This is a genomic window from Croceitalea marina (assembly GCF_042684265.1).
In the GTDB taxonomy this organism is placed as follows: Bacteria; Bacteroidota; Bacteroidia; order Flavobacteriales; family Flavobacteriaceae; genus Croceitalea; species Croceitalea marina.
Map to the genome: position 1 here is coordinate 1 of NZ_JBHULB010000075.1, position 43928 is coordinate 43928.

Consider the following 43928-nt stretch of genomic DNA (forward strand, 5'->3'; position numbering starts at 1 on the left):
TCTTTAAAATGTAATCTACAGGCCTCCTCGTCCCCGAAATGAGCACTAAACGTAAATAAATTCATAAGCCAAGTGATTTAGGTTCAGTCAAATATAATAAATTATGAGTAATTACGGATATTCAAATTTCTTTTTTATGTATAACTAAGATAGCGAATTAAAGGCTTTAAACTTTTTGGCAATGAATAACGATGCATAGATTATTTATATCAGTAGTAAAGAATAAGTAATCTTCGCCCCCATCTTTAATTTTTAGTTTTTTACGAATAGTAGCTACAGCTTCTGGGAAGTTACGCGTGGTAACATTCGCTTTGTTAATGGCGAGCTTTAACACAGCTTTTTTGTTATAAGGCACGACAGTTTTTATTTTAAAGACCCGTCCAGGGAAATCTACAAGAGTATCAGAAGTATATAAGTGCGAATGTTCATGAAGTTTTTGTAATCCTAAAGCTTTTCCAACAGACTTAAATCCTCCAGATTTTAAGATAGCGGCGTTGGGTTCGTAGAGATAGGTAGCTGGCAAACTTAATTTAGAAAGCGCCTTTTTTTCTTCAGAAAGTTTAAAGTTAAAATGCTGTTGACCTTCTTTGAGAAGATTAACAGTTTTCAGTTTTATGTCTCCCTCATATTCTTTTTCTAAAATCCATAGCAATTCTTTTACTTCATTCTTTACGGCAACAACATGAATTTCTTTTACAAATTGCAGTTCTAAAATTCCTTGTTTAATATCTAAAAGGGGAGCGCTTTTTATCAAGACATTTTTAGTCTTTTCAAAAATCGCATCCAACTCATCTGGAATATTCGGCAAACAATCTTTTAATAAAAACACTTTTCCTTTGGCTTCATTTCGGCGCGAAGGGTCAGCAAAAACCCAATCAAAATTAGTATCAGAATGGCGTAAAGATTCCACGCCATTTTCAGCTTTAAAAGTGATGTTTTTTACATCTAGAATTTTAAAATTATGAGTTGCTATTTTGGATAGATTTTGGTCCAATTCGCAATGGGTAATTGTGCTCATTTTCTTGGAGAAAAAATAGCTGTCCACACCCAACCCACCGGTGACGTCTAAGAGCGTTTTTCCGTGTACTAAACTAGCTTTGTATTCTGCTGTTTGCTCCGAACTGGTCTGTTCAATATTCAGTTTATTCGGGTAGTATAGTAGAGGAACAGTAAACCAAGTAGGGAGCTTGCTTTGACATTTTTTTTTCGCTTCGAGCTGTTCTGCAAGTTCTTTTTGAGAAACACCCTCAAATTGTTGTTTTTTTAGCAAAACTGACATGATGTCAGCATTCCAATTATTTTGTATAAATTCTTGAACACCAGTGTTTAAAATACTTTTATTCAAACTAAAGCTATAAATTCTTAGTTAACTTCTTAACAAAGCTGTTTTCACTTAAAAATTCCTTTAAAACAACTTTAATTGCGGTGTATCCTGGTACGGCAATCACCATTCCTACTACTCCGAATAAAAGTCCTGCAATGATGATGATCAAGAAAATTTCTAAGGGATGCGACTTCACAGAATTTGAAAAAATAAAGGGTTGTGAAAAGAAATTATCTACAAGTTGCCCCACAGTTAAACCGATAAAAACATACAGCGCTTTAGGTAAAATCACCGAGCTGAAATCCATACCTAAATTACTGGTCATGGTCAGGGTAATCATAAGTACTCCACCAATGATCGGACCCACGTATGGAATGATGTTAAAAAGCGCACATAAAAATGCAATTACAATGGCATTTTCTACGCCGACAATTAAGAGGGTAATGGTGTAAATAACAAACAAAATAAATAGCTGTAAAAGTATGCCGCCAAAGTAGCGCGATAATAAATTATTTATCTTGTCTATCGATTTTACCATGTTACCTTCTTTGTTGTCTGGAACGAAAGTTAGAATTCCGTTTTGAAATAATTTACTATCCTTTAAAAAGAAAAAAGAGATAAATAGAACGGAGAAAAGCCCAACGCTAAAATTGCTTAAAACCCCAACCAAAGAGTTTATAAAATCGGGAATAAAATTTAGGTCCATGCCTTCTAAAACATTTTTCTCAATTTCTGAGTCTTCAATGATTTCACTTACATTGGTGGTAGTTATTCCAAAGTAATCTACTATTTGTAGGTAGAGCGTGTTTATATTTGCTTTAAGGTCATCGATATCAAGTAAAGACAAGTTCTTGCTTTGTTCAGTAATAAGTGGAACAAATAGGGCTAGAATGCCAATAAACACACCCAACATTAAAAGCATGGTTAATATTACGGCCAAGAGGTTGGGAAATTTAAGTTTTCGCCTTAGAAACAGAACTATTGGCCTCCCTAAAAGTGCGATGACCGCTGCAATGGCCAAATAGGCCAATACCGACTGAATCTTAAACAAAAAATATCCTACAAGAACAATAGCCGTTAAGATAAAAACAGCCCTTAGAATTCCGTTTGCAATGGTTTTTGAGGTCATTTTCAGGATTTGAATGCGTAAGCTACAATATTTGCTCCCATTTGCAAGGCTTTTAAGCGAATTGCTTCTGGGTCGTTATGTACCGATGGGTCTTCCCAACCATCACCTAAATCACTCTCAAATGTAAATAGCAGCAAGAGTCGCCCTTCATGAAAGTAACCGAATGCCTGTGGTCTTTTGCCATCATGTTCGTGAATTTTAGGTAGCCCTTCGGGGAATTTGTATTTCTGGCTGAATATGGGGTGGTCGGCTCCAAGTTCTTCCAACTGTTTATCAGGAAAAACCTTTAAAAGCTCTCTTTTCAAGTAAGGTTCCATGCCATAATTATCATCAATATGTAAAAAACCACCCGATAAAAGATAAGTTCGCAGGTTTTGAGCTTCTTCATCACTAAAGAACACATTGCCATGACCCGTCATATGCAAAAAAGGATATTGAAAAATGGCAACACTACCTATCGCTACAGTTTCAGGTTTGTACTTAATTTTTGTGTCAATATTTTGGTTGCAAAAACGAATTAGGTTGGGCAATGCTGTTGGGTTAGAATACCAATCACCACCTCCGCCGTATTTGAGTATGGCTATTTCTTGTGAAGTAACCGAGTTAATCACAAAAAAAGTTAAAATAAAGGATGCTAGGGTAAGGTATTTCATGTATTGCCGAATAACTTATTAATTCAAAAATACTGTATTTCATGTATAAAAAAATCATAATTCCGACACTGGTACTAACAGGTATTTTCTTTTTGGCCTTAATGAACCTATCTCATAAAACTCATGATGAAGCTTTAAAAACCGATGTGAACGCTGCGTATGAACCTATAATTGTTTTAGAACTTTTTACTTCACAGGGTTGTTCAAGTTGCCCACCGGCCGATGTACTTTTAAATAAAGTGAAAGCGCAATACCCAAACAAGGTGTTTGCTCTTTCGTATCATGTAGATTATTGGAATTATATCGGATGGGAAGACCCCTTCAGCAAAGCTATTTATACCAAGAAACAACGTTCTTACAATCAAAAATTCAAATACAGAAGTAATTACACGCCGCAATTGGTGGTAAATGGCAAGGAACATTTTGTAGGTTCTGACGGTGCCAAGCTAACGAACAAAATTAGGGAGTATGGTTCACTGCAATCTGAAAATACCATAACACTCTCTAAAATAGAAGAAAAAGGAACAACAATAACTTTTGATTATAACATTGAAGGTGAACTTAAGGGCAAACAGCTACGCGCGGTTCTGGTACTGGATGAACGTACGACTTCTGTAAAAAGAGGAGAAAATAGGAACCGAACCCTTAAAAATTCCAATATTGTTGTGGCCGAAAAGTATCTTGAGCTTAAAAATAAGAATGGAGAAGGTGCCATAACAATCCCGAGCATTGTCTCATCAAAAGATAAAGTAACATTGTTGTTACTTACTGAAAATGAGGTGGCCGATATTACCGGGGCGACAAAAATTGGAGTTTGATACTTTTATTAGAAAAGATTACAAAGTTTATCTAAAACTAGACTTCAACTTCTTTCTCATACCTAATTTAGTCTCTTAAGTACTATTTTTCAGGAGGATTTATTTGGTTGTTTTCGAGAAAAAAAGAATTATATTACAAGAAATTCAATTTTTTTTTTTGAATGTTTCGCAAAGGCTGATATGTCATATTTAAAATTTATTTCACTTTTTGGAGCTATTTTTTTGGTGAACGCCTGCGCAAATAAAACTCTAGATACGATAAATATTGAACTTTACTTAAGCCTTCACAATGAGCAGATTGCATTTAAATCTGGAAACGTAGAATTCCCATTTTACTTTCTTGAAAAGGACTATCCGGATTATTTCAATTTTCAAAATTTCAAATCTCCCGAAGGTTTTACTGACTCAAAACACAAATACATAACAACTAGCCATTTTGATTACTCCAAGTCGGCTAGTTATTTTGGTGAAGAGCATAAATTTAAAGAACCCAACTTTGAAGTAAAGGAGCAGGAAAACCAAACTTTTTTTTCTTTTTTGACAACCATGAATGTTTTAACCGATGACAAACAAATTTTATTGATTGATATTAATAATGATAAAAGTTTTGAGGACGAAGTAGTTTATGTTAGAGAAAAAAATAAATTCAAGAGTATTGATAATAAAACACCAGTTCTAAATTACAATCAGTTTTTCTACACAAAAAATGGATTTGAAAGTTATAATCGAATTATTGAAATCCAACCATACAATGGCAAATTTCTGTATTATCGGTTAAAAGATACTATGGCAAGAAAAATGGCCGTTGTTGGTCTTTTAAAAGATTACTGGAGAGGAAAATTCAGTGTTGATAATAATACTTATGAAATAGTAGCGCAAGGATTTAATTCGAACAATATAGAATTCTTGATTAAAGATGAAAATTTAAAATTTAGTAAAAATGATGAGTATTATAATACAAACTATAGGTATCAGATGAATGATACGATTTTATTAAACTCTAAGGCTTATAAAATAGACACTTTAAGTTTTTTTGATGATAACCCTAGTACAATAACCTTAAGTCATGTTCCTAACTATAAACCAAGAGGTTTTGGTTTTAGAATTGGTGAAGAAATCGGAAATATATTGCTGTTATCGCTCAAGAACGAGAACGTGGCAATAAATAAGGTTTATGATAAGAGCGATTTAACCATTTTTTACTTTTGGGGTACTTGGTGTATACCGTGTAGAGAGACTACTGACTATCTAATTAGACTTCGTGAAAAATATCCCGTAGAAATCAATGTTGTTGGTATTGCTTATGAAAAGAATATGGAGACCTTAATTGCCTACGAAGACAAGAAGGGCAAAAATTGGCAGAATTTTTTCACAAAAAGTGAATACAACCCAAACTCAATAACTCAAAAACTCAGAATAGATGGATTCCCTTCTTTTATCGCCATAGATAAAAAAGGAATTATACACTTACGGGGTAGTGGGCTAGATGCTTTTAAACAAATTGAAGAACTCATATCTAACAATTAACTATTGTAATAGGTATTTAGCTATTGATTATAGCTACAACCGTACAAGCATAAATAGCCGCGGTTTCGGTACGTAAGCGGTTTCTTCCGAGGGAAACAGGAGTGAAACCAGTATCGTAGGCGAGTTGTATTTCGTTAGAGGAAAAATCACCTTCGGGCCCGATGAGAATTACAACGTCCTTGTCAGCTGCCAATCGCCTTTTTAATTCCGCTTTTTCTTCGTCTTCACAATGGGCAATGAATTTTAAGTCACCGGTGACATTCTTTAAAAAGTCTTCATAAGAGGTTAACGGATTTAGTTTAGGAAGAAAGGTTTGTAGTGATTGCTTCATCGCCGATTGAAGCACTTTTTCAAGCCTTTCGGGTTTAATGACCTTACGTTCAGAGTGTTCGCAGAGAATAGGCGTAATTTCATTGACACCGATTTCAGTTGCTTTCTCTAAAAACCATTCAAAACGATCGTTCATTTTAGTCGGGGCCACGGCTAAATGCAAACTGTGCAATCTTGGGATGGTTTTTTCAGTTGAAGTTATTTGAGCTTTACACTTTTTAGGGTTGGCATCTATAATCTTGGCTTCAAAGAGATAGCCTTTACCATTAGTAATTTGTAAAATATCATTTTCTTTTTTTCGCAGCACTTTAACAATGTGCTTACTTTCTTCCGTAGGAAAGTGAAATTGTTTAAAACTATTATCTAACGAGGCATTATAAAAGAGTTGCATCAGGCTTTTTTCTTTGTGTGTTTTTCGATTTCAAAAAGTAATGATTTTTTCACAGTTGGCCATTCACTTTGGATAATTGAGAAAACTACGGTATCCCTAAAACTTCCATCAATATTAATTCTGTGATTTCTAAGTACTCCATCTTGTTTAGCCCCTAAACGTGTGATAGCATTTCTAGAGGCATAGTTGAACCAATTCGTTCGAAATTCAACGGCAATGGCATCTAACTCTTCAAAAGCATGTTGCAATAGTAAAAGCTTGCAAATGGTATTGACCCCTGTTCGTTGATATGACTTGGCATACCAAGTATAACCAATCTCTAAATGTTTATTTTCAACTTCGATATTACAAAAACGTGTTGCACCAATAATGGTGTTCGTTTTCATATCTACCACCACAAAAGGGAGTGATTTTTTCATCTTTTGCTGTTCGAGTGCAGTGGAAATGTAGTTATCAATATTTTCTTTGGATGGAACACTGGTAACCCATAAATTCCATAGTTCACCGTCGGAAGCGGCCTTTAGAAGATCTTCTTTATGTTCTTTTTTTAATGGAATTAATTGTATACCATTTAGCTCCAACTCTATTTTCTGCAACCACTTTTCCATTTTTTAAGAGCTTAATTTATATCGGGCTTTTGCCGCTATATTCTGTTCTGCAAAATCTTTTTCCAAGAATTTAAAATGGCCTACAATACCGATCATAGCTGCATTATCCGTACAATATTCAAATTTTGGAATATAGGTTTTCCAACCGAATTCTTCTTCCGCATTTGCAAGACGAGATCGTATACCTGAGTTTGCGGCGACTCCACCACCAATCGCTATTCGTTTCACCCCGGTTTGCTTAACGGCAAGTTTTAATTTGTCCATTAAAATTTCTAGAATGGTAAATTGAATTGAGGCACAGATATCGGCTAGGTTCTCAGTAACAAATTCAGAATTTTCTTTGGTCTTTTTTTGAATAAAATATAGAATACTTGTTTTAAGTCCACTAAAACTAAAATTGAGCCCATCAACCTTTGGTTTTGGAAATTCAAAAGCTTTTTCGTTACCAAGTTTGGCGTACTTATCAATAAGTGGTCCACCAGGGTAAGGTAAACCCAGTAGTTTAGCACTTTTATCAAAAGCTTCTCCAACGGCATCGTCTAAGGTTTCTCCGATAATTTCCATTTCAAAATAGCTCTTTACCAATACAATTTGGGTATGCCCTCCACTAATGGTCATGGCGAGAAAAGGAAAATCCGGACTTTCCTGTTCCCTGTCTTCTATAAAATGGGCCAAAATATGCGCCTGCATGTGATTTACTTCAATTAATGGAATAGCTAGACCTAACGATAAAGATTTGGCGAAAGAAGCGCCTACCAATAACGAACCCATTAATCCCGGCCCTCTAGTAAATGCTATGGCGGATAGTTGTTTTTTATCGATATTTGCCTGAGCCAACGCCTGATGTACAACTGGAACTATATTTTGCTGATGTGCCCTCGATGCTAATTCGGGTACGACACCACCATATTTTTGATGTATTTCTTGCGTGGCCACTACATTGCTGAGCACTTTTTTATTGCAAAGCACTGCAGCTGAGGTATCATCACACGATGATTCAATGGCGAGAATGAAATTTTCTTGATTTTTCACCTATTTTGGAACAAAAGTTGGGTATACAAAGATAAAGGGTAAAGCGCTATCAAAAAACTGAAAAAAATACTACTTCGAGCCTTGCTGGCACTTCTAATTCTTGGGGTTTTGATTTCTGTGCTATTTTCTTTACCCATTGTACAGACGCGTATTGCCAAATATGCCACAGATAGTATCAATCAAGAGTTTGGTACGAATATCAGCATTGAGCGTATACATTTTTCTCCCTTTTCAATGAGTGCCGATATAAAGGGTATTTATGTAGAAGATTATAGACAAGACACGCTTTTTCATATTCATAAATTAAATACTTCTGTACTGAGCATCAGAAATATGATTAATGGAAATTTAGAATTTGGTGATATAGAGGTAGATCGACTCTATTTCAATATGAAAACCTACTCAGGTGAATCTGATACAAATCTTGATGTTTTTGTAGATAAGTTAGATGATGGAAAACCAAGAGAACCGGGCACACCACCTTTTTTAATGTCGTCTTCTGAAATTACTATGGAAGACAGTAGGTTCAAACTTTCCGATGAAAACCTAGAAAATAAGACCGTTCTAGACTTTAATCAATTAGAAATAAAGGCTAGTGACTTTCAAATAGTCGGTCCAGAAGTTACAATCGGTATTGATGAATTATCGTTGTTAAGTAAACGAGGTTTAAGAATTAATGACTTAAAAACTGATTTCAAATACACAAAAACACAAATGCGCTTTGATGCATTGGCCATTCAAACACCTGAATCTAAGTTAAACGGCAGTCTTGTTTTTGATTACGATAGAGAAGATTTTTCAGATTTTCTAGATAAGGTAAAAGTGAACGCCGAGTTTAACGAATCCCTAGTCGCGTTTAATGAAGTGAATACCTATTTTGATGAGTTCGGGCAAGATATTACGGCCCAATTTTCTGCAAAGACCTCGGGTGTTTTAAACGATTTAATTGTCAAGGAGCTGATTCTAAGGTCTGACAATACAGGTATTAGAGGTGACTTTAAATTTAAGAATCTTTTCAGGCAGACTGAGCCATTTGTGATGGATGCCAATATGGATAATGTTACTTCGAGTTATTACCAGCTTCGTGCTTTGCTACCAAATATTTTAGGTAAAACGATACCTACTTCATTTAAAAAATTCGGTCAATTTACGGTACGTGGTAAAGCAGAGGTTACAGAAACCTCTATTGATGCACAAGTAAACCTTAATACAGCAATAGGCAGTAGTTATTCAGATTTGCAGATGACCAACATTAATAATATTGATGATGCTTCGTATCGTGGCTTAATTTCTTTGACCGATTTTGATCTGGGAGATTTTATAGATGACCCTAAGTTTGGTAAAACATCGCTAGATGTAAATGTTGAAGGAAGGGGTTTTATTGCAGAATATCTTAATACAGAGGCTATTGGCGAAATATATAAACTAGAATTTAATAACTACGAATACAATGATATAAAGGTTTCTGGAATTTTAAAAGACGAGCTTTTTGATGGAAGTTTAATTTGTAATGATAAAAATCTACGTTTCGATTTTGAGGGCTTGGCAGACTTTAGCGAAGAGCGTAATGACTTTAACTTTAGTGCAGATGTTGATTATGCCGATTTAAAGTTGATGAATTTTATAAATGATAGTATTTCCATTTTTAAAGGGGAAGTTAAAATGGATATATCTGGCAATAATTTAGATAATCTGGCCGGAGATATCAAGTTTGAGAATACGACCTATCAAAATAAAAATGAAATATACTTTTTTGATGATTTTGCGGTGTCCTCTTCCTTTGAAAAAGATACTGTAAGAACCATTAAAATAGAGTCTCCGGATATAGTTTCAGGATATTTGAAAGGAAAGTATAGGGTTGCCGAACTTGGCAGGTTATTGCAAAACTCCGTCGGTAGTATTTATACAAATTACAAACCCTATGAGGTTTCCTCTGGTCAGCGTATCAATTTCAATTTTAAGATTTATAACAAGTTCGTCGGGGTGTTTTTTCCTGAAGTCAGCTTAGGGCCAGAGACTTTTATTAGAGGTAATATTGTAGCCGATGAAGGCGATTTTAAGTTAACTTTTAAATCCCCTGCTATTGAAGCCTACAAGAATAAACTAGAAACGGTAGAACTACAAATCGATAATAAAAACCCCTTGTTCAACACCTTTTTGTCTGTAGAAAATATGTCCACGGTTTACTATGACATAAACGAGTTTAATCTGATAAATACCAAACTAAAAGACACCTTATTTTTTAGAACAGAATTTAAGGGTGGTAGTCAATACAATGATGCCTATAACCTTAATTTTTACCACACCTTTAATCAAGAGAATAAGTCTGTGATTGGTTTAAAAAAGTCAGATGTTAGTTTTAAGGACAATAACTGGGTTATTAATGAAGAAGGAAACACAAAAAATAAAATCATCCTTAACAAAAGCTTAGACAGTATTACTATCGAAGAGATAGTAATGAATAACAATAAGCGTGAACAAATTCGTTTAAGAGGCGAATTGGCAGACTCTACCTACAAAGATTTAGAGCTGCAATTTAAAATAGTATCCCTGAACAAGATTACACCAGCAATCGATAGTTTAAAATTAGATGGTCAAGTAGATGGATTCTTAAATATTTTACAGAAAGATGGTAAATACCTTCCAACATCAAGTTTAAATGTAAAAGATTTTGCAGTGAATAAGATGAATCTTGGTGATTTGGAAATGATGATTTTTGGTAACAATGACCTTTCTGAATACGGGGTGAACACTTGGTTGCGAAAAGATGGTGTTGAAAAGATGAATATAAATGGAAAGGTCTATGACGCCAAAGAAACTACTTTTGATCTAACGGCTTCATTTAATGACTTTAGTTTAGAACCCTTTGCGCCTTTAGGTGAAGATATCATTTCAAATATCAGGGGCACTGTAAGTGGAAGCGCTAAGGTTACCGGTAATGCCAGAAACCCAAATTTTGATGGAGAATTGCTTCTAAACGATGCCGGAATTGGGATACCTTACCTAAATGTGGATTATGATTTTGCACCAAGATCTAGAGTAACCTTAGCGGAGCAGTCTTTTAATTTTGAAAATATACTGCTTACTGATATTACGGAGAATACGCAAGGGACCTTAGATGGAAGTATTTCGCATACGGCATTCGATGATTGGGTTCTTGATTTGAATCTAGATACAAATAATGATCGTTTTTTAATTTTAAATACAGAATTTAACGAAGATGCATTGTACTACGGAACCGGTTTTGTTAACGGTACCGGTAGCATATCAGGTTCGACCAACGCATTGAACATTAATTTTGAGGGGTCGACTGCCAAGGGTAGTGCACTTAAAATACCCTTAAGTGATATAACAGCAGTTGGAGATTATTCTTTTATCAATTTCATCGACAAAAATCAAGTAGAATCTTTTGAAGAAGAGCGTGTTCTTGATGATTACCAGGGCATCGAAATGAACTTTGATTTAGATGTCACCCCTGATGCAGAAGTCGAAATTGTAATTGATCAGAATAGCGGTAGCTCATTAAAGGGTACTGGCTCGGGCCTTTTGTTGATGGAAATTAATACCAATGGAAAGTTTAATATGTACGGGCAGTTTATTGTTGTTACGGGGGAGTACAATTTTAAACGCGCAGGTCTCATAGATAAAAAGTTTACCGTAAGACCCGGAGGCACTGTAAATTGGGAAGGAGATCCACTGAAGGCCACACTTGATATGGAAGCCGTTTATGCATTAAATGCAAACCCGGCCCCTTTATTGGATGGTAACAATTTTCAAGGACGCATACCTACTGAAGTTGTCATACGGCTAAATGGAGAATTAGAAAATTCTCAAATAGACTTTGATATCGAGTTTCCAGGTACGAATTCCGTGGTGCAATCCGAACTTGAATATAGGTTGCAAGATCCAACAATTAAAAGTGACAATGCCTTCTTTTTATTAGCGCAAGGAACATTCGTCAATCAAGAAACCGCAGGCTTAAACCAACAAGCTGTCACAGGAAATTTGATTCAAACAGCCTCTGGGCTGTTAAATCAGGTACTCACGGGCAATAATGATAAGTTAAATTTCGGTGTTTCTTATGAACAAGGTTTTTTAGATAATGAATCTGGCATAAATACTGAGGACCGGTTCGGTTTTACGGTTTCCACCCAGATTAGCGATAAAATATTAATAAATGGTAGAGTAGGGGTTCCGGTTGGCGGGGTATCAGAAACCGTGGTAGCCGGTGATGTTGAGGTTCAGGTTTTATTAAATGAAGAAGGAACATTAAGCGCTAAAATTTTTAATAGGGAAAATCAGTTACAGCAATTCATTGGTGAGCGACAAGGGTATACCCAAGGGCTCGGATTATCGTATCAAGTAGATTTTGATACTTTCAAAGAACTGATGCGAAAAGTCTTTAAGAAAAAAGAAAAAGAAATAGAAAAACCTAAAGAAGTTACTACACCAAATAACATTATGGGTAAGGATAGTCTAATCCGTTTTTATACCAAAAAGGAACTTCCTAAGCGCTAAAAATGCCACTAAAAAAATTAAAATGACAAAAAACACCAAACGAAAACGTTTGAGTTGTTTATGCATTGATAAATAGACTAATACAGCGTTCTTTTATTGAAATAAGTTTCCTAGTTTTGATATTTCAATTTTTGAAATGACCAAAAAAATCAAGAAAATAGCAGTTTTCACTTCTGGGGGAGATTCCCCAGGAATGAACGCAGCAATACGCTCTGTTGTTCGTGCATGTGCCTTTATGAAGTTGGAATGTGTTGCAATTTATAGAGGCTACCAAGGAATGATAGATGGTGATTTTAAACCAGTGAATGCGCGTAGCGTAAACAATATCATTAATAAAGGGGGAACAGTCTTAAAATCTGCCCGTTGTGAGGAATTTAGAACTCCAGAAGGAAGAAAAAAAGCCCATGAACAATTGGTTAAAGCGGGAATCGATGCCTTTGTGGTAATTGGCGGTAATGGAAGTTTTGCCGGAGCCCAACTTTTTAATGAAGAATTTGATTTTCCTGTAATGGGTATTCCCGGAACTATTGATAATGATATCATAGGTACTTCATATACCATTGGTTTTGATACTGCAATAAATACCGTAGTTGAGGTTATAGATAAAATTAGGGATACCGCCAGTTCGCATAATCGTCTGTTCTTTATTGAAGTTATGGGGCGTGATGTTGGGCATATTGCCTTGAATGCGGGCGTTGGTGCAGGTGCTGAAGAGATATTGATTCCTGAGCAGAATTTAGGTTTAGAAAGGTTGCTCGATTCGTTGAAGCGAAGCAAAAAATCTGGTAAGTCTTCAAGTATTGTAATAGTTGCGGAAGGTGACAAAACAGGTAAGAATGTTTTTGAACTTAAAGAATACGTAGAAGAGCATTTACCCATATACGATGTTAGGGTATCCGTTTTAGGTCACATGCAGCGTGGTGGTAATCCGACTTGTTTTGATAGGGTTTTGGCCAGTAGAATGGGTGTAAAGGCTGTTGAGGCCTTAATTGAAGGTAAATCAAACTACATGGTTGGTATTCGTGATACCAAATTGGTTTTGGTACCTATAAAAGAAGCTATTAGCGCACATACCGCTATAGATGAAGAACTCATACGGGTTTCTGATATAATGACAATTTAATTAAACTTTAAAAATAGAATAATGGCACAAGTTAAAATTGGTATAAATGGATTTGGTAGAATTGGTCGATTGGTCTTTAGGGCTTCGGTAAAAAGAGATAATGTTGACGTTGTAGCCATAAACGACTTGTTAGACGTTGAACATTTAGCGTATTTATTAAAATACGATTCTGTTCATGGTAGATTTGATGGCACTGTGGCTGTAAAAGATGGACATTTGGTAGTCAATGGAAAAACAATCCGAATTACTGCTGAAAGAGATCCGAAAAATCTAAAATGGGATGAAGCCGGGGCTGATATCGTGGCAGAATGCACAGGTATCTTTACTACGATGGAAACTGCACAATATCATATTGATGGTGGTGCCAAAAAAGTAGTAATCTCTGCACCATCTAAAGATGCCCCTATGTTTGTAATGGGTGTAAACCATAAAGATGTTAAGGCTTCTGATAAGATTGTTTCAAATGCTTCATGTACGACAAACTGTTTGGCCCCTTTAGCTAAAGTTTTAGATGATAACTTCGGAATTGAAGAAGGTTTAATGACAACGGTTCACGCTACTACGGCTACACAGTTAACTGTAGACGGACCTTCTAAAAAAGATTATCGTGGTGGTAGAAGTGCCATGCTAAATATTATACCAGCATCTACAGGGGCTGCAAAAGCGGTTACAAAAGTAATTCCTGCTTTACAAGGAAAATTGACAGGAATGGCCTTTAGGGTGCCTACAGCTGATGTTTCTGTTGTTGATTTAACGGTTCGATTAGAAAAAGAAACCTCTTATGAAGAAATCAAAAAAGTCTTTAAAGCTGCTTCTGAAGGAGAGATGAAAGGGGTATTAGGTTACACTGACGACGCCGTTGTGTCTCAAGATTTTGTTTCAGATACGCATACAAGTATTTTTGATGCTGGAGCTGGTATTGAATTGAATTCTAAATTCTTCAAACTTATTTCTTGGTATGACAATGAGGCCGGGTTCTCAAATAAGATGGTAGACCTTGCAAAGCATGTTGCAAGTCTGTAAATAAGACACTTTAACTATTCCTGAAAATTATGAGGACTAAATTCATTATTTTCAGGAATATTTATTTTAAAACATATGATTTTAATTGTAGATAGTGGTGCTACTAAGTCGGATTGGATAGCTTTAGATAGTAAAGGGGAGCAACTTTTTGTTACCCAAACCTTAGGTCTAAGTCCAGAGGTATTAACTAGAGAAGTTATTGAAGATCGTTTAGCAAATAATTTTGAATTAGCCAAGAACAGAGCAGAGGTTACCAACCTTTATTTCTATGGAGCCGGTTGCGGTACTGATAGAATGAAAAAGTTTCTGAAAGAAATTTTTAACGATTTTTTCCCCAAAGCTAAAAGCGAAGTAAGAGAAGATACCTATGCCGCCATATACTCTACGACTAAAATAGGTCATCAGGGTATTGTATGTATTCTGGGCACAGGGTCTAATTGTAGTTATTATGATGGGCATCAACTGTTTCAAAAAGTAACCTCTTTGGGCTATATTTTAATGGATGATGGAAGTGGTAATTTCTTTGGGCGAAAACTATTGAGAGATTATTATTTTCATAAAATGCCGCAAGATCTGGGTATAAAATTCGCCAAAGAATATGAGTTGGATGCCGATGTAATAAAAGATCACTTGTACAAGCAGCCCAACCCCAATACGTATTTGGCAACATTCGCCAAATTCATTGTAGAAAACAAAGAACATCCTTACTGCAGAGGGGTTATTGATAAGGGATTTCAGCAGTTCGTAAACAATTACATTATGCAGTTTGAACTTGCCACTAAGGTTCCTGTAAATTTTGTAGGCAGTATTGCATATTACTTAAGAGAAGAGCTTGCGACGGTCATCCATCGCAATGATTTAATACTGGGTGTAATTAGGCAAAGACCTATCGATGGCCTTGTAGAGTTTCACAAAAGCACTATTTAACGGCAATCATCGAAATTTCTACATTTACAAATTTGGGTAAATTGGCAACTTCGACAGTTTCCCTTGCCGGAGCGGTATCAACATCGAAATAGGCACCGTAAGCTTCATTGATTTGTGAGAATTGATGCATGTCTTTCACGAAAATCGATGACTTCACTACATTTTCAAAGGTCATCCCAGCTTCCTCTAAAATGGCTTTTAGGTTTTCCATAGATTGGGTAGTTTCCTTTTTAATGTCACCCTCAACAAGCTCACCAGTACTTGGGTCAATAGGAATTTGACCAGAAATATATAGGGTGTCTTTTATTAAAGTTGCCTGATTGTAAGGGCCAATCGGAGCCGGAGCTTTTGAAGTAGTGATTATTTTTTTCATAGTTAAATTTACTAATATTATCTAATACGTTGACTTCTGCTTTCCCATTTCAAATCTTGAAGAATAGAACTGCTGATGCCTATAAAAAAGTCCCAACGTTCATTTCTACCAAAGGGCACCCAATTAAAACGCAAATCAAAACTCTTTAAATTACGTTGAAAACCTAATTGGGTTTGTGCAAATCCTTTGTTTTTAAAGTCATACCCCGATGAAACCCTGACACTCCATCTTGGCGAAGGTGAAATATTACCGGAAAACATTAGCGAGGTATTTCCAAATTCGTTTTGGCGGTTAGAATTGTTATAAGAAGTAGTGAATTGCATACGTAAATCCCAGGGGATGACCGTTCCATAAATTGGATTTTCGATGTCATCCTGATTTTTTTTACTTGACCTATTAAAAGTATCATCGTTTAAACCAAAACCAAAAAGGTCATCCGTACGTCCACCACTACGGGCGCGATACTCGTCGTTCAATTCACTTTCATTGTCCTCTTCGCCGTCTTTATTCTTTTTCTTGAACGTTTCATTGTTAAGGGAATAACTCAGATTCATGCTGGCTCTTGTCAAACGAAGCAGGCTTCCTCCATTAGAAACATTAAATGTATTTATCCTTCTACCATTATTGTCTATGGTATAGGGGTCAAGGCTACCCGAAAAGTTAATGTTCATTTTATTGTTCAGAATACTTGTTCCCCCATTGAAACCAATAGGCGCCAGTTTCAGGGAATCCGCTTCAAAATTATATGCTGTAGAAAAATTAAGGTTACTTAAAAGCTTGATTTTCTTAGGCTCAAGCTTTGTAGAATCTTTATCTCTTACTTTGGCTTCTAAGGTGTTTTGAACCGAGAAACTGATGGAGTTCGATTTATTCAAACTAGGAGCTCCATTCAATGTTCCTTCGAACCGGCTAAAAAGAACTTCTTCGTTATTCAAATCGGTATAGCTGTCATAAAACTGCTCAAAAGAGGGCGTGTATCCCCAACCAATTGAAGGTCGCATTACATGCCGTATTGTTTGTATTTTTTTATCCTCTCCAAAATTGAACGTACCATATAAAGTGGTACCAACACTAGCGCTTAAGCCATATCTGTTATACCGGTCAAAACCATTGATGGTATCAAGAACAACCTCTCGATTACTATCTGGGTCGTTAGGGTCAAGACCTCTTTGAAAGGTTTGGGCCGTCCAGACATCTTCATAATTACCACCGACGGATACGCTAAAATATTTAGCAACCTTGAAATTTGTATTTAATGGGATAGTATGCCTGGCTCCTATTTGGGCATTTTCGAACATCCTACCGGTTAGAAAATCTTCATCATTGGTGCGAATACGATTTTCTGCTCTTAGGTTATATTGAAAGTTGATGTTCTGTATGATCCCTTTCTTGATTCCTTCCCGTTTTGCAAACGGAAAAATTCGCTCCATACTTGCCTGCAAAGTTGGCAAGGTCAACGTAATGTTATCTGCATCCGGGGCTGCATTAGAACTAATATTTTGGTTATGGGTTGCCGTTAAACTTACATTTACGGACGGGTATTCTGGAAATGTCTTGGAATATGAAATTGAACTTGAGAGATTGTTGTTTTGTGTGTTTTGTACGTTAATTTGATTAAACGAATTGGTAAAATACTGACTACTGCCCAAATTTACTTGGGCCGAAAACCTGGAATTGGGACTAGCCTTTGGGTCTTGGCTATGCGATATTTGAATATTGTAAAGCGTAGATCTAGAAAAATCACTAAATCCTTTCTGACTAGTTATTTGATTCTCGTACCTAAAATTAATATTACCCCTATATCGGTATCTTTTGGTATATATGGTTTGCGTTCTAAAACCATAACTACCATTGGTGAAAAAGTCGCCAAGTATACTAAAATCTACATAATCGTTTATTGGAAAATAATATCCGCCATTTTGCACTGCAAATCCCCGATTAGGATCCTGTGTAAAAGTAGGGAAGATCAAACCGCCTGTTCTTCCTGTAGTAAGCGGAAAATAAGCGAAAGGCAATGCAATAGGCGTTGGTACATCTACCAAGTACATGTTACTAAAGCCGGCAATAATTTTTTTGCCGGGCACAAATTTTGCCTTGTTTATTTTTATGTAATAATCGGGGTCAACGGTGTCTTTTGAAGTCGTTAATCTGGCTGATTCTAAGAAATAGACCGAGTCATTTTCTTTTTTAGTGATTTCTGCCAATACTTTCATCGCATCGCTTCCTAAAGAGCCTGCTCCTGCTTGTTGTTCAGTTCTAGAATTCCAAATAAGCGCCTTTTGTGTATCAAAGTTAAATCGAATCGAGTCGGGTATGACCACATTAGTACCTTGTTTAAAGTACGGTAATTGGGTGTAGGTTCCTGTAGAATCTTTTATTCTACCGGCATACACTTCATTTTTTACATAATCCATGATTATGATTCCGGCTTTGAGCTCGGTATCTTGGTAGTAGATTTCAGCTTCGTTGTACAGATAAATTTTATTCTCTTTTTGGCTTAATCGCACATAGTCTTTCGCTTTGTATTTTATCTTATCAAGCAATAAGGGTTTTTTACCTTGAGATGAATCTTGGGTTACAGAATCGACTTGAATGGAATCGTTTAAAATATTTGGTGGAAGTAATGGAGCAACAATGGTATCTTTTACAGCTTTTATAGGTAATGGTGTAATCGGGTCTTCTTGTGCCGATACGTATTGCACACTTGAAACCAGCACGAATAGGAAAAGAAGAAGATGTTTGTTTGCTTGCAACGTGATAAATCCTATTTTTGTAGCAGGTTGGCTTGGTTTTTGAAGCTCAAACTTACATATATTTTTTGTTCTGTTAATCGGACATTACGATAAATTTAACCAAGGCAGAACATTGAAAATGAATAATTCTTATGATTAAAAAACGGTTTTTATCCTTAGTATTTAGTTTACTCTTTTTACTCTTCTCATCTTTTATCAAAAACAGTACCGAAGCACCTACGAAGGATAAATTTATTGTTGTACTTGATGCTGGGCATGGCGGGCATGATCCCGGTAATTTGGGTAATGGTTATTTAGAAAAAAATATTGCACTCTCAATAGTACTTAAAGTTGGAGAACTACTAAAAAAGCAACAAGATATTGAAGTAATTTTTACAAGAGATGATGATACTTTCGTAGATCTTTTCGAAAGAGGACAAATAGCTAATGAGGCAAATGCGAACCTTTTTGTATCCGTTCATTGCGATTCTCACAATTCAGACGCCAATGGAGCGGGCACTTTTGTTTTAGGACTTCATGCCAACAAACAAAATTTTGAAGTTGCTAAAAAAGAAAACTCAGTTATTTATTTAGAAGATAATTACGAGCAAAAATATGCGAAGTACGATATAAACTCGCCAGAGTCTGTGATTGGTCTTACTATTATGCAAGAAGAGTTTTTAGAACAAAGTATTCAGTTGGCCAAGTTGATGCAAGATAATTTTACTGCGAAATTAAAGCGCAAAGATCGTAAGGTAAAGCAAGCAGGTTTTATTGTTCTACACCAAACCTTTATGCCCAGTGTTCTCGTAGAAACAGGATTTTTAACGAATAAAACTGAGGGTGCCTATCTAAATTCCGTCAAAGGTCAAAATCAAATGGCCACTGCTATTGCTAATGCAATTTTAAGCTATAAAGATGGGGTGGACGCTAATCTTATCGAGCAAGAAAATACTTTTGTGACAGAAGATGTTCCTAAAAAAGAAGAGGTTGTAAAAGAAATAAAAGAAGCAGTTACTGTAACGCCCCCGAAAAAGGAGGAAGTTGCAGAAGTTATTGAGAATAGTACTAAATCCATCACAAAGCAGGTGGTGAAAGAAGATACCCCAAAAAAGGAAAAGACGGAGATTGTTGCCGTAGATGATGTTATCTTCAAAGTACAGCTAATGGCCAGTTCAAAAGTGATTCCGCTAGATGGCGATAATTTTAACGGATTGAACACCTTATCCAAAGAACCGGTAAAAAACTTATTCCGTTACATGTACGGCAATACGAATTCATACCTAAAGGCCAAACTACTTAAATCAAATGCTGATGCTAAAGGCTATACCACATCATATATAGTAGCTTATAAAAACGGTACGCGCATTCCTTTGAACGAAGCTATAAAAGCTGTTCCGGCGCAATAGGGACTTGTCTTAAAATTATTCCTAATTTTGTTTATAACAGAAAACTGAACCTTTGAAACTATCAAGAGAAGTTAAAACAGGTCTTATTGTAATTTTAGGTATCCTTTGTGTGATTTTTGGGTACAGCTATTTAAAAGCATCTTCAATTTTTGACGATAGCAAAACTCTTTACGCAGTGTATAATAATATTGGTGGTTTACAGCCAGGCACAGAGGTTGTTATTAATGGATTTAGCGTTGGTAATGTCAATAGTATCCGATTTAAAGACGATACGGGTAAATTACTTGTTACGTTTTCGGTAAGCAGTGATTTTGAATTTTCTAAGAATAGTAGGGCCGAATTGTATGATACCGGTATCATTGGTGGAAAAGGAATACAAATAATTCCGGTATTTGATAATTCGCCGATGGTAAAATCAGGTGATACGCTAAAAGCAAATATTAAACCGGGTCTTACAGCCCTTGTACAAGAAAAATTAACCCCTCTCCAATTAAAGGTTGAGGGTGCGGTATCGAATGCGGACTCGTTACTCATGAATTTCAATGATGTGTTGGATGACCCAACTAAAAGAGAGCTCAGACAAAGTATTGCTGGCTTAAATGCACTGGTGAGAAGTTTTCAGGTTAGCGCCAATGCCATGAACGAGTTATTGGCCGACAACAAAACACAGTTAGATAGTTCAATAAAAAATATAAACACCACTAGCGCTAACTTTGCTAAATTATCAGAATCGCTAGCTGAGGTAGATTTGGCCAAGACAATTAAAAACCTTGAAGCTACCATTACCAATCTCAATAGTTTATTAGGTAAAATACAAAATGGAGAAGGTTCTTTGGGCAAACTGACGAATAACGATGAGCTTTATAATAATTTATCCAATGCTTCACGTGAATTGGATTTATTACTTCAAGATTTTAGGTTAAATCCAAAACGATATGTAAACGTTTCGGTTTTTGGAAAGAAACAAAAAGAATATGAACTTCCTGAAGACGATCCTGCAGCGAAGAACGATAACTAACTGATTTTATGGAATACCTTCCAAACATTCTATTTGCGATTGCACTTTTTTTAGGCATCGGTTTTTTTACTAGAAACGTAAGAAAACTGTCTAGAAATATTAAATTAGGTAGAGATGTAGACGTATCGGACAATAAAGGCCAACGCTGGAAAAATATGGCCAGAATAGCTCTAGGCCAGTCTAAAATGGTGGTTAGGCCTATTGCAGGTTTAATGCATATTATTGTTTATGTTGGCTTTGTCATTATAAATATTGAAGTTCTAGAAATTATTATTGATGGCCTTTTAGGAACACACAGAATATTTGCCCCATTAGGTTCGATATATGATTTTTTAATCGGTTCTTTTGAAATATTGGCCTTTTTGGTCATTGTGGCCGTTGTTGTTTTTTGGCTGAGAAGAAATATCATAAAACTAAAACGCTTTCTAAAGCCAGAGATGGCAGGTTGGCCCAAAAAAGACGGTAACCTAATTCTATATATTGAGTTGGTATTGATGTTTTTGTTTCTTACTATGAATGCCGCAGATTTTCAGTTGCAGCAGCTTGGTGCTGATCATTATACAAAAGCAGGTGCATTTCCGATAAGTCAGTTTATTGCTCCGTTGTTTAATAATCTGTCCGTTTCTTCACTCATAATGCTAGAACGAACGGCATGGTGGTTGCACATTATCGGAATTCTATGTTTTTTGAATTACCTCTATTATTCGAAACATTTACATATTCTATTGGCTTTTCCGAACACGTATTATGGAAAACTTAAGGCGAACGGAGAATTTAATAATGTAGCAGCCGTAACCAAAGAAGTAAAATTGATGATGGACCCCTCTGCAGATCCATTTGCCGCACCTGCAGAAGATGCGGAAGAGCCAGAAAAATTTGGGGCTTCAGATGTAATGGATTTAAGTTGGGTACAGTTGTTAAACGCATACACATGCACTGAATGTGGTAGATGTACTTCAGAATGTCCTGCTAATCAAACAGGTAAAAATCTATCTCCGCGAAAGATAATGATGGATACCCGTGATCGTTTAGAGGAAGTTGGTAAAAACATGGACAAAAACAAAGGTGTTTTTGTGGAAGACGGAAAACAGCTTTTGGGAGATTATATTTCCAATGAAGAACTTTGGGCCTGCACCACTTGCAATGCTTGCGTAGAAGCTTGCCCGGTAAGTATTGACCCACTTTCAATTATTGTAGAGATGAGACGGTATTTGGTCATGGAGCAGTCAGCTGCACCAACAGAATTGAATAATATGATGTCAAACATTGAGAATAATGGTGCACCATGGCCTTATAATCAAATGGACCGTTTAAACTGGGTAAACGAATAAAGCTATAACTATGAGTGATACACTTCAAGTGAAGACTATGGAAGAATTCATAGCGCAAGGTACGCAGCCTGAAATTTTGTTTTGGGTGGGTTCTGCTGGTAGTTATGATGATAGAGCGAAAAAGATTTCTAGAGCTTTCGTAAAAATACTAAATAAAGCCAATGTTGATTTTGCTGTTTTAGGGCCAGAAGAAAGTTGCACCGGAGATGTGGCAAAACGCGCCGGGAATGAGTTTTTGTTCCAGATGCAGGCCATTATGAATATTGAAGTCTTAAATGGTTATGAAATAAAGCGAATCGTGACATGCGATCCACATTCTTTTAACACAATAAAAAATGAGTACCCGGGATTAGGGGGCAACTATGAAGTTATTCACCATACGCAATACATAAAAGAACTTATCGATGGTGGACGTTTATCAGTCAAAGGCGAGTTTTACAAAGGAAAAAGAGTTACGTTTCATGACCCTTGCTATCTAGGGAGAGCCAATTCGGTATACGATGCTCCTAGAGATGTTCTTAACAAAACCAATGCAGATATTGTAGAGATGAAACGTAGCAAAAAGACGGCACTATGTTGTGGAGCCGGAGGGGCACAGATGTTTAAAGAACCTGAAAAAGGGGATATGGATATCAATGTGTTGCGCACAAAAGATGCTTTGGAGACTAATGCTAATATCATAGCTACTGGCTGCCCTTACTGTAATACAATGATGACTGATGGGATTAAAGCTCACGAAAAAGAAGGAGAAGTGGCTGTATTGGACGTGGCCGAACTCATTTCAAACTCAATTGATTAAAGCATGCTTGGTAAGACAAGAAAATAGAGATTACTGCTTTTTTGGTTAGTTAGGTTGTTTTTGATTTAGGCGATAACGAACTGTTTTATTTTTCACCGAGCTTTTTTGGTTTAAAAAATATTTTACGACAAAACAAATGTTAGTAGATTTTAAAGATTTACCAGATCACTCAAGAATTTGGATTTACCAGTGTAACCGTAGCTTTTCTGAAAAAGAATTGGCAGAAGTTACGAGTGGATTAAGTGCCTTTTTAACCCAATGGACGGCACACGGTAGCGACTTGAAAGCTGGGTTTGAAATCAAATATAAACGATTTATAATTATTGGTTTAGATCAGTCAGAAGCCAGTGCATCAGGTTGTTCTATTGATGCCTCCGTTCATTACATTCAGGCTTTAGAGAAAAAGTATGAGGTAGATTTATTGGACAAAATGAATGTCTCTTACAAACAAGGAGATTATGTTGCCTATAAAACGCTGATTGATTTTAAAAAAATGGCCAAGCAACGTGCAGTATCTAAAAATACTGTAGTTTTTAACAATCTCGTTGCCACAAAACAAGAGTATTTAGATAATTGGGAAGTGCCTGCATCTGAAAGTTGGCATGCTCGCTTTATGTGAATTTTATCCCAAATAAGCTTGATTTCTCCTATTTTCTTTACTTTCTTCGATGAAATGCAATATTTTTAATAGTATTAAGTTGATGCCCTAGACAATTTAGTATGCGTAACTACTTTTACTTTTTTTTCTTTTTCTTTTCTTTTTTTATAGCCAAAGGTCAAACAAACCCTTTGATTACTTCTGATTCAACTTCACAACAGTTATGGGTCGAGGCTAGATATGATGAAATGACCCTCGAAGAAAAAGTAGGCCAATTATTTATGGTAAGCGTAGCTTCGAACCAAAATGATAAGACCACAGCTGCAATTAAGGCGCTTATAGAAAAAGAGAGTATCGGTGGAATAATTTTTTCAAAAGGAGGGCCAGTAAGACAAGCAAATTTGACAAATACCTATCAAGCATTGTCAAAGACCCCTTTATTGATCGGTATGGATGCTGAATGGGGCCTAGCCATGCGTTTAGACTCTACTTATGCTTTCCCTTGGAATATGACTTTAGGAGCTATTAAAGACAATGCTATAGTCGAAAAGGTAGGACAACAAATTGGAAGGCATGCAAAACGAATTGGAGTTCATATTAATTTTGCTCCGGATATAGATATTAATATCAATCCAAAAAACCCAATCATTGGTAACCGCTCTTTCGGGGAGGATAAAGAAAATGTTGCCCATAAGGGGATTGCTTTTATGAAAGGGATGGAAGGAGCCGGTGTTTTATCTTCAGGTAAGCATTTTCCTGGACACGGCGATACAGAAACAGATTCACATAAGGCACTGCCTGTTATAGAATTTACAAAACAACGTTTAGATAGTATTGAGCTTTATCCTTTTAAAAGACTTATTGAAAATGGATTAAGCAGTATAATGGTAGCGCATTTAGACATTCCTAGTTTAGAGCTAAAAGAAGGCTATCCTTCTTCTTTATCAAAAACAATCATAACGGATTTGTTAAAGAAACAACTTGGGTTTAAGGGATTGGTTTTTACGGATGCTTTAAATATGAAGGCCGTTTCAGAATTTGCCCCAGAAGGGGAAGTTGAGTTGTCGGCGTTTATGGCCGGAAACGATATTCTATTGATGCCTGTAGATGTCAAAAATGCTAAGCTTAAGATAATAGAAGCCTACTCGAACGGACGCATCACAGAAGAGCGCCTAGCTGAGTCGGTCAAGAAAATATTAATGGCCAAATACAAGGCGGGATTGAATAATTACCAGCCAATTGAAACAAACGAATTATATGATGACTTAAACAGTTTAGAGAACGATATTGTTTATGAAGAGGCTATCGAGAATGCGATTACAGTAGTAAAAAATAAATTTGATTTAGCGCCAATTAAAAGACTAAACAATAAAAAAATTGCATATATACAATTTGGAGATGATGACGGAACTCCATTTTTTAATATGCTCAATAAATATGCAAAAGTTACTAAAGTCGAAGCCAAAGATATTGCCGGGTATCGTGATAAACTCAAAAATTTTAATCTTGTTATAATTGGCTTTCATAAGAGTAATGACAGCCCTTGGAAGTCCTATAAGTTTTCAAAGAACGAATTGTTTTGGTTACAGGAAATTTCCAGACTACGAACGAGCAACACTATTTTAACAGTTTTTGCAAAACCTTATGCGCTGTTAGATGTAGTGAACTTTCAAAGTATCGATGCAACTATCGTAGGGTATCAGAATAGCAAAATTGCTCAAGAAAAAGCGGCGCAAATACTTTTTGGCGCCTTACCAGCTAAAGGAGTATTACCAGTTTCTGCTAGTAACGCTTTTCCTGTGAACACTGAAATTAAGACTAAAGAGATAGCAAGACTAGGTTATAGCCTGCCTGAACGAGTCGGTTTAAGTACTTCTAAGTTAACGGAGGTAGATAGTTTGGTGCAAATGGGTATGGATTCCTTAATGTTTCCTGGAGCTCAAATAGTTGTGGCAAGAAAAGGCAGAATTGTTTACCAAAAAAACTTTGGAAAGCCAACCTATGAAAGTACAGATAGCATAACTGATGACCACATCTATGATTTGGCATCCTTGACAAAAATCTTATCCACACTACCTTTAATTATGAATATGGAAGAGGAAGGTAAGATTAAATTGAACAATACTTTTGAAGACTTGATTCCTGAATATGAGGAGTCTGAACTTAAAGATGTCACCGTTTTAAAGGCATTGTCCCATTACGGTAGATTGCCAGCTTGGATTGCCTTTTATGCCAGTACTTTAAATAAAAAACGCCAACCATCAAGTGAATTTTATCGTAATAAACCTTCAGAAGGTTTCTCTATAAAAGTTACGGATAAATTGTATTTAACAGATGCCTATAAAGATTCTATTTATAATAGAATTGGGCGTCAAGAGTTAAAATCAAATAGGTATCGATATAGTGACGTTGCCTACTATGTCTTTAAAAAGTACATTGAGGAAACTAGGGGCAAAAGACTTGATGTGCTTATTGATGATTTTTTGCTAAAGTCTTTGGGGGCCACCAATACAAGTTATAATCCTTTGGAGAAATTTGAAAAGCAGCGCATAGTACCTTCGGAAGAAGACAACTACTACAGATATGAAACTGTTCAAGGTTATGTTCATGATATGGGAGCTGCTATGCAGAATGGAGTGGGAGGCCACGCAGGGTTATTTAGCAACGCTAACGATGTAGCAAAAATAATGCAGATGTACCTGCAAGGTGGACGTTATGGTGGTGAACGCTATTTAGATTCAAGAACTGTTGAAAAATTTAATAAGTGTTATTTCTGTGACAAAGATGTTCGAAGAGGTGTTGGCTTTGATAAACCGCAACTAAAGGATAGTGGGCCAACCTGCGGATGCGTATCTCGTAAAAGCTTTGGGCATAGTGGTTTTACCGGAACTTATACTTGGGCGGATCCCGATGAAGAATTGGTGTATGTGTTTTTATCTAACAGAACTTATCCATCATCAAGAAACAATATTCTCGTCAAATCAGGACTACGAACACGGATTCAGCAGGCGATTTATGATTCTCTTATCAATTAGCAACTAAAATATAAGCTAATTTTATACCTATGAAGATAGCTATAGTATGTTACCCGACCTTTGGGGGGAGTGGAGTAGTGGCAACCGAATTGGGCATAGCCTTGGCAGAACGTGGTCATGAAGTGCATTTTATCACTTACAAACAGCCAGTACGTTTAGAATTGTTGAGTAACAACATTCATTTTCATGAAGTAAATGTGCCCGACTACCCTTTATTCAAATATCAACCTTATGAATTGGCGCTTTCCAGTAAGTTGGTGGATACCGTTAAAATGTTCGGTGTAGAACTGCTGCACGTGCATTATGCCATACCTCATGCTTATGCAGGTTATATGGCAAAAAAAATGCTTCAAGAAGAAGATATTTATATCCCCATGATAACTACACTTCACGGAACAGATATTACCCTAGTTGGTAAGCATCCTTTTTATAAACCAGCGGTTACATTTAGTATAAACAAGTCAGATGTGGTAACATCAGTTTCAGAAAATCTAAAAAATAGTACACTTGAAATTTTTGATGTTGAAAAAGAGATAGCGGTCATTCCGAATTTTATCGACAAGAAAAAATATAGTCCAGATTATACAGATTGTCAGCGTTCCCTTATGGCGAATGAAGATGAAAAAATAGTTACCCATATCAGTAATTTTAGAAAAGTTAAGCGCATACCAGATGTTATTCAAGTTTTTAAGAAAATTCAGGATAAAATACCTGCAAAATTGATGATGGTTGGTGAAGGCCCCGAAAAAGAGGGCGCTGAGCGGTTATGCGAGAAACTTGGTATAAAAGATCGGGTTGTTTTCTTGGGGAATAGTAATGAAATCGATCGCATTTTATGTTTTTCAGACCTTTTTCTACTTCCATCAGAATCTGAAAGTTTTGGTTTGGCGGCACTCGAGGCGATGATTAATAAAGTACCAGTAGTATCATCCAATGCGGGTGGGATACCGGAGGTTAATAAGCATGGAATCACCGGATATTTGAGTGATATTGGTAATGTATCCGAAATGGCTGAGAATGCTATTGAAATTTTGAAAGATGACGATGCACTTGAAAGATTTAAGACTGAGGCATACAATTGGGCAATACAATTTGATATTTTGAATATTCTACCGATGTACGAGGAAGTTTATGAGAAAGCTTATAAATCCAGATATAAAAACTCATATTAAAAGCAAATGAAAATTTTATTAATTTCAATATTGATTTTAGCTTCATCTTGTAAGAGTCAAAAGAATCTTTCTCAAGAAATAGACGATAATGGGTTAACGCTCTTGGTACAAGACGGTTATTTCTATACAGATACTTCAGAGACTGCTGTTATTAAGGATGAAAAAGCGTTAAAAGCTTTCTTTTCAAGAGTTAATAGAACTAGAAAGCCTGGAATTCCATTACCTAAAGTAGATTTTTCGAAAGAACTTGTCTTAATCGCATGTACGGGCGAGCAAAAGACAACCGCTCTCCCTTATCTTAAAATGGCTGAGAATAAGGACGAAGAGACCATTATTGAGGTGAAAATGGAGGATAAATCTGGGCAGGCAATCGCTTATCCTTTTTGCGTTTATAAAATGCCTATCGTAAAAAATAATATTGTTTTTAAATCGTTTTAGGAAATCTTTGTACCTATTATCGATTTTTACTGACCTTTGGAGGTAGATTATTTTAACACTACTTTCATTTGTTCTAATTTCGTTCAGAGATTCCCCAAAAACTTTAATATGAAAACTACAAGATTAACCTTACTTGTAATTACTTTATTGCTATCTGTAACTGTATTTTCCCAGGAATATACCATTACCGAAAAAGATTCCATTGTTACCGGTTCTTGGATTTTTGGTGTGGGCTTCAACGTTGTAGATGATGCCGGTTCTGAATTCACCGATATTTTTAATGTTAAGGATAATTGGAATTTTGTTCCTTTTCCATCTCGTTTGAGCATAGGCAGATATTTTAAAAACGGTTTAGGACTGGAAGCCATTGGTTCATATAACAGGTATAAAGAAGGAAAGACCATTGATGGTGATATCCTTTCAGAAAATATAAATTATTATGCTCTTGATTTTAGAGCTAGTTATGATTTAAATAAAATTATAGGAGAAACTGGTTTTTTTGACCCTTATGTTGGTTTGGGTATCGGCTATACCGATGCAAACAACGTTGGTAGAGGAACTTATAACGCTTCCGTGGGATTCAGAGCATGGTTTAATGATAGAATAGGTCTTGATTTTAATTCCACCGGTAAATGGGCAATGAGTACCGAAGGTGCTACAAATCACATTCAACATGCTGCAGGACTGGTTTATCAATTCGGAATTGAAAAAGGGCTTTCTAGAAAAGGGGAGGAGAAATTGGCCCAACTCCAAGAATTGGAGAAGGAGCAGCAACGTGTTCAAGATTCAATTGACTCGGCGCAAAGAGCTGAGCAGGAAGCAAAGGAACTAGCTCAGCTTCTTAAAAGGGAGGCTGAAGAAGCTGCTAAGCTTAAAGCTGATGATAAAAATAAAGAGAATACTGAAAAATTGGCCAATGCGAAAATAGCCAAAGAAATTGCAGCATTGGGTAATGTTTATTTTGATTTAAACTCTTCTTATTTAAGCTCCGAGGATAAGCAGATTTTGGAGAAATTGATTATTATTTTAAATGAAAATCCAGAAATAAAAATTCAAATATCAGCTCACACTGACTCTAGGGGTACACATAAATATAATAAATGGCTATCTGAAAAAAGAGCAAAACGCTCTGTAAAGTATTTGACTACAAGAGGAATTTCAGAAGGAAGAATTATAACTAAAGCTTTTGGGGAGACAGAATTGTTAAATGATTGTGATGATAATATAGCCTGTCCAGAAAAAAAACATAGTGAAAATAGAAGGTCCGCCTTTCAAATAACTAGAGAAAGTTTTAATGCTATAAATAGGTAGTAACAATGTACTAGGCTCAACCTATAAATAGGACTATCTCATGATAGCTTTTTAGTTTTAAATATTTCCACAGATATAAAGAATAAAGAATTATGAGGAGATATACTTTTAGGCATTTTAAATTGAGAGAGGTGAATCAACAATTTTTTAAAGAAACTTTAAAAGCTAGGTATTGAGGACCTACCTGTCTGTGTCTAAAGTTAATAATAATCTCCTTCTCTATTGGATGGAACGTTGCTAAGTTCAATACTTCTGTTATTAGGGTTTACTATTTTTATCTTCAAGCCTTTATTTTCATAAGCTTCTCAAAGGATAAAAGATACAAGTGGAAAACTTCTTAATCTCACGTTATTTCAGCAACTTCATTATCATCAGCTATCTTTTTTTTGAAATCTTCATAAACTAAAAATGTATGACTTCACCTACATTTCACAAAAAAAAAAACAATTAGGGGTAAAACAGCGGACTTTTTAAACTGCTAATCGATTTTTATTTTATGTATGTTAAATTTATATAAATTAAAGGTTAAATTTATAATAAACATAATTTAGTCTTGTACAATCATAATGATATTTTAAGGACTATAAATTTACTCTATCCCCCCTATTTAGTATTATTAGTTTTGAGTCCTGTTTTATTGGGATTCTTTATTGATCATGAATTGTCAGATAGTTTCTCTATTCTGGTTAATTTGATGTGGATGCTTATTGTCACAATCCCATACTGTATATTTCAAAAAAAGATTATCTACCAAATAGGACTATGTATTTATTTTTTAATTGGTTTTATTGAGATTGGTCATTGGATTACAATGAAAGCTCCAATGACAATTACAAGTCTTCTTATAATTTCAAACACGAACTTTGAAGAAGCTGTGGGGTTTTTAGATATGAAATCATCATGGGATTACATTCTATTAATAATATACACAGCAATATTTGTTCTTGCATTAAGAAAATCAACATCGAAGAAAGTAATTAAAAATAAATTAATTCATATTGGGACTGTTGTAATTATTTTTTTTATAGTTGTTTTTAGACTCAGAAATTCAATACCAAAGTATAGATTTCTACCTCAATCAGTTAAGATTTCCTATGCTTTTATCGTCTTATTAGATGATTACAAAAAGGAAGCCAAAAAAAATAAACTAAAAACAGTAGATGCAGCATTGCAAAAGGACCAAAATCAGCAACAGACTTTTGTATTAATTATTGGCGAAACGTGCAGTAGAAGACATATGTCATTATACGGCTCAAAAGTAGATACTAACCCAAAGCTTTCTAATAGAAACGATATTATAAAATATACTGATGTTGTTTCAGGATACAATTACACTATTCATAGTGTACCCGCTATGCTATCGCAGTCTAACTTAGAAAATAAACTTAGTGTTGCTGAGAGCATAGATCTACTGGACATTTTTCATTCTGCTGGATTTGAAACATTTTGGATTTCAAATCAATCTCCTATTGGAATGCTGGATAATGTTATAAGTGCTATAGCAAGAAAGTCAGATTATACGCAATTTGTTAATACAAATGGTAGTTCATCTGGAGAGGCATTCTTCAGTCGAGCTCATGATGGAGATTTATTAGAACCTTTTGAATCTATTTTAAAAAGAAGTGGAAATAGGAAGTTTATTGTATTACATTTAATGGGTAGCCATCACACATATAATAAAAGATATCCTCCTAGTTTTGAACGTTTCAAAGGTGGAAAATCTAAAAAAGAAAGGTTAATTGACGAATATCATAACTCTATCTATTATAATGATTTTGTTGTTGATAGTATTCTTTCTACTTTAAATAAATATACCTTATCAGAAAAAGGGCATATTTCTTCTGCAATTTATTTATCAGATCATGGAGAAAATGTATACGATGAAACGAATAGAGTAGGACATGGTTATTCAAAAGAAATGCCTAAAATATTAGTCGAAATCCCATTTATTGTATGGCTATCATCTGAGTATATGAAGAAAAACAAAAACATAACAAGTACTATTTTAGGGAATAAAAATATGCCATATGTATCAGACGACTTCTTCCACTCAGTAATTGACATTAATAATATTAAAAGCCCTTTACTTGATGAAACCAAAAGTGTGTTCAATAAGAAATTTAATCATAACCGTAAACGAGTATTGATTGATGGTAAAGATTATGATAGGAAATAATATTTAACCCAAATCAAAAGATGACACTGCTTCTGAATTCACGGACATTTTTAATGTAAAAGACAATTGGAATTCAGTTCCTTCTCCATCTAGGTTGAGTATTGGAAAATACTTTGAGAATGGACTTGGACTTGAAGCAATTGGAACTTATAATAAATATAAAGAAGGTAAGATTGTAGATAATCAAGTAAATGATACAATGATAAGTTATTATGCGGCAGATTTGCGAGTTAGCTACGATTTGAATAAAATTTTAGGTGAAACTGGATTTTTTGACCCTTATGTTGGTTTAGGTCTAGGTTATACAGACGCAAATAATCAAGGTAGAAGCGCTTTAATGCTTCAGTAGGATTTAGGGTTTGATTTAATTATAGAATTGGTCTTGATTTGAATTCAACTGGGAAATGGGCAATTAGTACAGAGAATTCAACGAATCCATACAGCATACTGTAGGTATTGTGTATTGATTTAATGTTGAAAAAGGACTTTCTAAAAATGGAGAGAAAAATTAGCTCTTTTGCAAGAATTAGAAAAATAAATTAAGACTTTGTGGAATGTCTATTTTGATTTGAATTCTTCGTACTTAAACACTGACCATGAACAAATGCTGGGTGAACTTATTAGTATTTTAAATAAAAACCCAAGAGTTATTTTAAAAGTCAGTTCACATGCAGACTCTAGAGGTTCATCTACATATAAACAATGGCTTTCTGAGCGTAGACTTAAGCATACAATTGATTATCTAATTTCTCAGGGCATTTCATCAGACAGATTAACAAGCGAAGCAAAAGGAGAAGACCAATTATCTAATGAGTAGAGAGATGGAGTACAGCTCAGAAGCTAAGCACAGAGAGAATAGAAGATGTGAGTTTAGGATAGCGGTAAAATAGTTGATAAAAGTATAGTATTAATTTTGAAGATTTTCACTTTGAACTATGAGGATGTGTATCTAGTCTATATTTTACGCATTTTAAAGTATTAGTTTCTTTTAGGATAGTGCCTTATTTATATTTGTTTAATAATAGCATACCATTTAATAAATAATATTTAATAAAAACAATAACTTTGAATCATACAGAATTATTAAAGTTAGCAATAAAAGCATCTATTGATGCTGGAGTAAAAATATTAGAAATATATGAGAATGAGGACTTTGGAATTCAGTCAAAGGACGATGAATCACCACTAACAGTTGCCGATATAGCATCAAACAATGCTATTATGGAATATTTAAAAACAACTAATATTCCAATAATTAGCGAAGAAAATAAAGAGATAGCGTATGTAGATAGAAGGGATTGGAATGAGTGTTGGATAGTTGACCCTTTGGATGGCACTAAGGAATTTATTAAAAAAAATGGGGAATTTACTGTAAATATTGCTTTGTGTAAATTAGGTAAGCCCACATTAGGGATTATATATGTTCCTGTCACTCGAGAAATCTATTATGCAGAAGTCAGTAAGAATGTAGCCTATAAATCTATTTTAGATCAAAATCATAATATCACTAAAGCACTTTTTTCGGAAGAAGACAGAATAGTACCGAGCTTACTGGATAAAGATATTATTAGGGTTGTAGGTAGTAGATCTCACATGAATAAAAATACACTAGATTACATTGATTCAGTTAAATCTAATTTTGACAGTGTTGATATAGTCTCAAAAGGTAGTTCTTTAAAATTTTGCTTGGTTGCGGAAGGTAAGGCGGATGTTTACCCACGATTTGCGCCCACAATGGAGTGGGATACTGCTGCCGGTCAAGCTATTTGCAATGCGGTAGGTTTAAATGTAATTTCGCAGGAAACAAATGAAGAACTCGATTACAATAAGGAAAGCCTATTAAACCCCTTCTTTTTGGTCCGAAAATAAATGGGAGCTATGGGTAAAATATCACGGTTTATGGGAAAAATTTCCCATAAAAGACACATTGCCAAGACCATTACATGGCGGATGGTTGGTACCTTGGATACCGTTTTATTATCATGGATTATTACCGGCAGCCCTATGACTGGTTTGAAAATCGGTTTTTCCGAAGTGGTGACCAAAATGATATTGTACTACGTACATGAAAGAGCTTGGCTTCGTGTGGGCATACCTGAAAGTAGAAAAAGACATTTATTAAAAACCGTTTCGTGGCGGGTCGTTGGTACATTAGACACCATTCTACTATCCTGGATTATCTCTGGAAATCCACTTACAGGTTTAAAAATAGGAGGTGCTGAAGTAATTACTAAAATGATATTGTATTACGGACATGAACGTATATGGTATCGCATTAATTTTGGCCTTGATAAAATCATTAGATCAAAGAGATGGAAAAAAATATAGTGCGACATAGTTATGGTGTGAACCCCAACGATCGCCAAAAAGCTAATGGACATCGTTCCATATTAATTTTTTTTACCGGTTTATCCGGATCGGGAAAATCGACCATAGCAAATGCCTTAGAAGAAAAATTACATACTGATGGTATAAAAACGTTTGCTCTTGATGGAGATAATATAAGACATGGAATCAATAAAGACCTCTCATTTAGCCCTGAAGATCGCTCTGAAAACAATCGTAGAATCGGAGAGATTGCTAAATTGTTTGTTGATGCTGGTATGGTTGTTTTAGCCGCCTTTGTAGCTCCGTATAAGAAAGACCGTGATTTGATTAAAAATACGGTTGGTGCCGAGAATTATTTCGAGGTATTTGTGAATGCTAGCCTTGAGGTTTGTGAACAACGCGATGTCAAAGGCTTATATGCGAAGGCACGGAAAGGTGAAATAACGAACATGACCGGAATTTCAGCACCTTATGAGGTGCCAGAAAGGGCTAATGCAGAAGTGACTCATGAGAATTCCATTGAGGAATCAGTAGAAATTATTTATCATAAAATTAAAAACCATTTAAGACTCAAAAAATGAGTAAATACTATTTAAATTACCTTGACGAATTAGAATCCGAAGCCATTTACGTTCTTAGGGAGGTATGGGCGCAATTTCAAAACCCGGTAATTCTTTTTTCTGGAGGAAAAGATTCCATCTTGGTTGCCCATTTGGCAAAAAAAGCCTTTTATCCTGCCAAAATACCTTTTCCCTTGATGCATGTTGATACAGGACATAACTTTCCAGAGACCATACAATTCAGAGATGATACACTTAAAGAACTTGGTGTAAATCTGATAGTAGGTTCTGTGCAAGAATCCATTGACCAAGGTCGTGTTGCTGAAGAGAAAGGGAAAAATGCCACAAGGAATGCACTTCAAATTACCACACTATTGGATGCAATTGAAGTAAACAAAGTTGATTGTGCAATAGGAGGAGGAAGAAGAGACGAGGAAAAGGCAAGGGCCAAAGAACGTTTCTTTTCCCATAGGGATGATTTTGGACAATGGGATCCAAAAAATCAGCGCCCAGAATTATGGAATCTTTTTAATGGTAAGCATTTCGAAGGGGAACACTTCAGAGCTTTTCCCATTAGTAACTGGACTGAAATGGATGTCTGGAACTATATCTGTAGAGAAAACATAGCTATTCCTTCTTTGTATTATGCTCATGAACGCGAAGTAGTCTGGCGAAGCGATTCTTGGATTCCTAATTCCGAGTTCTTAAAGTTGGAGGAGGGAGAAGAAATCGTTACAAAGAAGATAAGATTCCGTACGCTTGGTGATATCACTATTACAGGAGGTATAGAATCAGATGCCGATACTCTTGAAAAAATCGCTGAGGAAGTTTCTGGCATGAGACAAACCGAACGAGGAAATAGAACTGACGACAAACGCTCGGAAAGCGCAATGGAAGATAGAAAAAGACAAGGTTACTTTTAAAGAAGATAAAAATGGAATTAAATAATAATCAATTATTAAGGTTTACTACAGCTGGGAGTGTAGATGATGGGAAAAGTACGTTAATCGGAAGACTATTGTACGACTCCAAATCAATCTTCGAAGATCAGCTCGAGGCTATTGAAAGTACAAGTCTAAAAAAAGGTCACGACGGTGTTGATCTTGCGTTGTTTACTGACGGACTCAAAGATGAACGTGAACAGGGAATTACTATAGATGTTGCCTATAGGTATTTTACTACACCAAAAAGAAAATTCATTATTGCAGATACACCAGGGCATATTCAATATACTAGAAATATGGTAACTGGTGCTTCTACCGCAAATGCTGCTATTATTTTAATAGATGCAAGGCATGGGGTAATCGAACAAACAAAACGCCACTCTTTCATCGCATCATTATTACAAATTCCACATCTTGTTGTTTGTATTAATAAAATGGATTTAGTTGATTTTAGGGAAGAAGTATATAATAACATTGTTAAACAATTTCAAGATTTTTCTTCAAAACTTTTGGTTAAAGACGTACGTTTTATTCCGATAAGTGCCCTTTTGGGAGATAATGTAGTAAATCGCTCTGAAAATATGGAATGGTATAATGGTGCACCTTTATTGCACACGTTAGAGACTATTCATATAAGTAGTGATTTTAATAGTGTTGATGCTCGTTTCCCAGTTCAGACAGTATTAAGGCCGCAACGAGATGGGTTTATTGATTATCGTGGTTATGCAGGAAGGATTTCTAGCGGAATTTTTAGACCTGGTGATGAAGTTACTGTAATGCCATCAGGTTTTACCTCTATAATCAAAACTGTAGAAGGGCCTAAAGGAGAAATTGAAGAGGCTTATGCTCCTATGTCTATATCTATGACTTTAGAGGATGATATAGATATTGGTAGAGGAGATATGATAGTAAGATCAAACAATAAGCCTGAGCCCGTCCAAGACCTGGAAGTTATGTTGTGTTGGATGAATAATTCTGCGGCCAAGCCACGCACTAAATATACAGTTAGGCATACTAGTAATGAGCAAACGGCAATGATCAAAGAGGTGATTTATAAGATTGATATAGAAACTCTAGGACGTAATTTTGATGATAAGGATATGAAAATGAATGATATCTGTAAAGTTAAAATACGTACAACAAAACCTCTAATGGTAGATTCATATAGAGAAAATAGGGCTACAGGCAGTTTAATCTTAATTGATGAGAGTACCAATGAGACTGTTGCCGCAGGAATGATTGTTTAACAAAACGATTTAAGATTTGAAAAGTTTGGTTTAATTGATAAGAGTTAATCTCCTCAACAGGAAATCTTTTTAATAGAGCAATAGAAATCACTCTAATGAGTTATTTAGATTGAGGTGGTAAGGTTCATTCTATAAACGATTAATAATCTTTATTTGAAGCATAAACGTTATATGTGCTGCTGACTTCAAAATTTTTGAATTGTTCTTAATTATAAAATTTGAACTATGTACCAGGCAATCATCAAGCCTTCTTTTGATTTTCTTTTTTCGGTGATAATACTTTTATGTATTTTTCCTATTCTTTTAATATTAACAATTCTCTTGTTTTTTGTCAATGGGGGCAAACCCTTTTTTTTACAAAAAAGGCCGGGTAAGAACGAAAAAATCTTCACGATTATTAAGTTCAAGACCATGAATGATAAAAAGGATGAATACGGAAATCTTTTACCTGATATGGAACGCATAACAAAAGTAGGTAAATTTGTTCGAGGTGCATCTCTTGATGAATTATTGCAATTATTCAACGTTCTAAAGGGCGATATGTCTTTTGTTGGGCCAAGACCTCTTTTAGTCGCCTATTTGGCTTTATACACTAATGAACAGGCAAGAAGACACCTTGTAAGACCGGGTATTACTGGATGGGCCCAGGTTAAAGGTCGCAATAGCTTAAGTTGGGAACAAAAATTTGAACACGACAGCTGGTATGTAAAAAATATTGGATTTATCACCGATATTAAGATTTTGATAAAGACGGTACAAAAAGTTCTTAAGCGAGATGGTATAGCTGCAAGTGAAAGTGATACCATGGAACGTTTTACGGGCACAAATACTGCATAAAGAGAAAGAACTGGTTTAAAACAATAAAACACATTGCAGTACAATATTTAACAAGAATTAATTGATAAGTTGACTGTAATTATGAATAACCCGATTTGCGTCGGTAAAAACAACATCATTACTTATGAAAACAGTTATGATTTTGGGAGGTACCAAGGGGGTAGGAAAAGAGATATTAAAATCTTCTCTACAAAAGGGCTACAATGTAGCTTTTTGCGGTAGAAATTCAAACGAAGGAACAAAAGTAATTGATGAGCTACAGGCTCACGATAGGCTCTATTTTCACAAGCTCGACCTTAATACTATTCAAGAGATTGAAAATTATTTCAACCAGACCCTCCAGAAGTTCAAAAGAATTGATGCTTTGGTCTTGTATGCTGGCGTTACCCCTGTGTCATCGTTGCTTGACACTGATGAAGAAGTGTATGATAGTGTATTCAATATTAATCTAAAAGCCCCATATTTTTTGGTAAAGAACGTTTTAGGGGCGATGGTCAACCAAAGATCGGGCTCAATAATTTTCTTTGGCTCTGCACATATGGATTATGGGCAGATTAATCGTGCACCCTATGCATTGACAAAAAGCACCTTATATACACTTTCAAATCATATTGCTCACCATTACGCAAAGTTTGGTGTTCGTTCAAATTATTTGGTCATGGGTTGGACGGACACTGAGGGCGAGCTTAAACTTAGAACACAAGAAGGGTTAGATGAGACTAAGCTCAAAGGCAAGGCGGAGAGCATAATCCCTATGGGTAGGATGCTCAATACCTTAGATCCCATTCCTGCGGTCATGCATTTTATTTCTGATGAATCTGCTATGACCACTGGTTCTTTGATTCGGGTAACAGGGGGCGAGTATATTTAAAAAAATGATATGGAACCAACTTTGATTTTTCATTCTGGCATGGAACTTTTGGAGGGACCTGTCTTTGATTGTCAAAATGAATACCTTTACTTCGTTTCAATTTTAGATTGTCTGGTGTATTGCTACAATCCTGGGAATCACGAAATCCTCAGCGTAAAATTAGATTCACCGGTAAGTTGCGTTTATATTTTAGGATTTAAAAAAATATTGGCGGCATCTAAGAATGGGTTTTATGAGATTAACTTTACCACGCTTGAAAAGTCTTTTCGCTTTCAGATAGGCATTGATGAAAATGTGCGTTACAATGACGGCATACAAGACTCTATTGGGCGGTATATCATTGGTACGATGGGGTATCCTGAGGTTCAAGAAGAAATAGGAACTGTATATTCATACCACCAAGGTAGTTTCAGTACGCTTATCGAACGAACTACCATTTCAAACGGTCTGGCATTTACAAACGATAGCAGGGTATTATACTTTATTGATACTCCAACAAAGAAAGTAGCAAAATATTTTTATGACATTTCTAAAGGAACGGTTGTTTTTGATTCTAATGTGATTGAATTTGTTGGTGAAGGCAGCCCCGATGGTATGTGTATTGATCAAGAAGGCATGTTGTGGATTGCAGAATGGGGTGGTTCTTGCATATCTAAATGGAATCCTGATACGGGCCGACAATTGAATAAACTTTATCTTCCTTGCCTAAATGTAACCTCTTGTTGTTTTGACCATTTAGGCAACCTGTATGTGACCACTGCAAAATCAGAATTGGCGGAAGAACATATGGGTGGGAATCTCTACTACTTTGAACTAACTAAAAATCAAACCATTGAGCAAGGCTGAAATAAGTGTTATAGTACCCGTTTACAAAATAGAAAAGTATTTACCTCAGTGTATTGAAAGTCTACTTAACCAATCGTTTGACAATTTTGAATTGGTTTTGGTAAATGATGGCAGCCCCGATAACTGTCCTAAAATCTGTGACGATTATGCTAAAAAAGATGCTAGGGTAATGGTCGTCCATAAAAAAAATGGGGGACTTTTGAGCGCCAGAAAAGAAGGACTGGATAATTCCACCGGTAAATACATTGCCTTCGTAGATGGTGATGATTGGGTCGATAAATATTATCTCGACATTCTTTATAAATTGGCTAGTGTCAATAAGGCAGATTTGGTAGTGACCGGCCATTTTCGGGAATTCGATGGCAAAATCGAAACTATAAAACCAAAAACTACAGGTGTTTTTAACGAAAAGGAAATTAAGGGCGATATTTTGCCAAAAGCCATCTTTAATGGGGAATTTTGCGAGCATGGAGTATCTACATATGTTTGGAACAAACTCTTTTTGAAAAGCAAGCTTTCCAAAGTATTATACGATGTGCCCAATGACATTATCATGGGTGAGGATGCGGCTATCACCTATGCCTATCTTACTATTACGAAGCGTATGGTGGTCAGTAGGATTCCCTTGTACTATTATCGACAAAGGCATGATTCCATCGTAAAGTCCATTGAAAATCCCGAAATTGAATATTATCGCTTGGGCTTATTAATGAATTTTTTGAAGACACGATTGCAATCGGTACTTAGTTCTAACAATCTAAATCAACAGATTACGTACTATCTTTATTCTCAGATTTTGGTACGATCAGGAGGATTTATTTATGATGGAACCGAAACCCTTATCTTCAATCCCTTTTTGGGTGTCAGGCAGGGATCAAAGATAGTGGTTTACAGTTCAGGGTCTTTTGGACAACACATTCTGTCCACAAATACTAAAAGAAAATTCTTTGAGATTACCACTTGGATTGACTTGGATTATCATGAATTGGAAATTGGCGGGAATTCGGTTCAACCTATCAGTCAGTTCGATAGCAAGGGTTTCGATTATTTGATTATTGCAACCATTCATCCTTCGTACTATCGTGCTATAAAGGAAGAATTGCTTCAAATGGGTATCGAGGAGTACAAAATAGTTAAAATTGATACAGATTTGAATGCAATCGAGTTGGTTTTACAGAAATTAGGGTTTGACGAAATGTTCATGTTCTCGAAAACCAGTCCAAATTAGTCAAGACCATGCCAAAACAAAAATACAATAGCAAAGACTTTATGAAAAAACTTATCATTCTAGGAGGCAATCCTGAAACTGCCGTTCTCGTGGATACCGCAAATGAAATGGGTGTTTATACCATTGTTGTTGACCCTAATCCCAACGCCCCTGCAAAAGAAAATGCCTCAGAAACCCATGATATCGATGGCTTTGCGGTGGCTGATATTGCCCAACTTGCAATAGATGTGGAGGCCGATGGTGTTTTGGTCGGTGTTGCAGACATTTTGGTCAAACCCTATTGGGAAATTTGTCAAAAATTGGACATCCATTGCTATGCCACCGAAAAAGCGGTAGAGGCCTTTTGTAGTAAGGACGGTTTTAAAAAATATTGTAGTGACTACAAAATCCAGGATATACCAGGAATCTATCTTTTGGGTGATGGGGCTCTAACGCGTCCTGAAGGACTTAATTATCCCTTGATGATTAAACCAGTCGATAGTGGAGGTGGGGTTGGTATGAAAATATGTAGGGACGACAATGATTATCAACAATCGATTAAAACTGCACTTGAATTCTCTAAAAAGGGTGTTGTCTTGGTCGAAAAATACATGGATTGTGATGATATGGCGGCCTACTACACGTTTAAAGACGGTGTTGCGAATATTTCAGCGGTTTCTGATAGGATTACAACTAAAAAACAAGGTGATGCGAGCCCAGTCTGTATCGGAGCAGTATATCCTTCAAAACATACCGACCTTTTCGTAAAGGAAATGCACCCAAAGCTTTGTGAACTCTTTAAGGGGCTCGAAATTAAAAACGGGATTCTCAATATTCAATTTTTTGTTGAAAACGGGACCGTATATGCCTATGATCCCGGATTTCGATTGCAAGGTGAGGCTCCTCATATCCATATTGCCCACTTCAATGGATTTGACCACAGAGAAATGCTTATCGACTTCGCTTTGAGCGGAACTTTTGGGAACACAGATTTTGAATCTGTAAATGATTACCAATTTAATGGACAAAACGCATGCACTGTTTGGGTCTTGTTGAAGGGAGGTACCATTGGCAACATCCAAGGAATGGATACCATAAAGGCCGATGAAAACGTAATCTTTGCCTTGGAGCGATTTAAAGAAGGAGACACTGTGGCACCTGAATGGTTAGGCACCGAACGACAGGTTTATTCCCGAATTTATGTGGTAGGGGCAGACATCACCGAAATCAATGATAAGATCAAGTTTATAGAGAATACCCTTTCGGTAACCGATACCCAAGGTGATGACATGGTTTTGGAATGGCTGCAACCGTTTAACCATGAAGATTATTCATAGTGTATATTAGTCAGAGTTCATTCAATATTATGCTCAGTTCAAAATGCTTTATCAAGATTCCCGTTAATGGTCCTTTTTTTAAAATTTTAGATACATTTATATTTAGATGAAATATTAATAAAATCTTAAAAATTAAGATATGCTTGCATTTATTGTGCCTATAAAAAGTAAAACTATTTCGAAGGATTGGGATCATTTTTCTCGTTTGGTAGAACGAACCATAAAGTCAATATGTAATCAAAAAGATTCCGATTTCAAAGTTTTCGTGGCTTGTCATGAAATTCCTGAGACTTCTTTTGTAAACGATAATAGGGTGACTTTTTTGCAAGTTGATTTTCCTCCACCTGTTCTGGGTGGATCTCCCAGGGGAGATAACATGAAAAAAAATTTTGACAAGACTAATAAAATTAAATTTGCGGTTGAGGAGGCACAAAAAGAAAACGTTTCCTACATAATGATAGTTGATGGAGATGATTGTGTAAGTAATAAAATAAGTAGCTATGTCAATGAAAATTGTTCCGAATCAATCCCTGGATGGTATGTCCAAAAAGGTTATTTGTACAAAGAAGGAAGTAGTTACGCCTATCGGAATTCAAAAAATTTCAACCGTATCTGTGGATCTTGTATAATCATAAAACCAGAATTATTCCATCTTATGATCAATAAAAATGGCTTGTTCAAACATGGCTGGACTGAATTAAAGGGGCATACTTTACTGCCGTTGCCCTTCCCAGCATCAATTTATAGCATGCTCAATGGGACTAATATGTTAATGGATAAAGAAGGAAAGCGCGAACGAAGGACAAAGCTAAACTTTTTTAGAAGAAAAAATTTGACTACGTTAATTAGGAGAATAAAAAAATATCGATTGGTTTCAATCAGATCTTTAAAAAGCGAATTTTCTATTTAATACGAGTTTGATATAACTGACTTGTTGCAAGAAGATCTTTCTTATAAAAACTAGAGAACCTGGGCAATCTTCTTCTTTGTTGGATATTTTTCGAGAGACTTATTTCCCAATGAACGATATAATACTAACAAAATAAGATTACCAAAAACAATATGCTAACTGGGAAAATAAAATTTCAGTTCTCTGTTCACAGATATGTTAACCTAACATTTGCAGCCTAGCAGAAATAAAGTTTCCTAATTTAAGAATCTCCTTTTGTTAATATTTGTCAAATCTCATTGTGCTTTTTTATTATGATTTTCTGTTGTGTTCGGTCTTTACATTAATTTTGGATTGGGTATTAAAAGATAAAGATTTCATTCATTTAGATGCTTACATGGTTGTTGTGTTAGATGAGGCTATTCTTAAGAGATTTAGCAGGTTGTTTAGCTGTTTTTATTTCTTTAAGAACAAAGAGGATTACGATTCGGGGAGAGAAATTATAAATTTTAGTAAAAGTGTGTTTCAACGAATATATTATTCTTTTCATCGAATTTGAATATATGGAACGTACCCTTGTCGAAAAAGTTTCACGATGCTTACCTGTAAAAACCATCTCCGTTTTTTTACAATCTTTTACTTTTTATTTATTGTTTTTTCAATATGTATTTCGTGCGGAAAAGACGTTGATTTATTTGAAATTATTTCTGATGAGCAAATAGATGAATCTGAGCAAGATTCAGATTCTCAAAGCGAGGAAGAGAGTAGTATGCAAGATGGTTCTGATGATAGCGATGATTCAGATTCTGACAATGGGGAAGAAGGAGAAGACGAAAATTCTGATGAGGGCGACAATTCCGGAACAGGAAGCGATACTCAAAAACTTAATATCATTTTTGATACGGATGCAAATAATGAACTCGATGATCAACATGCTCTCGCATATCTTTTGTCAAATGGAGATTTGTTCAACTTAGAAGTGATAACGGTTAACGCAACTGGCTTTGGTGGTGGTATTCAAAATGATTTTGATGAAGCTACTAGAATTTTACAGTTTTATAATTTAC

At 35.6% G+C, this 43928-nt stretch carries 37 protein-coding genes and 1 pseudogene; 30 read left to right on the forward strand and 8 right to left on the reverse strand.

From position 1 onward, the window contains the following. Nucleotides 1-166: 166 nt before the first annotated feature. From ACFSQJ_RS14745 to ACFSQJ_RS14755, 3 genes are read right to left on the reverse strand one after another with little or no spacing between them, the layout of a single operon-like run. Complete coding sequence (locus tag ACFSQJ_RS14745; protein ID WP_377767726.1) at nucleotides 167-1345, reverse strand: THUMP-like domain-containing protein; 1179 nt, start codon at nucleotides 1343-1345, stop codon at nucleotides 167-169. A gap of 7 nt (nucleotides 1346-1352) precedes the next feature. Further along, nucleotides 1353-2453, reverse strand: coding sequence for an AI-2E family transporter (locus tag ACFSQJ_RS14750; protein ID WP_377767727.1), 1101 nt, complete (start codon nucleotides 2451-2453; stop codon nucleotides 1353-1355). 2 nt (nucleotides 2454-2455) lie between these two features. Then, nucleotides 2456-3106: a DUF4159 domain-containing protein gene (locus ACFSQJ_RS14755; protein WP_377767728.1), complete on the reverse strand. Its 651-nt coding sequence runs from the start codon at nucleotides 3104-3106 to the stop codon at nucleotides 2456-2458. A 41-nt stretch (nucleotides 3107-3147) separates the two neighbouring features. Between ACFSQJ_RS14755 and ACFSQJ_RS14760 the strand changes: the two genes are divergently transcribed. Together ACFSQJ_RS14760 and ACFSQJ_RS14765 are read left to right on the forward strand one after the other, a co-directional pair. Then, entirely contained in the window at nucleotides 3148-3924 is a 777-nt protein-coding gene (locus ACFSQJ_RS14760; protein WP_377767729.1) for a DUF1223 domain-containing protein, read from the forward strand. Between the two features lie 180 nt (nucleotides 3925-4104). Beyond that, the gene (locus ACFSQJ_RS14765) at nucleotides 4105-5451 is read left to right on the forward strand and encodes a TlpA family protein disulfide reductase (protein ID WP_377767730.1); all 1347 of its coding nucleotides are present in this window, start codon (nucleotides 4105-4107) and stop codon (nucleotides 5449-5451) included. Nucleotides 5452-5467: 16 nt separating this feature from the next. Here ACFSQJ_RS14765 and ACFSQJ_RS14770 read toward each other — a convergent pair whose 3' ends face one another. Genes ACFSQJ_RS14770 through tsaD form a run of 3 tightly spaced genes read right to left on the reverse strand, consistent with a single transcriptional unit; the run spans nucleotide 5468 to nucleotide 7812 of the window. Continuing rightward, on the reverse strand, nucleotides 5468-6172 hold the full coding sequence (locus tag ACFSQJ_RS14770) for a 16S rRNA (uracil(1498)-N(3))-methyltransferase (protein WP_377767731.1): 705 nt from the start codon (nucleotides 6170-6172) through the stop codon (nucleotides 5468-5470). Beyond that, nucleotides 6172-6780, reverse strand: coding sequence for a GNAT family N-acetyltransferase (locus ACFSQJ_RS14775; protein ID WP_377767732.1), 609 nt, complete (start codon nucleotides 6778-6780; stop codon nucleotides 6172-6174). Before ACFSQJ_RS14775 ends, ACFSQJ_RS14770 begins: the two co-directional genes overlap by 1 nt. Before the next feature lie 3 nt (nucleotides 6781-6783). After that, entirely contained in the window at nucleotides 6784-7812 is a 1029-nt protein-coding gene (gene tsaD / locus ACFSQJ_RS14780) for a tRNA (adenosine(37)-N6)-threonylcarbamoyltransferase complex transferase subunit TsaD (RefSeq protein ID WP_377767733.1), read from the reverse strand. A gap of 81 nt (nucleotides 7813-7893) precedes the next feature. On the opposite strand from tsaD, the gene ACFSQJ_RS14785 reads away from it, so the two are divergent. The 4 genes from ACFSQJ_RS14785 (at nucleotide 7894) to ACFSQJ_RS14800 (ending at nucleotide 15403) form a co-directional block, all read left to right on the forward strand. Continuing rightward, nucleotides 7894-12330 (forward strand): translocation/assembly module TamB domain-containing protein, encoded by a 4437-nt coding sequence (locus tag ACFSQJ_RS14785; RefSeq protein WP_377767734.1) that lies wholly within the window; start codon nucleotides 7894-7896, stop codon nucleotides 12328-12330. 136 nt (nucleotides 12331-12466) lie between these two features. Further along, nucleotides 12467-13453, forward strand: coding sequence for a 6-phosphofructokinase (pfkA, locus tag ACFSQJ_RS14790; RefSeq protein ID WP_377767735.1), 987 nt, complete (start codon nucleotides 12467-12469; stop codon nucleotides 13451-13453). 21 nt (nucleotides 13454-13474) lie between these two features. Beyond that, complete coding sequence (gene gap / locus ACFSQJ_RS14795) at nucleotides 13475-14476, forward strand: type I glyceraldehyde-3-phosphate dehydrogenase (protein ID WP_377767736.1); 1002 nt, start codon at nucleotides 13475-13477, stop codon at nucleotides 14474-14476. 75 nt (nucleotides 14477-14551) lie between these two features. Then, on the forward strand, nucleotides 14552-15403 hold the full coding sequence (locus ACFSQJ_RS14800; RefSeq protein ID WP_377767737.1) for an N-acetylglucosamine kinase: 852 nt from the start codon (nucleotides 14552-14554) through the stop codon (nucleotides 15401-15403). Here ACFSQJ_RS14800 and ACFSQJ_RS14805 read toward each other — a convergent pair. Together ACFSQJ_RS14805 and ACFSQJ_RS14810 are read right to left on the reverse strand one after the other, a co-directional pair. Continuing rightward, nucleotides 15396-15776 carry a RidA family protein gene (locus tag ACFSQJ_RS14805; RefSeq protein WP_377767738.1) on the reverse strand — a complete coding sequence of 127 codons (381 nt, stop codon included), beginning with the start codon at nucleotides 15774-15776 and terminating at the stop codon, nucleotides 15396-15398. The two genes, ACFSQJ_RS14800 and ACFSQJ_RS14805, sit on opposite strands and share 8 nt — an antisense overlap. A 17-nt stretch (nucleotides 15777-15793) precedes the next feature. Further along, nucleotides 15794-18529, reverse strand: coding sequence for a putative LPS assembly protein LptD (locus ACFSQJ_RS14810; RefSeq protein WP_377767739.1), 2736 nt, complete (start codon nucleotides 18527-18529; stop codon nucleotides 15794-15796). A 131-nt stretch (nucleotides 18530-18660) separates the two neighbouring features. Here ACFSQJ_RS14810 and ACFSQJ_RS14815 point away from each other — a divergent pair, with 131 nt between their 5' ends. From ACFSQJ_RS14815 to ACFSQJ_RS14930, 24 genes and pseudogenes are all read left to right on the forward strand, one after another. Beyond that, nucleotides 18661-19917, forward strand: coding sequence for an N-acetylmuramoyl-L-alanine amidase family protein (locus tag ACFSQJ_RS14815; RefSeq protein WP_377767740.1), 1257 nt, complete (start codon nucleotides 18661-18663; stop codon nucleotides 19915-19917). A 52-nt stretch (nucleotides 19918-19969) separates the two neighbouring features. Further along, nucleotides 19970-20935 carry an MlaD family protein gene (locus ACFSQJ_RS14820; protein WP_377767741.1) on the forward strand — a complete coding sequence of 322 codons (966 nt, stop codon included), beginning with the start codon at nucleotides 19970-19972 and terminating at the stop codon, nucleotides 20933-20935. Nucleotides 20936-20943: 8 nt separating this feature from the next. Next, nucleotides 20944-22266 carry a 4Fe-4S dicluster domain-containing protein gene (locus tag ACFSQJ_RS14825; RefSeq protein ID WP_377767742.1) on the forward strand — a complete coding sequence of 441 codons (1323 nt, stop codon included), beginning with the start codon at nucleotides 20944-20946 and terminating at the stop codon, nucleotides 22264-22266. A gap of 10 nt (nucleotides 22267-22276) precedes the next feature. Further along, on the forward strand, nucleotides 22277-23065 hold the full coding sequence (locus ACFSQJ_RS14830; RefSeq protein ID WP_377767743.1) for a (Fe-S)-binding protein: 789 nt from the start codon (nucleotides 22277-22279) through the stop codon (nucleotides 23063-23065). A 136-nt stretch (nucleotides 23066-23201) separates the two neighbouring features. After that, a complete protein-coding gene (locus tag ACFSQJ_RS14835; protein ID WP_377767744.1) occupies nucleotides 23202-23684 on the forward strand; it encodes an ABC transporter ATPase in 483 nt (160 codons plus the stop codon). A 101-nt stretch (nucleotides 23685-23785) separates the two neighbouring features. After that, nucleotides 23786-26698, forward strand: coding sequence for a glycoside hydrolase family 3 N-terminal domain-containing protein (locus tag ACFSQJ_RS14840; protein WP_377767745.1), 2913 nt, complete (start codon nucleotides 23786-23788; stop codon nucleotides 26696-26698). A 29-nt stretch (nucleotides 26699-26727) separates the two neighbouring features. Next, nucleotides 26728-27870, forward strand: a complete 1143-nt coding sequence (bshA, locus tag ACFSQJ_RS14845; RefSeq protein ID WP_377767746.1) for an N-acetyl-alpha-D-glucosaminyl L-malate synthase BshA — start codon at nucleotides 26728-26730, stop codon at nucleotides 27868-27870. Nucleotides 27871-27876: 6 nt separating this feature from the next. Next, nucleotides 27877-28308 (forward strand): hypothetical protein, encoded by a 432-nt coding sequence (locus ACFSQJ_RS14850; RefSeq protein ID WP_377767747.1) that lies wholly within the window; start codon nucleotides 27877-27879, stop codon nucleotides 28306-28308. Nucleotides 28309-28416: 108 nt separating this feature from the next. Then, on the forward strand, nucleotides 28417-29619 hold the full coding sequence (locus ACFSQJ_RS14855) for an OmpA family protein (protein WP_377767748.1): 1203 nt from the start codon (nucleotides 28417-28419) through the stop codon (nucleotides 29617-29619). A 700-nt stretch (nucleotides 29620-30319) separates the two neighbouring features. Beyond that, the gene (locus tag ACFSQJ_RS14860) at nucleotides 30320-31795 is read left to right on the forward strand and encodes a phosphoethanolamine transferase (RefSeq protein WP_377767749.1); all 1476 of its coding nucleotides are present in this window, start codon (nucleotides 30320-30322) and stop codon (nucleotides 31793-31795) included. Between the two features lie 94 nt (nucleotides 31796-31889). After that, nucleotides 31890-32144 carry a hypothetical protein gene (locus ACFSQJ_RS14865; RefSeq protein WP_377767750.1) on the forward strand — a complete coding sequence of 85 codons (255 nt, stop codon included), beginning with the start codon at nucleotides 31890-31892 and terminating at the stop codon, nucleotides 32142-32144. Nucleotides 32145-32363: 219 nt separating this feature from the next. Then, on the forward strand, nucleotides 32364-32612 hold the full coding sequence (locus ACFSQJ_RS14870; protein WP_377767762.1) for an OmpA family protein: 249 nt from the start codon (nucleotides 32364-32366) through the stop codon (nucleotides 32610-32612). A 248-nt stretch (nucleotides 32613-32860) separates the two neighbouring features. Continuing rightward, on the forward strand, nucleotides 32861-33664 hold the full coding sequence (gene cysQ / locus ACFSQJ_RS14875; RefSeq protein ID WP_377767751.1) for a 3'(2'),5'-bisphosphate nucleotidase CysQ: 804 nt from the start codon (nucleotides 32861-32863) through the stop codon (nucleotides 33662-33664). Between the two features lie 30 nt (nucleotides 33665-33694). Beyond that, nucleotides 33695-34123 (forward strand): DUF2061 domain-containing protein, encoded by a 429-nt coding sequence (locus tag ACFSQJ_RS14880; RefSeq protein WP_377767752.1) that lies wholly within the window; start codon nucleotides 33695-33697, stop codon nucleotides 34121-34123. Continuing rightward, nucleotides 34108-34704 (forward strand): adenylyl-sulfate kinase, encoded by a 597-nt coding sequence (gene cysC / locus ACFSQJ_RS14885; RefSeq protein ID WP_377767753.1) that lies wholly within the window; start codon nucleotides 34108-34110, stop codon nucleotides 34702-34704. Before ACFSQJ_RS14880 ends, cysC begins: the two co-directional genes overlap by 16 nt. Next, the gene (gene cysD, locus ACFSQJ_RS14890; RefSeq protein WP_377767754.1) at nucleotides 34701-35606 is read left to right on the forward strand and encodes a sulfate adenylyltransferase subunit CysD; all 906 of its coding nucleotides are present in this window, start codon (nucleotides 34701-34703) and stop codon (nucleotides 35604-35606) included. The genes cysC and cysD overlap by 4 nt, the downstream gene beginning before the upstream one ends. Before the next feature lie 11 nt (nucleotides 35607-35617). After that, complete coding sequence (locus ACFSQJ_RS14895; RefSeq protein ID WP_377767755.1) at nucleotides 35618-36874, forward strand: sulfate adenylyltransferase subunit 1; 1257 nt, start codon at nucleotides 35618-35620, stop codon at nucleotides 36872-36874. A 225-nt stretch (nucleotides 36875-37099) separates the two neighbouring features. Beyond that, on the forward strand, nucleotides 37100-37711 hold the full coding sequence (locus tag ACFSQJ_RS14900) for a sugar transferase (RefSeq protein WP_377767756.1): 612 nt from the start codon (nucleotides 37100-37102) through the stop codon (nucleotides 37709-37711). 124 nt (nucleotides 37712-37835) lie between these two features. Continuing rightward, nucleotides 37836-38582: an SDR family NAD(P)-dependent oxidoreductase gene (locus ACFSQJ_RS14905; RefSeq protein ID WP_377767757.1), complete on the forward strand. Its 747-nt coding sequence runs from the start codon at nucleotides 37836-37838 to the stop codon at nucleotides 38580-38582. A 9-nt stretch (nucleotides 38583-38591) separates the two neighbouring features. After that, nucleotides 38592-39428 (forward strand): SMP-30/gluconolactonase/LRE family protein, encoded by an 837-nt coding sequence (locus ACFSQJ_RS14910; RefSeq protein WP_377767758.1) that lies wholly within the window; start codon nucleotides 38592-38594, stop codon nucleotides 39426-39428. After that, a complete protein-coding gene (locus ACFSQJ_RS14915) occupies nucleotides 39415-40656 on the forward strand; it encodes a glycosyltransferase family 2 protein (protein ID WP_377767759.1) in 1242 nt (413 codons plus the stop codon). The genes ACFSQJ_RS14910 and ACFSQJ_RS14915 overlap by 14 nt, the downstream gene beginning before the upstream one ends. Before the next feature lie 8 nt (nucleotides 40657-40664). After that, nucleotides 40665-41972: an ATP-grasp domain-containing protein gene (locus ACFSQJ_RS14920; RefSeq protein ID WP_377767760.1), complete on the forward strand. Its 1308-nt coding sequence runs from the start codon at nucleotides 40665-40667 to the stop codon at nucleotides 41970-41972. 139 nt (nucleotides 41973-42111) lie between these two features. Continuing rightward, nucleotides 42112-42882, forward strand: coding sequence for a hypothetical protein (locus ACFSQJ_RS14925; protein ID WP_377767761.1), 771 nt, complete (start codon nucleotides 42112-42114; stop codon nucleotides 42880-42882). A 574-nt stretch (nucleotides 42883-43456) separates the two neighbouring features. Continuing rightward, nucleotides 43457-43928, forward strand: a pseudogene (locus ACFSQJ_RS14930) (hypothetical protein); the annotation flags it as partial.

What these genes read in the sequence shown, in the direction of transcription:
- ACFSQJ_RS14910 (WP_377767758.1), top strand. Translation starts at nt 38,592, where the DNA reads ATGGAACCAACTTTGATTTTTCATTCTGGCATGGAACTTTTGGAGGGA.
- ACFSQJ_RS14855 (WP_377767748.1), top strand. Translation starts at nt 28,417, where the DNA reads ATGAAAACTACAAGATTAACCTTACTTGTAATTACTTTATTGCTATCT.
- ACFSQJ_RS14895 (WP_377767755.1), top strand. Translation starts at nt 35,618, where the DNA reads ATGGAATTAAATAATAATCAATTATTAAGGTTTACTACAGCTGGGAGT.
- ACFSQJ_RS14850 (WP_377767747.1), top strand. Translation starts at nt 27,877, where the DNA reads ATGAAAATTTTATTAATTTCAATATTGATTTTAGCTTCATCTTGTAAG.
- pfkA (WP_377767735.1), top strand. Translation starts at nt 12,467, where the DNA reads ATGACCAAAAAAATCAAGAAAATAGCAGTTTTCACTTCTGGGGGAGAT.
- ACFSQJ_RS14755 (WP_377767728.1), bottom strand. Translation starts at nt 3,106, where the DNA reads ATGAAATACCTTACCCTAGCATCCTTTATTTTAACTTTTTTTGTGATT.
- ACFSQJ_RS14760 (WP_377767729.1), top strand. Translation starts at nt 3,148, where the DNA reads ATGTATAAAAAAATCATAATTCCGACACTGGTACTAACAGGTATTTTC.
- ACFSQJ_RS14765 (WP_377767730.1), top strand. Translation starts at nt 4,105, where the DNA reads ATGTCATATTTAAAATTTATTTCACTTTTTGGAGCTATTTTTTTGGTG.
- cysD (WP_377767754.1), top strand. Translation starts at nt 34,701, where the DNA reads ATGAGTAAATACTATTTAAATTACCTTGACGAATTAGAATCCGAAGCC.
- ACFSQJ_RS14835 (WP_377767744.1), top strand. Translation starts at nt 23,202, where the DNA reads ATGTTAGTAGATTTTAAAGATTTACCAGATCACTCAAGAATTTGGATT.
- ACFSQJ_RS14825 (WP_377767742.1), top strand. Translation starts at nt 20,944, where the DNA reads ATGGAATACCTTCCAAACATTCTATTTGCGATTGCACTTTTTTTAGGC.
- ACFSQJ_RS14925 (WP_377767761.1), top strand. Translation starts at nt 42,112, where the DNA reads ATGCTTGCATTTATTGTGCCTATAAAAAGTAAAACTATTTCGAAGGAT.
- ACFSQJ_RS14800 (WP_377767737.1), top strand. Translation starts at nt 14,552, where the DNA reads ATGATTTTAATTGTAGATAGTGGTGCTACTAAGTCGGATTGGATAGCT.
- gap (WP_377767736.1), top strand. Translation starts at nt 13,475, where the DNA reads ATGGCACAAGTTAAAATTGGTATAAATGGATTTGGTAGAATTGGTCGA.
- ACFSQJ_RS14860 (WP_377767749.1), top strand. Translation starts at nt 30,320, where the DNA reads ATGCTTATTGTCACAATCCCATACTGTATATTTCAAAAAAAGATTATC.
- ACFSQJ_RS14905 (WP_377767757.1), top strand. Translation starts at nt 37,836, where the DNA reads ATGAAAACAGTTATGATTTTGGGAGGTACCAAGGGGGTAGGAAAAGAG.
- ACFSQJ_RS14775 (WP_377767732.1), bottom strand. Translation starts at nt 6,780, where the DNA reads ATGGAAAAGTGGTTGCAGAAAATAGAGTTGGAGCTAAATGGTATACAA.
- ACFSQJ_RS14900 (WP_377767756.1), top strand. Translation starts at nt 37,100, where the DNA reads ATGTACCAGGCAATCATCAAGCCTTCTTTTGATTTTCTTTTTTCGGTG.
- ACFSQJ_RS14830 (WP_377767743.1), top strand. Translation starts at nt 22,277, where the DNA reads ATGAGTGATACACTTCAAGTGAAGACTATGGAAGAATTCATAGCGCAA.
- ACFSQJ_RS14920 (WP_377767760.1), top strand. Translation starts at nt 40,665, where the DNA reads ATGCCAAAACAAAAATACAATAGCAAAGACTTTATGAAAAAACTTATC.
- cysC (WP_377767753.1), top strand. Translation starts at nt 34,108, where the DNA reads ATGGAAAAAAATATAGTGCGACATAGTTATGGTGTGAACCCCAACGAT.
- ACFSQJ_RS14770 (WP_377767731.1), bottom strand. Translation starts at nt 6,172, where the DNA reads ATGCAACTCTTTTATAATGCCTCGTTAGATAATAGTTTTAAACAATTT.
- ACFSQJ_RS14880 (WP_377767752.1), top strand. Translation starts at nt 33,695, where the DNA reads ATGGGAAAAATTTCCCATAAAAGACACATTGCCAAGACCATTACATGG.
- bshA (WP_377767746.1), top strand. Translation starts at nt 26,728, where the DNA reads ATGAAGATAGCTATAGTATGTTACCCGACCTTTGGGGGGAGTGGAGTA.
- ACFSQJ_RS14815 (WP_377767740.1), top strand. Translation starts at nt 18,661, where the DNA reads ATGATTAAAAAACGGTTTTTATCCTTAGTATTTAGTTTACTCTTTTTA.
- ACFSQJ_RS14805 (WP_377767738.1), bottom strand. Translation starts at nt 15,776, where the DNA reads ATGAAAAAAATAATCACTACTTCAAAAGCTCCGGCTCCGATTGGCCCT.
- ACFSQJ_RS14840 (WP_377767745.1), top strand. Translation starts at nt 23,786, where the DNA reads ATGCGTAACTACTTTTACTTTTTTTTCTTTTTCTTTTCTTTTTTTATA.
- ACFSQJ_RS14750 (WP_377767727.1), bottom strand. Translation starts at nt 2,453, where the DNA reads ATGACCTCAAAAACCATTGCAAACGGAATTCTAAGGGCTGTTTTTATC.